Here is a 56111-nt window from a genome sequence, read left to right on the forward strand (position 1 = left end):
CCGGCCAGGGCCAGCGCTCCGGAGATGACTGCGAGGGTGACGATCCTGCGCAAAGTGCTCATTGGTTTTCCCTTCCCGACAAAGGGGGCACTGGTGTGCCGCTGTGATGTGAATCGCAGCTTGTGATGCACCTGTTACAGGCGTGTCGCTTGATCTTCCTGAGAATTTTGATAAGAGAGTTGCGCAAGAAATAAGGGTGGCGCCGGATCCGTAGATCCGGCGCCACCCTGAATAGAGCTGGCTCAGCCGCGACGGCCGCAGACCGGCCACGCGCCCCGGCCCTGGCTGCGCAGCACGTTCTCGGCCACGCGGATCTGCTCGTCGCGCGACGCGAGGTGCGGGGAGCCCGTGCCACCATTGGCACGCCAGGTGCCCATGGCGAACTGCAGGCCGCCGTAGTAGCCGTTGCCGGTGTTGATTGCCCAGTTGCCGCCGGACTCGCACGCCGCGACCGCGTCCCAGTTCATGCCATCAGCCGAGGCAGTACCGGTGCCGACGATCATCGGGGCCACCACGGTGGCGCCGCCGATCGCGGCGATCCCGAGGGAGCGTACGAGTGTGGTGCGGACGTTCTTCAAGAGTTTTCCTTTCGCCATGCACGCGCCGAGTGCCATCCCGTCGTCGTCGGACGGGGTTCAGCCCTTTGCCAGGGCTTCCGGACTACGGGTCGTGCCGTCTCGGTCGGGCACGACAGCGCGGCCGACGGGAATCACCTCGGGGCTTGTTCACCCGGCGATCCACAGAAGGCCGTTGCGGCCTCCCGGCCCCGCTCACACGCAGGGTTCAATTTCTGGAGTTATCGGTGGAGATGTTTGCTCCCATAGGGACCGGGTAGGACCGTACAAAGTGGATTAGAGGAAGTCACATCAACGACACGCTTATATCGGTTCGATAACAGGACGATCACGAGCCGAACCTATGCGTGGTCTGTGCAGGTCATCGCGGCGTTTCGCGACCAGGCATTACATTGACACGCCCGTCAATTTTGTGATTTAAATCACGCACTATTTGTGGCCCCGGCCACATGATTTGGGCGGCGCAGCGCGCCTCTGCGGGGAGTCCGCGCCGCCGACACAGGCGATTTCGGCATCGCGAGCGCCGATGTACCCAATTCGTTAGCTGCACGGCCCGCCGAACCGCGCCAAGGGTTGAGCCCAAAGCTCTTGTCGGCAAGGTGCTTTCACCAACGGAAGGCGAGCCGGCGAACTCGACACCCGTCGGCCGCGAGGACGCGGACCCTGCCGGATCACGCAGAATGACTTGCGCGCCAGGCGCGTTCGAGGCCTACCCAGACCTCGGGCCCGAGCCGGCGACCAAGGGTCCAGGCACGCCACGGGCATGATGGCCACAACAACCGCCTGCGCGCGAGGCGGAGGCGAAGTGGCCGGATATCGGGTCGTTTCTGAGAATGTCGCCGGCCGAGATGCGTTCCGGCCCAGCGGATCTAGCGTCTCAAAAACCGGCGATGAACGCACTATGTCGAATTGATAAATCGCAATTCGACATTGACGGCAAAATTGCGCGCAACTACCAATTTAATGGGCTATTTGCTGAAGGTCCGCCGGGGAATTGACGTTAGCCAGCGACGGGCCTGCCGGTAACACGACCCGCTGGGTGACGACGGTTTCGGCCAGCGCTCGCATGCTGCGCTCGCCGGCGGCAACCAGGGCCTCGATGTGGTCGGCGAGGTCGGTGCGGTAGATGCCGGCCAGGTAGTGATCCCGGCCGTCCCACGGCAGCACGATGTCGACGCCCCGATATTCGGTCAGTTCGTCGATGACATCGGCGGTCAGGAACGGCATGTCGACCGCACTGACGAACGCCCGCTCCAACCCTGCGGCCGCAGCGGCTCGCAGCCCGCGGCCGGTGGCCAGCAGCGGCCCCACTCCGCGGACCTCGTCGCGCAGGACCTCGGCCTGCAGTTCGGGAAGCGCCTGACCAGGGGCAGCGATCACGAACACCGGCGCGCAGCGCGATCCCAGGACGCCGACGGTGTATTCCACCATCGTGGTGCCCAGATCGGGATGCTTCAGCGTGGCCTTGTCCCGGCCCATCCGCCGCGACGCCCCACCAGCCAGTACCACAGCGGCCAGCGGGGCGGGCGTGCTCACGATTGCGTCTGGACTCGGCTAGTCAACGGTCCAGGTGTCGCGACCGCGCAGCAATGACTGCAACGCGTGCCGGTCATGCGGGGTGGCTTCCCGCGCCATCCGGACCTGGTCACGGGCGGCGTCGTCGTAGGTCGGCCGGCTGACCTGGCGGAAGACACCCATCACGGTGTGCTCGAGATTCTGCTCGCTCAACCGGGACAGCGCGAAGGCGTAGGCCGAGTCGTCGATCGTCGCGTCGTGCACGACGATGTCGCTGGCCGCGACGTCCGCAGTCTTGGCGATATCGAGCCCGAAGCCGGTCTTGACGACGCAGTACTCGCCGTTGGCGCCGAACGTCACCGGCTCACCCTGGCGGACGTTGATGATCCGCTCCTCGGCGCCTTCTTTGCGCAGCAGATCGAAGGAGCCGTCGTTGAAGATCGGGCAGTCCTGCATGATCTCGACCAGTGCAGCGCCGCGGTGCTCGGCGGCGGCCTTCAGCACCTCCGACAGACCCTTGCGGTCGGAGTCCAGCGCCCGGCCCACGAACGTCGCCTCGGCGCCCAGCGCCAGCGACACCGGGTTGAACGGATAGTCCAGCGAGCCCATCGGGGTGGACTTGGTGACCTTGCCGACCTCGGAGGTCGGCGAGTACTGCCCCTTGGTCAAACCGTAGATCCGGTTGTTGAACAGCAGGATCGTGATGTTGACGTTGCGGCGCAGCGCGTGGATCAGGTGGTTGCCACCGATCGACAGGGCATCGCCGTCGCCGGTGACCACCCAGACCGACAGATCCGGGCGGGCCACCGCCAGGCCGGTCGCGATGGTCGGAGCGCGACCATGGATCGAGTGGAAGCCGTAGGTCTCCAGGTAGTACGGGAAACGGCTGGAGCAGCCGATGCCGCTGACGAACGCGATGTTCTCGCGGCGCAGACCCAGATCCGGCAGGAAGTTGCGGATCGTGTTGAGGATGACGTAGTCACCGCAGCCCGGGCACCAGCGCACCTCCTGGTCGCTGGTGAAATCCTTGGCTTTCTGCGGCTCATCGGTGGTCGGCACCCATGCCGTCTTCGACACGCCGGGTGCCAGCAGATCCGAGCCGATCAGGTCAGTCATCCGTTCACTCCTGCGCCAACTGTGCCGGTACTCACGGTAGCTGCCGCAAGCCGGGCGAATTTCGCTTTGTCGCTTTCCTTTTCGGCCAGCGTCCCGTCGAGGGCGGCATCGATGATGCCCTCCAGCTCGTCGGCCAGGAACGCCATGCCCTCCACCTTGGTCACCGAATGGACGTCAGCCAGGTACCTACCGCGCAGCAGCAGCGCGAGCTGGCCGAGGTTCATTTCCGGGACCACCACATTCGAATACTTGCCCAGCACCTCGCCGAGGTTGGCCGGCATCGGGTTGAGGTGACGCAGGTGGGCCCGCGCGACCTTGATGCCGCGGCGGCGCGCACGGCGGCACGCTTCACCGATCGGTCCGAACGAACTTCCCCAGCCCAGGATCAGCAGCTCGGCGTCACCGGTCGGGTCGTCCACCTCGATATCGGGCACCTTGACCCCGGCGATCTTGGCTTGGCGCAACCGAACCATGAGGTCGTGGTTCGCCGGCTCGTAGGAGATGTTGCCGGATCCGTTGGCCGACTCCAGCCCGCCGATGCGGTGCTCGAGTCCCGGCGTACCCGGAATTGCGAACTGGCGGGCCAGCGTCTCGGGGTCACGAGCGTAGGGTGCGAAATCCTCGCCGGCCTTGGCGAAGTTGGGCTCGATCGCTTCGAAGTCATTGATGTCCGGGATCCGCCACGGCTCCGAGCCGTTGGCGATCGCGCCGTCGGACAGCAGGATGACCGGCGTCCGGTAGGTCAGCGCAATCCGCGCGGCCTCGATGGCCACCTCGAAGCAGTCCGAGGGCGTGCTGGCGGCCAGCACGACGACCGGCGACTCGCCGTTGCGGCCGAACATCACCTGCAACAGGTCGGACTGCTCGGTCTTGGTCGGCAGACCGGTGGACGGGCCACCGCGCTGCACGTCGATCACCAGCAGGGGCAGCTCGGCCATCATCGCCAGGCCGATGGCTTCGGACTTCAGCGAGATACCGGGGCCCGACGTGCTTGTCACGCCGAGCGCGCCGCCGTAGGACGCACCGATCGCCGCACCGACGCCGGCGATCTCGTCCTCGGCCTGGAAGGTCAGGATGTTGAAGTTCTTGTGCTTGGACAGCTCGTGCAGGATGTCCGACGCCGGGGTGATCGGATAGGTGCCGAGTACCACCTGGATGTCGGCGAGCTGACCGGCGGCGATCACGCCGTAGGCCAGGGCAGTGTTGCCCGAGATCTGCCGGTACTCACCGGGAGCGAGCTTGGCCGGGGAGATCTCGAAGGTGGTGCCGAACGCCTCGGTGGTTTCGCCGTAGTTCCAACCCGCCTTGAGCGCCAGGACGTTCGCCTCGGCGACATCGGGCTTGCGGGCGAACTTCTCGCGGATGAACGTCTCGCTGGTCTCGATGGGACGGCCGTACATCCACGACAGCAGCCCGAGCGCAAACATGTTCTTGGCGCGCTGGCCGTCCTTCTTGGTCGCACCGATTGCCTCGACGGCGCCCAGCGTCAGCGTGGTCATCGCGACGGGCTGCACGACGTAATCGGACAGCTCGCCGCTGTCCAGCGGGTTCGCCTCGTAGCCGACCTTCGCGAGATTGCGCTTGGTGAATTCGTCGGAGTTGGCGATCACCAGACCACCGCGCGGCAGGTCGCCGATGTTGGCCTTGAGCGCAGCGGGGTTCATCGCGACCAGCACGTCGGGACGGTCACCGGCGGTCAGGATGTCGTAGTCGGCGATCTGGATCTGGAACGACGAGACACCGGGCAGCGTGCCCTGTGGTGCGCGGATCTCGGCAGGGTAATTCGGTTGGGTCGCAAGGTCATTGCCGAAGAGCGCGGCCTCCGAGGTGAACCGGTCACCGGTCAGCTGCATACCATCGCCGGAGTCACCCGCGAACCGGATGACGACCTTTTCCAGCTTCTGCCGGTTGCCCGAAGCACCGTTGCCGTTGGGACCCACGTCCCCGCCTTTCGTCCTGTCCCGCCGGGTGTGGATCCCGCGTCGCTGTCAGGTTGGACGCGCCGACGGAATCGACAGCCCAGGAGTTGCTGTCACTCGCAGTACCGATTATTGCACTTTCTTAGGCAACCCAGACCACGCCTGGTCGTTGACACGCCGCGGCACCTGCGCAGAAGCCACAGCTCACAGACATGGTCGACGGTTAGATGAGACAAAAGTGTGTCGTTCGTCACTTTCCGAGAATGGCATTCTCTAAGAGAAAAGCTACTCGCGGGTAGCTCTCAGTTACCGGCGCGTCTCCAGGCGTTTCTCCAGTTCACCGGCGACGAGTTCACTGGCCTCTTTGGCCGCGGCCCGGGGATCTGCCCCTGCCGCGCGATTTGCCACATAACAAGTGGTGAACATGTCCCCGGCCCCCGTGGTCTGCACACCCTCGACCCGCCAGGCAGCCGGCACCCGCACGCAACTGTCACCGGTATAGATGTCACAGCCCTCGGACCCGTAGGTGACCAGGATCTCGGGCACCCCCAGCCGGGTCGCGGTCCTCTGGTCGAACGGCCCATCGGCGACGATGACGGCCTCGTCCTCGGCCAGCTTCAGGATGGACAGGTGCGCCAGCAGTTCCGGCGGGTAGTGCCGGTCCACGACCAGCGGTCCCAGCTGGTCGGCGCGCACCAGACCCTGACCGTCGTAGGCGAGGAGATGGCCGCGCCGCGCGAGGAGCGCCAGCGTCTGGGCGGGAAAGTCGGTGCGCAGCAGCGGCGCCAGATGCACCCACGTCGTCTCCGGGTCCGCGGCCTCCACTTCTGCGGCACCCCAGACCGGGCCGATCGCCTCCACCGACATCCGGCGGTGGTCGAGGTCCTCGTAGTCCAGGCGGAACGCGCTGGTGCGGTCCGCGGCCAGGATCCGGATCATCGACCCGAAGCGGTCCAGCAGCGGGTCGAACAGTGCGTGGTCGTCGTCGGCGGCCAGCGCGACGATGCCGCCCGGGACGCCGGTGGCCTCCAGGGCGACGCCGGAGAACGCCGCGCACCCGCCCGGGGTCTTCGGGCCGCCGTTGATCACGTCGATGGCCAGATCGCCCAGCACGGTCACGCCGGCAACGAGCTCGGCGCGCTGTTCTGGCACGGGTTGTCTCCTCTGGAATCTTGGGGCGTCGGGCGCCCGGGCGCATTCATCGTCGCCGTCGGCGCGAGATGCTAGTCGGGAATTCCACGAATCAACGACTCAGCGCGTCAGCCGGGGAGGTTGTACGGGGTGACCACCTGGATCGGGACGGGCCGGGCGGGCTCGCTGGGCAGCGCCCCGTGCTGTTGCAGGATCAGTCGCATAGCGAACCGGGCGTCGGCCCGAAGGTCGTTGTGCAAGACGGCAGAAATGCGGCCCTCCCGCAGTAGTCGCCGGTTGTCGGCGTCGAGGTCATGGGCGACAAAAACCCGGCAGACTCTTCCGATCTCGTCGAACGCCGCCACGGTCGCGGTGTTGCCGCCGCCGACCGAATACACGGCCTCCACCTCGGGGTGTCGTTCGAGGGCGTCGAGCACCAGACGTTCGTTGGTGGCGTCGATACCGTCGCTGTCGCTGACCTCGACGATCCTGCGCCCGGACTTGCGCAACGCAGTCCGGAATCCGACCTCGCGCTCGGCTTCCCCGCGAAATACTGTGCGGCTCAACGTGATCAGTACGCCGGCGGGCGCCTCGCCCAGCCATTGGTCCATCAGGTAAGCCGCGGTGACGCCGGCGCCGTGGTTGTCGATGCCGACATAGGCGCACCGTGAGCTGGCCGGGATATCGGTCGTGTAGGTCACCACCGGCACCCCGGACGTCACCAGCCGGTCGACGGCCTCGGCCACCTCGGGCTCGTCTTGCGCCTTGAGTACGACGCCGTGGCTGCCCTTGATCCGCGCGAGTGTTTCGACCATCTGGGCGGTCGACCCGGACTCCCAGAGGTGGAAACGCGCCCGCAGCATCGCGGGCGCGAACGCGGGCAGCTCCGCTTCGACGGCGGCGCGAAAGGCGTCGGAGAACCGCTGCGGCGTCTGCATCACCACGTCGAACAGATAGCGACGCCCGTTGAGCCGCAATTGAGCTCGCTGCTTTTCCAGATCCTCGATCGCCTGCGTCACCTCGGCCCTGGTGGCCTCCCGTACACCGGGACGGTGGTTGAGCACTCGATCGACGGTGGCCTCCGACAGCCCGGACTGCTGAGCGATCTCGCGGACCTTGAATCGGTGCGCCATGCCTTGCACCCTAATGCAGTGATGGGTTTTTGATGGTTTTCTGGTGTTGATTGCGGTTCGAGTCACAGCAAGACTTTCCCCATGGTCGACGTGAGCGCGCGAGTGCAGCCGTGGTTGGGCGAGTCGGCATTCGAGCTCGGCGAGCTGCGGACGCTGACCGAGCGGGACACCGACCTCAGCGCCTACCCGCACGCCGCCGACGTCCGTCGGAACGTCTTGATCTACTCGGCCGCCGAGATGGCGCGGGTCGACCGGCGGGCGTTGCAGGCCGAGCTGATCACCGCCCTGGCCGACGGCCCCGGCGTTGTGGTGTTCACCGGCGCGTTTCCTGCCGCGGTCGTCGACGCGGCCAACGCGGCGTTCGGTGACCTGATCTCCGCCCAGCGACAAGCCGGCGGCGCAGCGGGCGACCACTTCGGCGCGGCCGGCGTCAACGACCGCGTGTGGAACGCCGCCCAGAAGCTCGCGCTGCACTCCCCCGACGTCTATTCCGCCTACTACGCCAATGACCCACTCGCGCTCGTCTGCCAAGCCTGGCTCGGCCCGCGATATCAGGTCACCTCCCAGGTCAACGTCGTCAATCCCGGTGGCGCGGCCCAGGTTCCGCACCGCGACTACCACCTCGGGTTCGTCGCACCCGGCCAGCTCGCCGACTATCCAGCCCACGTGCACCGACTCTCGCCGGCGCTGACCCTGCAGGGCGCGGTCGCGCACACCGACATGTCGCTGGACAGCGGGCCGACGATGCTGCTGCCGTACTCGCAGCTGTTCGAGGGCGGGTATATGGCGTTCAACCGACCGGAGTTCATCGACTACTTCGCCGCACATCAGGTGCAGCTGCCGCTGTGCAAGGGCGATGCGGTGTTCTTCAATCCCGCGCTGTACCACGGCGCGGGCGCCAACACGTCCGCCGACGTGCGGCGGATGGCCAACCTGCTGCAAATCTCGTCACCATTCGGCCGTGCGATGGAGGCCCTCGACCGCACGGCGATGGTGCGCGCGGTGTACCCGGCGCTGCGGGCGATGAAGGCCGCGGGCCACCCTGCGGCGGAACTCCTCAACGCGGTGGTGGCCACCGCCGAGGGTTATCCGTTCCCCACCAACCTCGACCAGGATCAGCCGATCGGCAGCCTGGCCCCGCCCAGCCAGGTCGACGTGGTGCTCGCCGCACTGGCCGACGACCTGACCCCCGAAGCCCTCGACGTCGCGCTGTGCGACCAGAACGAACGGAGAATCCCATGACCACACTCGGTGTCATCGGCCTCGGCCGAATCGGTGCGTTCCACACCGACACGCTGAGCAACCTCGCCGGTGTCGACGGCCTCGTCGTCACCGACGAACGCCCCGATGTCGTCACTGCGGTCGCGGCGAAATTCGGCGTCACACCGGCGGATTCGGTTGAGCAGCTGCTGAATTCGGGCATCGATGGTGTGGTGGTCGCGGCCGCCACCCCGGCGCACGCCGAGCTCACCCTGGCCGCCGTCGCCAAGGGGCTGCCCACATTCTGCGAGAAGCCGATCGCGGCCACCGCTGCCGAGAGCGCGCGAGTGGCCGAGGCGATCACCCGATCAGGCGTGCCGGTGCAGGTGGGCTACCAGCGCCGCTTCGACGCCGCATTCGCCGCGGCCAAACACGCCGTCGACAGTGGCTCACTGGGTGCACTGCACACCATCCGCAGCACCACGATGGATCCCGCTCCCCCGCCGATGGATTACATCGCCGGGTCCGGCGGCATCTTCCGCGACTGCGCGGTACACGATTTCGACATCGTCCGCTGGATCACCGGGCAGGAGGCCGTCGAGGTGTACGCCACCGGCTCCGTGCAGGGCGACCCGTTGTTCACCGAATACGGTGACGTCGACACCGCCGCCGTGGTGGTCCGCTTCGACGGCGGCGCTCTCGGCGTCATCTCCAACGCCCGCTACAACGCCCGCGGCTACGACTGCCGGCTGGAGGTGCACGGCTTCGACGACTCCGTCGTCGCGGGCTGGGACCAGGGCGCACCGGTCCGAAACACCGATCCGCGCAACACTTTCCCCGAGGGTCCGGCACATCACTTCTTCATGGACCGGTTCACCGAGGCATTCCGTACCGAGCTCAGCGGTTTTCTCGACGTCGTCAAGGGCGCACCGGTGCGCGGAGCTACCGTTACCGACGCGGTCGAGGTGGCCTGGATTGCCGAGGCCGCAACCGAGTCACTGCGCCGGGGGGCGCCGGTTCGTGTCGAGGAGGTCAAGGCCCGATGAACCCGATTCGCATTGCCGCTGCGCCGATTTCGTGGGGGGTGTGCGAGGTGCCGGGTTGGGGTTACCAGCTCGATCCCGAACGCGTCCTGACGGAGATGGGCAGAGCCGGACTGACCGCGACCGAACTAGGACCCGAGGGCTTCCTGCCCAGCGAGCCCGCCGAGCTGAGCGCGCTGCTGGACCGGCACAACTTGAGTTGCGTCGGGAGCTTTGCGCCGGTGGTTTTGCACGACGCCGATTACGACCCGCTGCCCGAGGTCGCCGGCGTGGTGGAAGCCCTGGTGGCCACCGGCGCGTCAATGCTGGTGCTGGCCGCGGCCACCGGCACTGACGGGTACGACTCGCGTCCCGATCTGGACGACGAGCAGTGGTCGACGCTGCTGGCCAACCTGGACCGTCTTGCCGAAGCGGCCGCCGAACGCGGTATCACCGCGGTGCTACACCCGCACGTGGGCACGATGGTCGAGAAGGGTGACGAGGTGGCCCGGGTGCTGGGCGGGTCGTCGATCTCGCTGTGCCTGGACACCGGGCATCTGCTGATCGGCGGCACCGACCCGCTGAACCTGGCCCGCGCGGTGCCCGGCCGGATTGCGCACGCGCATCTCAAGGACGTCGACGCGGGACTGGCCGCCCGCGTGCAATCCGGCGAGCTGACCTACACCGAGGCGGTGGCCCAGGGTATGTACACCCCGCTGGGCACCGGCGACGTCGATATCGCAGGCATCGTTGCGGCGTTACGGGACAACGGCTTCGACGGCTGGTTCGTGCTCGAGCAGGACACCATCCTCGACGGCGAGCCGCAGGGCGATGGCCCACTGCGTGACGTCTTGGCCAGCGTCGCCTATCTGCAGAGCGTTACGGGCGGCGTGCCGGCATGAGCGACGCTTGCGGAGCGAATCAACAGCGGGCATGCAGGGCCCGAGCCTGCGAGGGGACTGCATGAGTCTGCGGATCGGCGTGCTCGGGGCGTCCCGAATCGCCGAGCACGCCATCGTCGGCCCAGCCCGCGAGCTGGGCCACCGGCTGGTCGTGGTGGCAGCCCGAGATCCCCAGCGGGCCAAGCAGTTCGCCGACAGCTACGGCGTCGAGCGGGTCGCCACCGGCTACGCCGACGTAATCGAGGACCCCGAGGTCGACGTCGTCTACAACCCACTGGCCAATGCGCTGCACGCGCCGTGGAATCTCGCGGCGATCAAGGCGGGCAAACCGGTGCTGACCGAGAAACCGTTCGCGCGCAACCACACCGAGGCCCAGGCCGTCGCCGATGCGGCGGCGGGCAGCGGGGTGAGCGTGCTGGAGGGCTTTCACTATCTGTTCCACCCGGTGACCCGGCGGATGTTCGAGCTGGCCGGCGACGGCACGCTCGGCGAGATCCGGCACGTCGAGGTGCGGATGGCGATGCCGGCGCCGTCGGCCGGCGACCCGCGCTGGTCGCTGGCGCTGGCCGGCGGGGCGTTGATGGACCTCGGCTGTTACGGCCTGCACATCATGCGGCAACTCGGCGCCCGCGGGCTGGGCCGGCCATCGATCACCGCCGCCCACGCCTCCCAGCGCGCCCCGGGCGTCGACGAGTGGTGCGATGTCGAGCTGAGCTTTCCCTCGGGGGCCACCGGGCTGTCCGCCAACACGATGATGGCAGAAGCCTTTTCGTTCACCATCACAATCGTCGGCAGCAAGGGCGATGCATTGGCCCACGACTTCATCAAGCCGCACGCCGACGACCGGATCACCATCCGCACACCGGGAGGGACACGGGTCGAGCACCTGGGCACGCGGCCGTCGTACACCTATCAACTCGAGGCGTTCGCCGCGCACGTGCTTGACGGTGCACCGCTGCCGATCGGCATCGATGACGCGGTGCAGAACATGCAGTTCGTGGACGCCGCCTACCTCACGGCGGGCATGTCGCCGCGCTGAACAGGGTTCTGCGGCCGGCCGTCATCGGGCACGATGACTCTCATGCCGCAATCCTTCCCCGACGGCCATTGGGGCAGAGAAGACATCTCGCCCCTGTTCAAGCCCGTCTATACCTTCGCCTCTACCGCACTGGGTTCACGCGTCATCAAGGCCCTCGTCCCGCTGGATCGCCGGGTGCTGCGCGCCACCAAAGGCAAATACACCTTGTTCGGTCCCACGTCGATGCCCGAGCTCCTGCTCACCACCACGGGACGGAAGTCGGGCCAGCAACGGGTGTCGGCGCTGAGCTATCTGCGCGACGGCGAGCGGCTGTTGGTCCTGGGCAGCAATTTCGGCGAGCAGCGGCACCCGGCTTGGAGCCTGAACCTGATCGCCGACCCGCACGCGGTCGTGTCGATCAACGGCATCGACATCCCCGTGACGGCCACGCTGCTGACCGGCCCCGAACGGGACCGCGGACTGCAGCGGTTCCTGGCCTACCCGATGTATCAGGCGTACCGCACCCGTACCGACCGGGAACTACGGCTGTTCGCGCTGACTGCCCGCTGACTCAGCGGCCGAGCTCGTGGCTCAGCGCCTCGAGCTCGTCGCCTCCGGCCATCTGCTGGGTCAGGTGCTCCAGGGTGATCTCGTCGTAGGTGCAGTCGAGTTTTTGGCGGCCACGGTTGAGCAGCACGAAGTGGTCGCCGACCATGTGCGCGTGGTGTGGGTTGTGGGTGATGAACACGACGCCGAAGCCGGCCTCCTTGGCGGCGGTGATGTATTTGAGCACCACACCGGACTGCTTGACGCCCAGCGCCGCAGTCGGCTCGTCGAGGATCAGCACGCGCGCACCGAAGAACACCGCTCGCGCGATCGCCACACACTGGCGCTGACCGCCCGACAGCGATCCGATCGGCACGTCGACGTCGGGCAGGTCGATCCCCATCTTCGACAACTCGGTAAGAGTGGTGGCGCGCATCGCGTTGGCGTCCAGCGACCAGGGGAAGCTGCTCTTGCGGATCTCCTGGCCCAGGAAGAAGTTTCGCCATACCGGCATCAGCGGAACGACGGCGAGGTTCTGGTACACCGTCGCGATGCCTTTGCCAAGGGCATGGGCAGGCGAGGTGAACTTGGTGGACTCACCGTCGACCAGCAAGTCGCCCTCGGTCTGCTGATGCAGCCCGGCGATGATCTTGATCAATGTCGACTTGCCCGCACCGTTGTCGCCGAGGATGCCGGTCACCTGACCGGCGTGTACCCGCAGCGAGATGTCTTTGAGCGCAGTGATGTTGCCGTAGCTCTTGCCGACGTTCTTCAGCTCGACGAGAGGCACCGGGCCACCCGACGGGGCTTCTTCAGTGGGACGATCCATGGTCGCGGTCACTTCTCTCTCACCTCTTGGCGGCGTAATTACGGAAGGCGTTGTTGGCGATCACCGCGAACAGCAGCATCGCGCCCAGGAAGAACTTGAACCAGTCGGGGTTCCAGCCCGCATACACGATGCCCTGGTTGGTCATACCGAAGATGAAGGCACCGATGGCGGCTCCGACGGCGGTGCCGTAACCACCGGTCAGCAGGCAGCCACCGATCACCGCGGCGATGATGTAGAAGAACTCGTTGCCGATGCCCTGGCCGGACTGAACTGTGTTGAACGCGAACAGCAGATGCATGCCCACGAACCAGGCGCAGAAGCCGACGAACATGAACAGCCCGATTTTGACCTTGGTCACCGGAACACCGACCGCGCGGGCGCTCTCCGCGTCACCGCCGACGGCGAAGATCCAGTTGCCGATCTTGGTCTTGAACAGCACCCAGGTGGCGACCGCGGTGAACACCAGCCACCACACGACCGTGATCCGGATGCTCACGCCGAACAGCGTGAACGACGAGGCGAAGACCTTCTGCGCGGAATCCCAGCCCTGCATGTCGTTGACGCTCTGCGTGGCAACCTGTCCCGCAAGAAGTTTGGTGACAGCCAGATTGATACCCGCGAGCATGAAGAAGGTGCTCAAGGTGATCAGGAACGACGGGATCTTGGTCTTCATCACCAGGAAACCATTGAGGAAGCCGACCCCCAGCGCCAGGATCAGTGCCAGGCCGGCACCCGCCCACAGATTGAGGTGCAGGTTGTAGGACAGCATCGAGGCCGCCAGCGAGCTGAACGTCACCGCGACGCCCGTCGACAAATCGAACTCGCCGCCGATCATCAACACCGCCACGCCGCAGGCCATGATCCCGATGGTGGAGCTGGCATACAGCACAGTGGCCAGTGACGAGGCCTGCCGGAACGGCTCGGCCACGACCAGGAAGAAGACGAAGATCCCGACGGCGCCGATTCCAGCGCCCATTTCGGGCCGGATCAGCAGGCGCTGCAGCCGGTTTCGTTCCTTGACGCGTTCGTCGCGAACGACTTTGTGGTCAGCGACCTCGAGATCTGCTTGCGTAGTCATGTCTGTTCCCGCCGATCGCTATCGGGTTCCGCCCTTGGCCAGTTCGGCCACGGCGTCGATATTGGACTTGTCGATGAAGGACGGCCCGGTCAGCGTCGGCTGATTGCCACCAATGATGTTCTTGTTGTTCAGGTAGAGCCACAGCGAGTCGACAGCCAGATATCCCTGCAGATACGGCTGCTGGTCGACGGCCCATTGGACGTCGCCCTTCTGGATCGCGTCGACCAACGCCGCGTTGGTGTCGAAGGTGGCCACCTTGGCATTGCTGGCCGCGTTCTTGACCGATTGGACGGCCGTCAGCGCGAACGGCGCACCGAGTGTCAGGATCGTGTCGATGGCCGGATCCTGTTGCAGCTTGGCGGTGATCGTCGACTCCACCGACGGCATGTCCTTGCCGTTGACGTTGAGCACCTCGGTAGCCGGGAAGGCGTTCTTCACCCCGGCGCAGCGCGCCTCGAGGTCCACGTGGCCCTGTTCTTGGATCACGCAAACGACCTTCTTGGCGCCGTCGGATTGCAGCCGTTTACCGGCCTCCTGTCCGGCGATGTAGCCGTCCTGCCCGAAATATTCCTTGACCCCCATTGCCTGCCAGGCGTCCAGCCCGGCGTTGAATGCGACGACGGGGATCCCCTTGGATTCGGCGGCTTCGACGGCAGCCTTCATCGCGTCCGGCTTGGCGAGCGTCACCGCGATGCCCTTCACACCGCTGTCGATGGCGCTCTGGACGAGGTTCGCTTGGTTGGGCGCCTCGGGATCGCTGGAGTAACGAAGCTCGATGTTGTCTTTCTTCGCAGCCGTCTCGGCACCCTTACGGACCAGGTCCCAGAACGAGTCGCCGGGTGCCTCATGAGTGATCATCGCGATGGTCATCCGGGGGGTGTCGACGGTGCCGCCGCCGGAACCTGCGCCGTTGTCCCGCGGCTTACCGCCGGTGGCCGAACAGGCAGCCAGCCCGATGACAAGCACTCCCGCGCTTGCCGTGGCCGCTAGCCGAGTGAACCTCATGACGACTCCTTGTCCATCGCGCACGACACGCTGATCCCTCGATGTAATACGGCTCACAGCCGAAAGTCAAGACTTTGTTCGGACATTAGGACCGCATGTCAAATGCTAGGGTGCTGCCATGAGCGGCTTTGAACTGGCAGTCTGTGCAGAGATGGTGTTTCGCGATCTGCCGATCCTCGAGCGCGTGCGGCGCATCGACGAGCTCGGTTTCGCGGTCGAGATCTGGAGCTGGCACGACAAAGACCTGGCGGCGCTGGCAGGCACCGGGGCGCGGTTCTCGTCGATGACGGGTTACCTGCACGGCGATCTGATCGATCCGGCGAGCGCGGACGAAGTGGTCCGGACCGCCGAATTGAGCATCAAAGCGGCTGAGACACTGGGTGTTCCGCGGTTGAATCTGCACACCGCCGAGCTCGTGGACGGCCAGGCTGCCCGCCCGCGACAGCGGGCCACCGGCCAGATGTGGCTGTCGGCGCACCGCGCGCTGGAGCAGATCGGCGAACTCGGCGCCGCCGCGGGCGTGACCTTCTGTGTGGAGAACCTCAACACGATCGTCGACCATCCCGGTGTCCCGCTCGCCCGTGCCAAGGACACCCTGGCGCTCGTCGAGGGAGTCGGCCATCCGAACGTCAAGATGATGCTCGACCTCTACCACGCCCAGATCGGCGAGGGGAATCTCGTGGAGCTGGTCCGCCGATGCGGTGAAGCGATCGGTGAGATCCAGGTGGCCGACGTCCCCGGCCGTTGCGAACCCGGCACCGGCGAGATCCACTACCCCGCTATCGCGAAGGCACTGCGCGAGATGGGCTACACCGGCCCGATCGGCATGGAGGCCTGGGCTTCGGGCGACAGTGAGAAGGCGCTGGCGGACTTCCGCGCAGCGTTTTCTGCGATTCAGTAGCGCGCCCAGCGGACGATCACGGTTCCGTCGGCACCGGCCAGGATCCCTCTGCGCTGCATGTTGATCTCGACGTGCTGGTCCGCTGCGGCAATGCGACGCGCGGGTCCGCACACCAGCTTGGGACTCGTGGTCAGACACAACTCGTCGATCTCGTTGTCCGACACGAATTGCGAGAACAGTGTGGGACCTCCCTCGACGAGCACCCGATGTAGGCCCAATTCCCCGAGCGCGCTTCGGATGGCCGCCGAACTGATCCGGTCCCCCGCGAGCTCGATCACTCTCGCGTCGGACTGATCGAGCGCACGCCGCAACACAGGATCGGCGTTCGCGGAGACGAAGACCACCGGCGGCACCGTCGCATTGCCCAGCACCGCGGGCGGCACAATCCCGCGGCTGGATACCACCGCCACCGGCAGCGTGGCGGCAAGACCCCTCGACAGCCGCCACGCTTGTGCCTCCGGGGACATCCCGATGTCGACATACGGCGCGGAGCACGCCGTCGTCGCACCGACAAGCACCACATCGGCGACCTCCCGCAACCGGCCGAACACCCGTCGGTCGGTCGGTGTACCCAGCTTGCGTCCTGACCCCTCGAGCGTCACCGCGCCGTCGATGCTCGCGATGAAGTTGGCTCGAAACAGCGGGCTGCCGAGGTCGGCCGGGTACGCGAACAGATCGCGCAAGGCGTCGTCGGTGAGCGTCTCGGCATCGTGCAGTGCCAGAGGTGATGCGCCGGCAAGGGTGGTCATCGGGACACGCTTACCTCTCTGCTCAGTGGACGGTCCGGGGCGCGGGCTACGGTCGGTGAACGTTCTCGACGCACCAGGAACAGTGCGGTGAGAAAGCCGACCGCGGCGGCGATCGCCGGAAGCAACATCGACTGCGACATCGCCTCGGCGAGCGCACCTCTCGACAGTTCGTCGCCCAGCAGGGCGGCCATCAGCGCCGCGGTGCCGGCGCTGGACAGCACAGCTCCCAAGTGCCGGGCCGTATTGCACAGTGCCGATCCCGCCCCCGCCAGGTCGGCGGGCAACGCACGCGACGCGATGACCGCCAGCGGCTCCCAGGTGAGCGCCCCCGCTGCGCCTACGACAACCAGCGGTAACATCAACCGCCACAACGGAGTTCCGGTCCTCATATCGCTCGCTAGCCAGAACAGCGCGACCGCGAGCAGTGCGAAGCCGACGATGACGATCGGACGCGGATGCACCCGATCGACGAGACGCCCGACCACCGGCGCCAGGACAACGGTGGCGATGGCGATGGGCGCGGTGAGCAGGGCGGCGCGGACGGGCGGCAGCCCCCGCACCTCTTCCAAATAGATCATCAGCGGGATGACGAAGGCGACGAACGTGAAACTGGCCAGTGCGATTCCGGCATTGGACAGAACGAAGTTCCGATGAGCGATCAGTGCCACCGGAACCAGTGGCTCATTCGGATGAACGGCCTGCCAGCCGAAAAATGCGGTGATCAACGCCAACCCGCAGATGATCACCACCCAGATCCACGCCGACCACTGGGCGTTCTCACCTTCTTGCAGGCCGTACACGATCAGGCAGATGCCCGTACCCGACAGCAGCACGCCGAGGAGGTCGAAGCGCAGATGCCGGCCCGCCAGTGCCGGGACGAGCCACACCGCCAGGGCGATGCCCACCACACCGATCGGAGCGTTGACGAGGAAGATCCACTGCCAGCCCAGCTCGTCAATCAACACCCCGCCGAGGATCGGGCCCACGAACAAGCCCACTCCCGTGGTCGCGCCCCAGACGGCCATCGCCATGCCACGCCGGTCGGAGGGAAAGGTGCGGGTGATCGTGGAAAAGATCTGCGGTGCCAACAGCGCAGCGCCGATACCTTGGACGACCCGTGCGGCGGTCAGCATCGTCAGCGACGTCGACAGGCCACACCAGACCGACGCTCCACTGAAGATCGCCAGCCCGAGCAGATAGATGTACTTCGTCCCGAATCGATCGCCCAACCGTCCACCGACCAACAGCAGTCCGGCAAATGCCAGCAGGTAGCCGCTTGTCGCCCACAGGACGGAGTCATAGTCGACGCCGAACTCGTTTTTGAGCACCGGGTTGGCGACCGCGACAATGGTCGAGTCGACCACGATCAGGAATAGGCCGATCATCATGACCCACAACGCGCGGAACAGGTGGCTCTCGGTCACTGTCCCCCCGCCGTTGTCGACGCAGCCGGAAAGTGAAATTGTCACACGCAATGCCAGCGTTGACTCTTCGAATTCACAATTCGTGAAAACCTAAGAAAGCGGCTGTTTTTCACATCCGAACGGGGCATGTTTGCCGCCAGCTCACCTCATGGGAAACCGGCTACGAATACGACCGGCACGGTGTGCATTTTCCCAGTCGTTGGCGCACTTGCGACCAAATGCGATCTGTTCGCCCAATTCGCGAATTCATGTGCGAGCAGACGCACAATCGCATGAAATTGGGGTCAGCGGTCGACGAGCGTGGTGTCGAAGTAGTACCGGGAGGCCCGATAGCAATGCGTACCGAACTCGACCGCACGTCCGGAGTCGTCGAACGCCGTGCGATCCATGGTCAGCAGCGGGGCGCCGGGCTTCTCGTCGAGCAGCCGGGCTTCGCTGCGGGTGGCAGCCTTGGCGCCGATGCGCTGGCTGGCCAGCCGGATGTGCACGCCGCGGGCACGCAGCGATTGATAAAGGCCGCTGCGCTCGAGTTCCTCGGCGTCCGGGGCGATCTCGACCGGGAGGTAGTTGATCATCAGGGCCAGCGGCTCACCGTTGGCGCACCGCAGCCGCTTGATGCAGGCGACCTCACGGTCTTCGGCGAGGCTGAGTTCGCGAGCGACGTCATCGCCGGGCGGGCCGACGTGATACTCCAGCAGCTGAGTGGTCGGCTCCTGGCCGGCCCGGGACAAGTCGTCGAACAAGCTGGTCAACTCGACGCGCCGGTGCACCGGATTCTGGACGACCTGGGTTCCGGCGCCGCGTTTGCGAACCAGCAAGCCCTTGTCGACGAGCTCTTGGATCGCACGCCGGGTGGTGGGCCGCGACAGGGTCAGCCGGCTGGCCAATGCCAGCTCATTCTCGAACCGGTCGCCGGGGGCGAGTTCGCCACTGCGGATGGCGGCCTCGATGGCCTGGGCAAGCTGATAGTAGAGGGGAACAGGGCTTGACCTGTCCAGTTCAACCGCCAACGGCACATCGACTCCGATCTCGAACTCGAAACCCCAACAGTAGCTGAAGTCTAACATCGATTGACCAAAAGATAGAATGTCAGGACAAAGTATTGACAACCCGCTGTGGCCCGGGGCACAGTCGTAACAAGTCCCCATCGAGCCCTGAAGAGAGCTGCCGTGACTGCTACCCCACCATTCGACGTACTCGCCATCGGGCGCAGTGGTGTCGACATCTATCCGCTCCAGGTCGGCGTCGGCCTCGAGCACGTGGAGTCGTTCGGCAAGTTCCTCGGCGGCAGCGCGGCCAACGTCGCCGTCGCCGTCGCCCGCCTCGGTGACCGGACCGCACTGATCTCCGGAGTCGGGGCAGACCCGTTCGGCCGCTATGTGCGCGCCGAACTGGACCGCCTGGGCGTGGACAACCGCTTCGTCAACATCCACCCGGAATACCCGACGCCGGTGACATTCTGCGAGATCTTCCCGCCCGACGATTTCCCGCTGTACTTCTACCGCAAGCCGTCAGCTCCGGACCTCCAGATCGCCGCTGATGAAATTGACCTCGATGCTGTGCGCGGCGCCCGGCTGTACTGGTCGACGGTCACCGGGCTGTCTGAAGAACCAAGCCGCGGTGCGCATTTCGCGGCGTGGGAGGCCAGGGGGCGCGCACCACTGACGGTGCTGGACCTCGACTACCGACCGATGTTCTGGGACTCCCCCGCGGCGGCGTCCGCGCAGGTTCAACGCGCGCTGGCCCATGTCACGGTTGCGGTCGGCAACCGGGAAGAGTGCGAGATCGCCGTCGGAGAGACCAACCCGCACAAGGCCGCTGACGCGCTACTGGATCTTGGCGTGCAGCTGGCGATCGTCAAGCAGGGCCCGCGCGGCGTGCTGGGCAAGACCAAGAGCGCATCGGTGACCGTGCCCCCAGTCGACGTCGACGTGATCAACGGCCTCGGCGCAGGCGACAGTTTCGGCGGCAGCCTGTGCCATGGGCTGCTGCACGACTGGCCGCTGGAGAAGACGCTGCGTTACGCCAACGCCGCGGGCGCGATCGTCGCATCGCGACTGGAGTGTTCGACGGCGATGCCGACGGCCGCCGAGGTGGCAGCACTGGCCGAGCAGACCGCAGTGGAGGCGGTCAATGTCTAGCCCCTGCAAGGATTACGCCGACATCACCGAGCTGCGTGCGGCCGATCCCGCCGCGATCGCACGGGCGTGGCAGAACCGGACCACCCGCCCGGCGGTGCGCGGCAACGGACGGCTGATGATCGTCGCGGCCGACCATCCGGCCCGCGGCGCGCTGGCCGTCGGCTCGCGTCCCACCGCGATGAACAGCCGCACCGATCTGCTCGACCGGCTGCGCACCGCGCTGGCCGACCCGGGCGTCGACGGGGTGCTGGCGACCTCCGACATCCTCGACGACCTGCTGCTGTTCGGCGCCCTCGAGGACAAGGTGGTGTTCTCGTCGATGAACCGGGGCGGGCTGGCCGGCGCGTGTTTCGAGCTCGACGACCGGATGACCGCCGCCACCGCCGAGTCCACCGCCGCAGCGAAGATGAACGGCGGAAAGATGTTGTGCCGCATCGACCTCAACGATCCAGGCACGGTTTCCACGCTGGCCGCGTGTGCGCAGGCCGTCGACGCGCTGGCCGCACACGGACTGATCGCGATGGTCGAGCCGTTCCTGTCCAGCCGGGTCGACGGCAGGGTCCGCAACGATCTGAGCCCGGACGCGGTGATCAAGTCCATTCACATCAGCCAGGGGCTCGGGTCCACTTCGGCCTACACCTGGATGAAGCTGCCCGTCGTCGCTGAAATGGACAGGGTGATGGACTCCACCACATTGCCAACCCTCCTGCTGGGTGGCGACCCCACCGATCCCGACGAAGCCTTCGCCAGCTGGGAGAAGGCGCTGTCATTGCCGTCGGTACGCGGCCTGATCGTCGGTCGGACCCTGCTCTACCCGGCCGATGACGATGTGAGTTCCGCGGTGGCGACCGCCGTCTCGATGGTGAGGTGAACCGGTGCACAGCAAGTACTACATTCCCGCACGCAGCGCGCAGCTCCCGTTGACCGTCGACGTGACACCGGAGTCGGCCGGCTGGGCTGAATCCTCGCTGCAGGTCCTCGAACTCGATGACAGCCAGCGTGCCGAGCTGCACACCCGTGACACCGAGGTGATGATCCTGCCGCTGGCCGGTGGGGGCACCGTCACGTGCGCCGGTGAGACGTTCGAACTGTCGCGGCGTGAATCGGTCTTCGACGGCCCCGCCGACATGGTGTACCTCGGTATCGGCCAGGAATACATCCTGGCCGGCGAGGGCCGGTTCGCGATCTGCGGCGCCCGCGCCACGACACTGTTCCCGAACCGCCGAGTGGCCGCCGCCGACGTGGCCGTCGAGCTGCGCGGGGCGGGCAACTGCAGCCGCCAGGTGCACAACTTCGGCACCGCAACGACATTCGAGGCTGACTCACTGATCGCGTGCGAGGTGATCACCCCCGGCGGCAACTGGTCGAGCTATCCCGCGCACAAGCACGAGGAGAACACCGACGTCGAAACCCAGCTGGAGGAGATCTACTACTTCGAGATCGCCGAGAGCCCGGCGGGCACACCTGGTTTCGGCTACCACCGGGTGTACGGCACCCCGCAGCGCCCGATCGAGGTGCTCGAAGAGGTCCGCTCCGGTGACGTGGTGCTGGTCCCGCACGGCTACCACGGCCCGTCCATCGCCGCGCCCGGCCACCACATGTACTACCTCAACGTGATGGCCGGCTCCGGGCCGAACCGGGCCTGGCTGATCTGTGACGACCCCAACCACACCTGGCTGCGCGGCAGCTGGGAGCACCAGGAGATCGATCCGCGGCTGCCCATGGGCGGCCCTTCCCAAGGAGCCTGAACGTGGTATCCACCGCGCCGAAGTCGACCGAGAAACTGGCCGACGCCGAAGCCACCGTACGACTCACCTTGGCGCAGGCCACGATTCGGTTTCTGGCCAACCAGTACGTCGAGCGTGACGGGCTGCGCACCAAGTTCTTCGCCGGGTGCCTCGGCATCTTCGGCCATGGCAACGTGGCCGGGCTCGGCCAGGCGCTGCTGCAGGACGAAATAGAAGCGGCCGAGTCGAATCCGCGCCGCGAGCCCGGCCTGAAATATGTGCTGGGCCGCAATGAGCAGGCCATGGTCCACACCGCCGTCGCCTACGCCCGTCAGACCGACCGGCTCGAGGCCTGGGCGGTCACCGCCAGCGTCGGCCCCGGATCCACGAACATGCTGACCGGCGCCGCCCTGGCCACGATCAACCGGCTGCCGGTGCTGCTGTTGCCCGCCGACACCTTCGCCACCCGCGTCAGCTCCCCCGTTCTGCAGGAACTCGAGCTGCCGTCATCGGGCGACGTGACGGTCAACGACGCGTTCAAACCGCTGTCCCGCTACTTCGACCGGGTGTGGCGGCCCGAGCAACTGCCCGCAGCCCTGCTGGGTGCGATGCGCGTTCTCACCGATCCCGTCGAGACCGGTGCCGCAACGGTGTCGATCCCCCAGGACGTACAGGCCGAGGCCCACGACTGGCCCGAATCGCTGTTCGCCGAACGCACCTGGCACATCGGCCGCCCGCTGCCCGAGCGGTCGGCGATCGCCCGCGCGGCGCAGATCATCGCCGCGGCGCAACAGCCGCTGATCGTGGCCGGCGGCGGGGTGCACTACTCGGAGGCCGAAGAGGCGTTGGCGGCGTTGTGCGAGCAGACCGGTATCCCGGTCGCCGAAAGCCAGGCCGGCAAGGGTTCACTGCGCTTCGACCACCCGCAATCGGTCGGGGCCGTGGGGTCCACCGGCACCACCGCCGCCAACGCCCTGGCCGCCGAAGCTGATGTCGTCATCGGGATCGGAACCCGCTACAGCGATTTCACCTCGGCGTCGCGCACCGCGTTCAACCACCCGCACGTGCGCTTCGTCAACATCAACGTCGCGTCGCTGGACTCCGTCAAGCAGGGTGGGGTCAGCGTCGTATCGGATGCCCGCGAAGCACTCCAGGCGCTGGCGGGTGCTCTGGACGGCTACACCGTCAGTGGCGAATACCGTTCCCGGATAACCGAACTGGCCCAGGAGTGGGACGACACCGTGTCCTCGGCCTACGCAACCGAAGACGGCGTGCAGCTCAACCAGAACCAGGTCATCGGTCTGGTCAACACGCTCTCGGACCCGCGCGACGTCGTCGTGTGCGCCGCCGGGTCCATGCCGGGGGATCTGCACAAGCTGTGGCGCACTCGCGATCGCAAGGGCTACCACGTCGAATACGGCTATTCCTGCATGGGCTACGAGATCGCCGGCGGTATCGGCGTACGGATGGCCGCACCCGACCGCGACGTGTTCATCATGGTCGGCGACGGCTCGTACCTGATGATGGCGACCGAGCTGGTCACCGCCGTCCAGGAGGGCGTCAAAGTCATCCCGATTCTGGTGCAGAACCACGGATTCGCCTCCATCGGCGGCCTGTCCGAGTCGCTCGGTTCGCAGCGGTTCGGCACCTCCTACCGGTACCGCAGCGGTGACGGCAGGCTCGACGGCGACAAACTGCCCGTCGATCTCGCCGCCAACGCCGCCAGCCTCGGCGCCGATGTCATCAAGGTGACCACGGCCGCGGAGTTCGCCGACGCGGTCAAGACGGCCAAGGCCGCCGACACCGTCACCGTGATTCATGTCGAGACCGACCCCTTGATCTATGCACCCGACAGCCAGTCCTGGTGGGACGTACCGGTCAGCGAGGTCTCCACTCTGGAATCCACCCAGACCGCCTACCGACGGTATGCGGACTGGAAGAAAGTCCAGCGCCCCCTCGTCAATCCGTCAGACCCCTAAGAGAGACGACCATCGTGAGCACCATTCTCGTCGGGTCCGCCCCCGACTCCTGGGGTGTGTGGTTCCCCGACGATCCGCAGCAGACTCCCTATACCCGGTTCCTCGACGAGGTCGCCGCCGCCGGCTACCAGTGGATCGAGCTGGGCCCGTTCGGCTACCTGCCGACCGACCCCAAGCGGCTCTCCGATGAGCTGGCCGCCCGCAATTTGAAGCTGTCGGCAGGCACGGTCTTCGAGCACCTGCACCAGGACGACTCATGGGATGCGGTGTGGAAGCAGATCGAAGATGTCGCGAAACTGACTGCCGCCGTGGGCGGTAAGCACGTCGTGGTCATCCCGGAGATGTGGCGCGATCCGTCCTCGGGTGCGGTACTGGAGGACCGCACGCTGACACCCGGGCAGTGGCGCAAAAAGACCCACGGCATGAACGAACTGGGTAAGGCGATGTTCGAGCAGTACGGCGTTCGCGCGCAGTACCACCCGCACGCCGACAGTCACGTCGACACCGAGGACAACGTGTACCGATTCCTCGACGGCACCGACGGCGAGTTCGTCAACCTGTGCCTGGACACCGGGCACATCTCCTATTGCGGCGGTGACAACATCGCGGTCATTCGCCGCGCCCCCGAGCGCATCGGCTATCTGCATCTCAAGCAGGTCGACCCCGACGTGCGCGCGAAGGTCGAGGCCGAGGATCTGCCGTTCGGTGAGGCCGTCAAACTCGGCGCGATGACCGAGCCCCCTCGCGGAATCCCGGATATGCCACCGCTTCTCGCCGAGATCGAGAAGCTCGGCATCGACGTGTTCGCGATCGTCGAGCAGGACATGTACCCCTGCGAGGTCGACGCCCCGCTGCCGATCGCCAAGCGCACCCAGAAATACCTGGGCTCCTGTGGCATCCCGTCCGTTCGTTTCAACTAGGAGACACGATGTCCGACCTTCGTATCGCGGTGCTCGGCGTCGGCGTGATGGGCGCCGACCACGTCGCGCGCATCGACAACAGGATCAAGGGCGCCCGGGTGGCCGTCGTCAACGACTACGTCACCGAGAAGGCTGAACAGATCGCGGCCGGCATCGACGGCTGCCATACCATCGCCGACCCGCTGGACGCCATCGCCGATCCGGACGTCGACGCCGTGGTGCTGGCAACCCCCGGCCCGACGCACGAGAAGCAGCTGCTGGCATGCTTGGAGCACGGAAAGCCGGTGATGTGCGAGAAGCCGCTGACCACCGATGTGGAGACGTCGCTCGAGGTCGTCAAGCGGGAGGCGGAGCTGGGCCGCAGGCTGATTCAGGTGGGCTTCATGCGCCGCTTCGACGACGAGTACGCTGCGCTCAAAGCGATGCTCATCGGCGGCGAGCTCGGCGCTCCGCTGGTGATGCACTGCGTGCACCGCAACCCCGCAGTGCCACCGAGCTTCGACAGCGCGATGGTGGTGCGCGACAGCCTGGTTCATGAGGTCGACGTCACCCGGTTCATGTTCGACGAGGAGATCGCCTCGATTCAGATCGTCAAGCCGTCGGCGAACCCGGCCGCACCGCAGGGCCTCGCCGACCCGCAGATCGCGATCCTGCGGACGGCATCCGGCAAGCATGTGGACGTCGAGCTGTTCGTCACGACCGGTGTCGCCTACGAGGTGCGCACCGAGGTAGTCGGCGAAAAGGGCAGCGCCATCATCGGTTTGGATGTCAACGTCGTCCGCAAGACGGCGCCGGGAACATGGGGCGGGCAGATCACGCCCGGCTTCCGCGAGCGTTTCGGCCGCGCGTACGACACCGAGATCCAGCGGTGGGTGGACGCGGTCCGTGCCGGTGTGAATGTCGACGGACCGTCGGCGTGGGACGGCTACGCCGCCGCCGCGGTGTGCGAGGCGGGCGTCGAGTCGCTGCAGAGCGGCCTGCCCGTCGAGGTCCAGATTGTGCCGCGCGATTCGATCAAGGGAGCATGACGTGAAGGTCGCCCTGGACCCCACACCGTTCCGGGAAACGGCCGCGAGCGTGCGTGTCGGTACACCGACACGCCGCAAGGGCGGGCACTTTGCGCACGCTGGCGGTCACACCACCTGTCTAACCTGACCCGCGGGTGCCAAGATGCCTGAATGGAGACCAGCTTCCCCGCCCCCGCAGGTCCGCTCCCCGCGTATCAGGTCCGGCCGACCGGTGATGGACCGTGGCCCGGCGTCGTCATCGTGCATGACGCGATGGGCATGACGCGCGACGCCAAACGCATCACCAGGCGATTCGCCGAGAACGGCTACCTCGCGATCACGCCGGCGCTCTACCACCGCGGCAACCGGCTGCTGTGTGTGGTGCGGACGCTGCAGGCGTTTCGCAACGGCCAAGGGACGGCCGTCGACGACCTGATCGCCGCCCGCGATCACCTGGCCGCAGACCCCCAGTGCACCGGCAAGATCGGCATCATCGGGTTCTGTATGGGCGGCGGATTCTGCCTGGTGCTCGGACCGAGCGGAGCGTTCGACGCCTCGGCGCCCAACTACGGCGAATGGCCGAAGGATATTTCCCGGATTGCGAACTCCTGCCCGACCGTGGCCAGCTACGGCGCCAAGGACCCGATGCTCAAGGGCGCGGCCGCCAAACTCGAAGACATCCTCGCCGCGGGCGGCGTCGTGCGCGACGTCAAGGAGTATCCAGGAGTGGGGCACTCGTTCATGAATCAATTCCCGACCCCGGGACCGTTGAAGGTCATCGAACGGGTCGCCGGGCTGGCCTACTCAGAGCCCGAGGCCGAAGACGCCTGGCAGCGCATCCTGGCGTTCTTCGGCGAGCACCTCAAGGGTGCAGCGTCGGCCGGTAGCTGAGCTCTTGGATGTTGCCGTCGAGCGTTCGGCTCTCGATCAGCTCGAGGTCGAAGTCGGCCGCACCCGCGAAAATCGGGTCATCCCCGGTCAGACCGGTGATGACGGGAAAGATCGTCACCTGGACGGAGTCCACCAGGCCGGCGGCCATCAACGCCCGGTTCATCGAGAGGCTGCCGTGCGAGCGAAGCGGCACGTCGGATTCCTTCTTGAGCTGGGCGACGACGTCGACGGCGTCGCCGCTCACGACGGTCGCGTCCGGCCAGTCCAACGGCGCGCGCAACGTCGTCGACACCACCGTCGCAGGCAGCTGCCGCATCCGGGTGACCCAGAGATCGTTCACCGATGCTTCTTCGCTTAGGTCCAGCAGCTGAGTGAAGGCTCGATATGTGTTGGCACCGAATACCATTCGCTGCTTCTCGTCGTACTGGGCAAGGCGATGCTCGAGCAGTTCGGGGCCTTGCTTGCCCCAGTAACCGCCCCAGTCACCGCCATTGACGCCGCCGAAGCCGTCGAGGCTGGAAAAGACGTCAAAGGTGTACGTAGTGGTCATGCAGATACAGACCGGGTGCCACGCCAAAACTCATCGCGATGTCTAGTGGATGAAGATCGTGTCGATGAGCACGTAGCCGGCCACGGCGAAGACCAGGTAGGCGAACCAGTGCTGAAGTCGTCGGGTGTCGAGTCGGATGCCGAGGTGCCCGGCGACCAACGAGCCGACGATGGCGGAGCCGACGAACGCGCCGGTGATCGCCCAGTCGATGCTGCCCACGCTGACATGTGAGGCAACCCCCGCTGCCGAGTTGACGACGATGATCAACAGCGAGGTTCCGATCGCGATCGGCATCTCCACCCCGAGCATCAGCACCAGGGCCGGAATGATCAAGAAGCCTCCGCCGACACCGAAGAGTCCGGTGAGCAGACCGACAAGGAACCCGGCGGGGATGGATCTGGGGGCGCACCGGCGCCAGTTGATGCCGGAATCGCCGACCTTACATGCAGTGCCGGTGTCGCCGTTGTCTTGCAACAGTCGGATCCCCGCGACCACCATGACCACGGCAAAGCCGATGAGCAGAGCAGATTGGGGTAGTTGTCGTCCGATGGCGGTGCCCAGGAAGGTGGCGGGGATGCCGGCTGCCGCGAAGATCGCGGCGAGCCGCCACTGCACCTGCCCGGCGCGAATCTTGGGCAATGCACCCACCGCCGACGCGGTACCGACCACGATCAGCGACATCGGGATCGCCTGCTCAATTCCGAGCCCGAGCACGTAGACCAGCGCGGGAACGGCGAGGATGGACCCACCACCGCCGAGCAGTCCCAACAGGACGCCGATGACAGCGCCAAGGGCGAGGGCGATTCCGATGGTCATGGACTTCCGCTCACCGGCGTGCTGCGAGTTCCGCCGTGGATTTCCGCTCGCAGGCACACCGCTGACTCACTGGCACCGAGCGCATCACATCATCGACGTGCCGTCCGCAGCCGGCCCAACCGGTCTTTCCGCACTTGTAACACTTCTCCGGGTAACACATGGATTCTCCTAGATTGGTTGTGATTTCGGTCAGGAGCTCGCAGCGATCTTGGCCCGCACCTCGGCCATGTCGAGAGCCTTGACCCTGGTGATGAGATCCTCCAGGCCGGCGGCGGGCAGCGCACCCGCCTGGCGGTAGACGAGAATGCCGTCGCGGAATGCCATGATCGTCGGGATTGCCCGTATCTCCAGTGCCGCAGCGAGTTCTTGCTCGGCTTCGGTGTCGACCTTGGCGTGCACCACGTCTGGGTGCGAGTCCGACGAGCGGTCGAAGACCGGGGCAAATGCGCGGCACGGGCCGCACCACGATGCCCAGAAGTCAACGAGCACAATAGGATTCTCGACGGTCGTCTCTTTGAAGTCGGCAGTGGTCAGATTTCTGATGGCCATTTGTGATGTCCTTTCGTTGTGTCGCAGTCGAATTACTAGGCCAGACCCTTGAGCATCAGATTCCAGTACATGAACGGGAGCCCGTACTTCTTCAGGTACCAATACGCCCGGTGCGGCGTCGTCGGATTCAGCAGGGGGAAGGTGGGTTCCAGCTGCAGGTCGTAGTCGAACTCGGCAAGCAGCATCGCGTGCGACGAGGTGATGATCGGGCACGACGAGTAACCGTCGTACGACGCGCGCAGTGGTTGCTTATTCAGGAACGCGTCGATGTTGTCGACGACGACGGGAGCCTGTTTGCGGATCGCGGCGCCGGTCTTCGAGTTTGGCGACGAACCGGCGTCACCCAGGCTGAACACGTTGGGGTACCGCACGTGCTGCATGGTGTGCTTGTCGATGTCGACGTAACCCATTGCGTCACCGGTCGACAGCGGGCTTGCCTTGATCCAGTCCGGCGCCGACTGCCGCGGCACGGCGTGCAACACATCGTAAGGCAGCATGGTGTCAGTGCCGCCCGGCGCGACACTGGTGACGCCAACCTTGTGCGATGCCGCGTCGACAGACGTCACCTCGGAATTGGTGTGCAAGGTGATGCCGTAGTCAGCGATGACTTTGTCGAGGCTGTCGGCGATCGCCGGAATCCCGAACGGCCGGGCCCCCGGCATCACCAGGTGAACGTCGATATCTTTGAGCACGCCCTGCTTGCGCCAGTAGTCGGACGCCAGGTAGGCGATCTTCTGCGGAGCGCCGGCACACTTGATCGCGCCGGAGGGAACTGTGAAAACCGCAGTGCCCGAACGCATGTTGCGAATGAAGTCCCAGGTCCGCGGCGCGAGGTCGAACCGGTAGTTCGACGACACGCCGTCGCGGCCCAGGGCATCCTCCAGGCCCTCGGTGCGGTTCCAGTCGAGCTGGATGCCCGGGCTCACGACGAGCACGTCGTACTCGTAGGTCGCCCCGTCGGCGCAGGTCACCGTGTTGGAGTCGGGATCAAAGGCGCTGGCGGCCTTCTTGATCCAGGTGGCACCCTTGGGCATGACCGAGGACTCGTCGCGCTCGGTGGTCGAGGCCTTCGCCTGTCCGCCGCCGACGAGTGTCCACAGCGGTTGGTAGTAGTGCTTGCTCGACGGCTCGATGACCGCGACGTCGGTGTAGCCCTTGCGGAGCATGCGCGCCGCGACGGTGATGCCGGCGGTTCCGCCGCCGACGATCAGGATCTGGTGTTTGGCCGTGATGGTCATGGTGGCAGTCCTCCTCGGAGAATCAGGCGTTCTGGTGGGCTTCGTCCCAGGCGCCGTAACCGCCCAGGATGTCGCTCACATCGGTGAAACCGTTCCGGCGCAACAGGCTTGCGGCGACCGAGGACCGGTAGCCGCCGGCGCAGTACACGACGGTCGGCTTGGCCGGATCCAGTTCACCCAGCCGAGCGGGCAACTGGCCGACCGGGATCGCGATGGCATTCGGGATGGTGCCGGCCGCGACCTCACCCGGGTTGCGCACGTCGACGATTTGCAGACCGGCCAGCTCGGACGCGCGCTGATCGAATGCCTGGGCGGTCAACCGGGAGGCAACAGCAACGTCGCCGCGGTTTTCGAACATCACCTCGAAAGGCTTGTCGAGATAGCCGATCACCCGGTCGAAACCGATGCGGGCGAGCCGGTTCTTGCCTTCCAATTCCTGACCGGGGTCGGTGAACAGCACGATGTCGACATCGGAGGGCAGCACGGAGCCCGCGAACTCAGCGTATCGGCCTTCCAGACCGATGTTGATCGCGCCGCGCAGATGGCCGAGCGCGAACTCCTCAGGAGTGCGTCCGTCGACCAGCACGGCGCCGCCGGACATCGCGGCGCGGACCTCGTCATAGGTCATCGCCGTCGGCATCTTGGTCTCGTCGAGCAGTTCACGGTCCTTACGGTTGAGGATCGCGTCGTAGACGAAGTAGCCGGGCGCCGGCGGCTGACCCTCGGTGACCAGATTCATGAAGGTCGCCTTGTCCGGGGCCCGCAGTGCGTAGTTGGTCGCCTTCTGATCACCCATGGTCGACCACAGGTCGGTCGACAGGTTCTTGCCGCATGCCGATCCGGCGCCGTGCGCAGGGTAAACCCGCGTTGCGTCGGGCAGGGTCATCAACTTGTCGTGCAACGAGTCGTAGAGCTTGTCGGCGAGTTCTTCGCGGGTGAAGCCGATCGAGGCAAGCAGGTCGGGTCGGCCCACGTCACCGATGAACAGCGTGTCGCCGGTCATCACGCCGTAAGGAACGCTGTCGTCGGCGTGCTCGTAGACCACGATGCTCAAAGACTCGGGCGTATGCCCGGGAGTGTGCCGGAACTCGAGCGTCACATCACCCAACGAGTAGCGCTCGCCGTCGGCGACGCCCATCGACTCGAACTCGGTCTGCGCGACTGAGGAGTAGACGATCTTCGCGCCGGTGGCCTTCGCCAGCTCCAGATGACCGGACAGGAAGTCGGCGTGGAAATGCGTCTCGATGACCAATTCGATGGTCAGACCCTGTTCCTTCGCATCGGCCACATACTCGGCCACGTCACGCTGCGGGTCGACAACAACTGCGCGACCGGTGGTTTCGTCGCCAATCAGGTACGAAGCGTGGGACAGGCAGTCCAGGTAGTACTGCTGCAGGATCATCGTCTTCTTCTTTCTGTTCGTAACGTGGTAGGGCCATCCTGGCACATACCCCTATGGGTATGTCAAGTACCCTAGGGGGTATCTTATTCCGTCCTTGACAATACCCCTGGAGGTATGTCTACGATGCCATCATTACATACCCCCTGTGGTATCTAAGCCTAGGGGCTTTCGTCACCACCGGCCTTCCGGAAGGACCCTTTCCCATGACCGCTCCCGCCACCATCGATTCGCAGGACCTGCGCGAACGCCTCAGCTCGGTTGAGCCACCGCGGGTCCTCGACGTCCGGACCCCGGGCGAGTTCCAGACCGCGCACATCGCCGGCGCCTACAACGTCCCGTTGGACCTGCTGCGCGAGCACCGCGACGAAATCGTGCGCCACCTCGACCAGGACGTCGTGTTGGTTTGCCGCTCCGGCCAGCGGGCCGCACAAGCCGAGGAGACTCTGCGCGCCACAGGTCTGGACAATGTGCACATCCTCGACGGCGGCATCACCGCCTGGCAGGCGAAAGGATTCGAAGTCAACCGCGGTACGCAGCGCTGGGACCTCGACCGCCAGGTGCGCCTGGTCGCCGGCTCGATCGTGTTGACGAGCATCCTGAGCAGCATCGCGGTCCCGAAACTGAAGTGGGTCGCCGCCGCCATCGGCGGCGGGTTGACCGCGACCGCTCTGACGAACACCTGCGCGATGGGCATGGCCTTGTCCAAGCTGCCCTACAACCGCGGCGCCGCCTGTGACGCCGAGACCGTGGTGGCTCAACTCGTCGGCAACCCCACCAACCAGAAAGCCGAGTAACCGACATGATCGCCTTGACCGTTGCCCTCGCCGTGTTCGTCGGCATCGCTTTGGGCCTGCTCGGCGGCGGCGGATCGATCCTGACCGTCCCACTGCTCGCCTACGTGGCGGGCATGGACGCCAAGCAGGCCATCGCGACATCGTTGCTCGTGGTGGGCGTCACCAGCGCGGTCGGCGCCGTCTCGCACGCGCGTGCCGGACGCGTGCAGTGGCGCACCGGACTGATCTTCGGCGGTGCCGGCATGGCCGGCGCTTATCTGGGCGGCGTACTCGCCCGGTTCATTCCCGGGACGGTCCTGCTCATCGGATTCGCGTTGATGATGATCGCCACTGCCATCGCGATGCTGCGGGGCCGCAAGAACGTCGTCTCATCCGACGTCGCACACCGCATGCCCGTGCCCAAGATCCTGGCCGAAGGACTCCTCGTGGGTCTGGTCACCGGGCTCGTCGGGGCCGGTGGCGGCTTCCTCGTGGTGCCCGCCCTTGCGCTGCTGGGCGGCTTGCCAATGCCTGTCGCCGTCGGCACCTCGTTGGTCGTGATCGCGATGAAGTCATTTGCCGGCCTGGGCGGATACCTCTCCAGCGTTCACATCGACTGGACTGTCGCGCTCGCGGTCACCGCTGCCGCCGTGGTGGGTGCCCTCATCGGCGCTCGCGTCACCGCCAAGGTCAACCCCGAGGCGCTCCGAAAGGCGTTCGGCTGGTTCGTATTAGCGATGTCCTCGGTCATCCTCGCGCAGGAGATCCACCTGGCCGTCGGCGTAGGTGCCGCGGTGTTGACCTTGATCGCGGGCGCGATGTACGTCGCCTGCAACCGAGATGGTTTCTGCCCGCTGCGCCGGCTCGTCCGCGAGCACCACGTCCCAGCGGCCGCGAAGTGACCCAAACGAACGAAGGACTTCGCATGAACGGTGACAACGAGGCGGCAACCGCGGTCTTGAACCGGTTGCGGCGCGCCCATGGACAACTGTCCGGGGTGATCGGGATGATCGAGCAGGGCCGCGACTGCAAAGACGTCGTCACGCAGCTCGCAGCGGTGTCGAAGGCGTTGAACCGCGCCGGATTCAAGATCGTGGCCACCGGGATGCGGGAGTGCGCCATCGGAGCAACCGATGACGGCGATCATCCGCCGATGACCGAGGCGGAATTGGAGCGCCTGTTCTTGGCCCTGGCCTGACAGGCTCGGATTCCCGCTCGCTCTGCGCACGATCGTGCGTACTTACGAGTTGCGCTGCGCGCCTTTGCCCCTGCGGAACCAACTCTTGCGCGCGGGTGGAGCAGCCTCGCCGCTCGAATGACCAGCGCACCACTGACCGGCAGGCACGGTACGCCGGACGGCGTCGACGTGCATCCCGCAGCCCGACCAGGTCGTCTTACCGCACACGCGGCATCGGACGGCACGACACATGGGAACTCCCTTCAATTCGGACCTGGGTCTAAGCCAGGCTCAAGAACAGCTTCTCCAGCTCTTCGATGGTTAGTGCCTGCGGGTTGGCGTCCCTGCCATCGGTCGCGTCCATACAGTCCCGCAGACCAGAGGCGATGATGCTAAACCCGGCACGGTCCAACGCTTTTGACACAGCCGCCAGTTGCGTGACGACGTCTTTGCAACCGCGCCCCTGCTCGATCATGGCGATCACTCCGCCGAGCTGGCCCTGCGCACGGCGCAGCCGGTTGAGGGTTGCGGTCAAGTCAGCCTCGCACCGCGATCGTTGTTCACTCATATCCGCCACATCTCCCTGCGCCAATAGGCTCATACCTCTGTGTATACCATACCCCCTATGGTATGTTCCCCAGTGCCGAGTTCTTTCGCGGGGCCGGTTGCATACCCCACCGGGTATGGTTTGGGACCTGAGGGCCGATCGATCGCATCGATCGGATCGGCCACCACATCTGAGATAGGGCACCAGTGATGAACATGCAGTCGGTATTCGACTGGTTGAAGCGGTTCTGGGTGGTCGTGGTCGTATTTGTTGCGCTGTTGGCGGCGGTGGCCGTCGTGGGCCGACTACGGACTTTCTTTGACACCGATCAGCCCCTCGCGCCCGGAGCCGGGCACGCGGATGCCATCGTCCCGTTCAATACCAAGAGGGTCACCTACGAGATCCTCGGACCGCAGACTGCGACCGGCCGGGTCAGTTATCTCGATGTCAACGGGAAAACCCTGGAGGCTGGCTTCACCAGCCTGCCGTGGTCAGCCACCGTCACCACCACGGACCCCGGGATGCTGGCCAATGTGGTCGCCCAGGGTGACACCGACGGACTCGGCTGCCGAATCCTGGTCAACGACAAGGTGGTTGACGAAAGCCACGCCACAGGCCGCGACGCCCAGGCCTTCTGTCTGGAGAAAGCCGCATGAGCGACCACGCCACGCGTCCGTTCATCCCCCGCACGATCCGGGTGGCCGCGGTACCGATCATCCTGATCTGGGTAGCAATCACCGCCGCGCTCAATCTCCTTCTGCCGCAGGTCGAAACGGTCGGCAAACACAACGCCGTATCGATGTCGCCCCAGGATGCGCCTTCGGTGATCGCTGCCAAGAAGATGGGCGCAAAGTTCGAAGAATTCACCTCGGACAGCATTGCAATGGTCGTGCTGGTGGGCAACGAGAAACTGGGCGAACCGGCACACCAGTACTACGACAACCTGATCGCAAAGTTCGAACGGGACACCAAACACGTCCAGCACGTCCACAATTTCTGGGGTGATCTGATCACGGCTGCCGGTGTCCAGAGCAGCGACGGCAAGGCCGCCTACGTCCAACTCAATCTCGCCGGCGATCAGGGCAGCACCGAGGGCAACGAATCGGTGGAGGCAGTTCGCGACATCGTCCATGACACGCCGCCACCGCCCGGCCTGCAGGTCTACGTCACCGGGCCGGCACCGTTGACGACGGACACCCTCGAAAGCGGCGACAAGAGCATGATCAAGATGACTGTGGTCACCATGATCGTCATCACGATCATGCTGCTGCTGGTCTACCGCTCGATCAGCACCGTGCTGCTGATCCTGGCCGTTGTCGGCATCGAGATGGGATCCGCGCGCGGCGCGGTGGCCCTACTCGGGCACTTCCGACTGATCGACTTCTCGACATTCTCCGTGCCGTTGCTGACGGCACTGGCGATCGCGGCAGGCACGGATTACGCGATCTTCCTCATCGGCCGCTACCAAGAGGCGCGCCAGAACGGCGAAGACCCGGAATCGGCGTACTACACCGCATTCCACGGCGTCGCTCACGTGATCCTCGGTTCGGGATTGACCATTGCCGGCGCCGTGCTGTGCCTGCGGTTGACGCGGTTGGCGTACTTCAAATCGTTGGCCTATCCGTCGGCGATCGGGTTGATCGTCGTCGTCGCCGCGGCGCTCACCGTGGTACCGGCGATCATGGTGGTGGCAACTCGATTCGGTCTGTGGGAGCCGAAACGAGCGATGAAGACCAAGGGCTGGCGGCGGATCGGCACCGCCGCGATCCGCTGGCCCAAGCCGATCCTGGCGGCTTCGACTGCGGTCATCCTGCTAGGCATCCTCGCGATGATCGGCTACAAGACGAGCTATAACGATCGCTTCTACGTGCCGGCCGACGTTCCGGCGAACGTCGGCTACACAGCAGCCGAAAAGCACTTCAGCCCGGCCCGATTGAACCCGGACATCATGATGATCGAATCCGATCACGACATGCGCAACCCCACCGACATGATCGTGCTCGACAGGATTGCCAAGGCGCTGTTCCGGATCCGGGGCCTTGCCATGGTGCAGAGCATCACCCGCCCCTTGGGTTCGCCGATCGCGCACAGTTCGATCCCCTATCAGGTCAGCATGCAGTCGGTACCGATCACCCAGAACCTGCAGTTCCTGAAAGAGCGGGTGGGCGACATCAGCACGATGTCGGACGATCTCGGCGCCATGATCGCGTCGATGACCGAGATGCAGAACCTGATGAGCAGGTTCTCCGATGCGATGCACCGCACGGTCGACGATGCTCATGGAACGGTCAACACCGCCCACCGTACGGTCGACGACCTCAATACCATGAAGGCCTCAGTCGACCAGATGCGCGATCACCTGGCCGATTTCGACGACGCGGTGCGGCCGTTCCGCAACTACTTCTACTGGGAACAGCACTGTTTCAACATCACGGCGTGCTGGGGGATCCGGTCGGCATTCGACGCCGTCGACGGTGTGGACGCCCTCAGCGGAAACATGGCCACGGTGGTCGGCGACATGGACGCGATGGTGCGGGGCATGGACGGTGTGGTCAACGGCATGGACGAGATGGATACGCTGGCCCCGCAGATGGTCGCTCAGTTCGGGCCCATCATCGCGACGGCCACCACGATGCAGCAGACGCTGCAGACCATCCACAGCAGTTTCGGTGGCCTCATCAACCAGATGCAGCAGATGACCGACACCGCGACCGCGATGGGCGAGGCCTTCGACGCTTCCAAGAGTGACGACTACTTCTACCTACCGCCGGAAGTCTTCAGCAATCCCGACTTCCAGAAAGGATTGCAGCTGTTCCTGTCACCCGACGGCAAGGCGGCGCGCCTCATCATCACCCACGACGTCGATCCAGCGACCGAGGAAGGCATTTCGACCGTCGACGAGGAGGTCATCGCCGCGCACGAGGCCGTGAAAGGCACTTCTCTGGCCACCGCGAAGGTGTACCTGACCGGCACTGCGGCGACGTACCGGGACATCCAGTCGGGCGCGAAATACGACACCATGATCGCGGCGTTCGCCGCCCTCACCCTGATCTTCCTGGTCATGCTCGTGATCACCCGGGCCTTCATTGCGTCCCTGGTGATCGTCGGCACGATCGTGTTGTCGCTGGGTGCCGCGTTCGGTATCTCGGTGCTCGTCTTCGAACGGATCGCAGGCATCGAACTCAACTGGATCGTGCTCGCCTTCGCGGTGATCATCCTGATGGCCGTCGGCAGCGACTACAACCTGCTCCTCGTCTCCCGCTTCAAGGAGGAGATCGGTGCCGGCATCAACACCGGGATCATCCGCTCGATGGGGAGCACCGGCAGCGTCGTGACCGCCGCCGGCCTCGTGTTCGCCTTCACCATGGGATCCATGATCTCCGGCGACCTGCTCAACGTCGGCCAGGGTGGCGCCACCATCGGTATCGGGTTGCTCGTCGACACTCTCATCGTGCGGTCGTTGATGACCCCCTCCATCGCAGCGCTTCTGGGTCCATGGTTCTGGTGGCCACTGAAGGTGCGCTCTCGCCCCGCATATCGGCCGCCGAGTGAATTCCTCCCGGAAGTTTCGTCCCCACTGGAGGGCGATGCAGTCTCACCCGGCACCAGCTGACATGGGCCAGCTTGGGCGCCTCGACGCCTGTGACGGACCAGACAGCTCGGGTACCTTCGATCGTCACCATTGATACCCCTAGGGGTATAGGCTGGTTACATCAAGTAACCAGGAGGGTTCAAAAATGACAACAGCAGAGACACCCGCACCAGCAACGGTCATGCCACGCATCGGCGAACCGGCACCCGCCTTCACCGCGGTGACCACTCAGGGCGAGATCGACTTTCCTGCCGACTACGCCGGCAGGTGGGTCATCTTCTTCTCCCACCCCGCCGACTTCACTCCGGTGTGCACCAGCGAATTCATGACCTTCGCCTCGATGCAGAAAGAGTTCGCGGCTTACAACACCGCACTTGTCGGTTTGTCGGTGGACGGGCTCTACAGCCACATCGCCTGGCTGCGCACAATCAAAGACAAGATCTCGTTCCGGGACATGAAGAACGTGGAAGTCACCTTCCCGCTCATCGAGGACGTATCGATGAGGATCGCCGAGATGTACGGAATGATCATGCCGGGCGAGGACTCGACCAAGGCCGTACGCGCGGTCTTCGTCATCGACCCCGAGGGCAAGATCCGGACCGTCATCTACTACCCGCTGAGCCTCGGCCGCAACTTTGACGAATTGTTGCGCGTCATCAAGGCCCTGCAGACGGCCGACCACTTCGCGGTCGCCACACCGGCGGACTGGCGCCCAGGCGAGCCGGTCATCGTGCCTCCCGCCGGCTCCTGCGGCACCGCCGCGCAACGCATGAGCGAACAAAACGATGGCCTGCACTGCGAAGACTGGTTCTTCTGCACCAAAGACATCCCGGCCGACCAGATCGAGTCGGCGATCCGAGTGAAAGGCGATGCGTGATGGAGATAGTGGAAGTCGACCCGATCGGCGCGATGGCGCTTGTCGACAAGTCCGGCGCCATCCTGCTCGATGTCCGCGAGGACGATGAGTGGACCGCCGGACATGCTCCCGGCGCCGTTCATGTACGACTCGGCGACCTGGACGCGCGCAGCTTCGAGGCCGCCGTGCCGATCGTGGCGGTGTGCCGCTCGGGAGGCCGATCCAGCTCGGCGGCAAGCAGACTCGCGGCAGCCGGGCTGACTGTCTACAACCTGACCGGCGGCATGGGAGCGTGGCAACGGAGCGGACAACCGGTGATTCGCGACGACGGCGCGGCCGGCGCCGTCATCTGATCGGATCAGCCGAAGACGCGTTCGACGAACGCATCCGCACCCTGTTTCCAGGCAACGATGAAGTTGCCGACGTCGTCGCGGCTGATGGCCAGACCGGGACAGAACCAGTCGCCGCCGTCCTCGGTGAAGAAATGCGGTGAGCCGACGACGCCGCGAGCGCGCCCCTCGTCCCAATCAGCCTGGACCGCAATAGCTGTGGCCTCCGCATCCAGGGGTGCGAGGCTAAAGCGAGCGGCTATTGAATCGATGATGTCGGGCCGCCCGATATCGAGCCCCTCTTCGAAAAGTGCAGTGCGTAGCGCCAAGCCGACCTCTTCGACCAGCACAGGATCGCCCGCGCGGTCCGCAGCAGCGGCCAGCGCATATGCGGTCATCGAGGTTTCCGGGAAAGCATCGACGGAGAACCCCCCGAACAGGTCGGGACGCACGGACGCGCGCAGCGCCGAAATCTCGGCGGCCACGTGGTGGCGGTCAAGCGGGCTGCCGTTGATCAGCTCGAGTGGCCAGGCCCGGATGCGCATGCGCGGTTCGGTGAGGCCGCGTTCGGTGCGCCGGTCGACGAGTGTCCGCAGCCCGACGTGGGTGAATGGACACAGGACATCGGCAAAGACCTCGACGGTGCGCATGGCCGTCACGACGACCGACTTTCAGCGGCATCAGCGAACTCGCAGAACGCCGTGTAGGCACGGGCACCGTAGATCGTCGCCGGGCCCCCGTGCATCATGATGCTGACCCCGATGACCTCGGCCGCCTCCTGCCTGGTGGCACCCGCGCGTACTGCGGCACGCGCATGCGAGGCGATGCATCCATCGCAACCCTGGACGACTCCGATCACCATCGCGATCAGTTCCTTGGTCTTCGCCGCGACCGCACCCTCGCCCATCGCCGCCCGACTCAGCGCGCCGAACCCCTCGTATACCTCGGGAATCATCTGCCGCAAGGCCCGATGCTGCGGGTTCAGCTCGGCGAGCACATCAGAATGGCGATCATGTTCAGTCATGGCCGAAACATATGCCACGGGAATGCCGTAGAGCAGAGACTTTCGGCCCCGGTGTGGTTTGAAATGGACGCCATTGTTCGGGGACCAAAGACGATGCCGGCGCCCCAGACATCTGAGGCGCCGGCACCGGCAATGCACAGCGAAATCTAGAGGATGTAGAGCATCTCCTGGTAGGTCGGCAGCGGCCAGAGGTCGTCGGCGACGACGTTCTCCAGGGTGTCGGCGGCAGCCCGCACCGCGTCCATCAAGGGCAGCAGGCTCGCCGCATGCTCGGCCTCCTCCTTGGCGGTATCGCCACCGTGGACGCCGAGCGCCGCCTTGAGCGCCGCCAGCGCCGCGGTCAGCTCCGCGATCGGCGTGGACACGGTCGCCAGCAGCGTCGTGTCCGCATCGACCCCGGCCGCCTTCAGCGCGGCGACGTTCTGGGCCAGCTCGGTCTGGTAGCGAACCGCCGCCGGCAGGATCACCGTCGACCCGATCTCCAGCGTCAGCTTCGCCTCGACGTTGACGGTCAGCGCGTACGTCTCGTAGCGGACCTCTTCGCGGCTGTGCAGCTCACGCGAGTTGAACACGCCGTACTTCTCGAAGACCTCGATCGCCTCCGGCGTCACCAGCTGCGGGATCGCGTCGAGGGTCGTCTTGAGGTTGGGCAGACCGCGCTCGGCCGCCTCGATCTGCCAGTTCTCCGAGTAGCCGTCACCGTTGAACACGACGGCGCCGTGCTCGGTGATGATCTCGGTGAGCAGCTTCTGGACGGCACCGTCGAAGTCCTCGCCGTCGCCGACCGCCTTCTCCAGCACGGTCGCCATGTAGTCCAGCGAGTCGGCCATGATCGTGTTGAGGATGATCATCGGCACGTTGATGGTCTGGCCCGAACCCGGCGCACGGAACTCAAACCGGTTGCCGGTGAACGCGAATGGGCTGGTGCGGTTGCGGTCGCCAGGATCGGTCGGCAGCTCGGGCAGCGTGTCGACACCGATGATCATGGTGCCCTTGCCCTTTGACGACGTGGCCGCACCCTTCGCGATCTGGTCGAACACGTCCGCGAGCTGATCGCCGAGGAAGATCGAGATGATCGCCGGGGGTGCCTCATTGGCACCGAGCCGGTGGTCGTTGGTGGCCGATGCCACCGAAACGCGCAGCAGCCCACCGTATTTGTGCACAGCACGGATCACTGCAGCGCAGAACACCAGGAATTGGGCGTTCTCGTGCGGGGTGTCACCGGGCACCAGCAGGCTGCCGAACTGCGCGTTGCCCATCGAGAAGTTCACGTGCTTGCCGGAGCCATTGACGCCGGCGAACGGCTTCTCATGGAACAAGCACTCCATCCCGTGCTTCTTGGCGATGTTGCGGAACGTCGTCATCAACAGCTGCTGATGGTCGGCGGCGATGTTGGCCCGCTCGAACATCGGCGCAATCTCGAATTGGCCTGGCGCGACCTCGTTGTGGCGGGTCTTGGCCGGGATGCCGAGCTTGAACAGCTCGCGCTCGGTGTCCATCATGAAGGCCAGCACCCGATCGGGGATGGCACCGAAGTAGTGGTCGTCGAATTCCTGACCTTTGGGCGGCTTCGCACCGAACAGCGTCCGGCCCGCGTTGATCAGGTCGGGGCGCGCCAGGAAGAAGTGCCGGTCGACCAGGAAATACTCCTGCTCCGGCCCGCAGAACGACACGATGTGGTCGAAATCCTTGTGGCCGAACAGCTTCAGGATGCGCTCGGCCTGGGCACCCATGGCCTGCTGGCTGCGCAGCAACGGGGTCTTGTAGTCCAGTGCCTCACCGGTCATCGAGACGAACACCGTCGGGATGCACAGCGTGTTGCCGTTCGGGTTCTCCAGGATGTAGGCCGGGCTCGTGACGTCCCAGCCGGTGTACCCGCGTGCCTCGAAGGTGCTGCGCAGGCCGCCCGACGGGAAGCTGGACGCGTCGGGCTCGCCCTGGATCAGGGTCTTACCCGCGAATTCGGCGAGCGTTGCGCCGTCGCCCACGGGCTCGAGGAAGCTGTCGTGCTTCTCGGCGGTCAACCCGGTCATGGGGTAGAAGACGTGCGCGTAGTGCGTCGCGCCCTTCGACAACGCCCAGTCCTTCATCACCGAGGCGACGGCGTCGGCGACTGCCGGGTCGAGCTTGGCGCCCTTCTCGATCGTCGCGACCACCGACTTGTAGACCGACTTGGGCAACCGCAACCGCATCTCCGCCAACGTGAAGACGTTCGATCCGAAGATCTCGCCCGGTGCCTCGCCCGGATCGAAGCTGATAGGAGGAGGCTCGTAGGCCTCGACATTGATGATCGCCTGGAGACGGGCCGCGTTTCCGCTCAACTGACTTTCCTCTTCCACCCAAGATGCCCACGTCTGAGGTGCGGGCATGTGACCGGCCCACGCTAGGTCGCGTTTATGCCAAACTCGTTACGCCCGCGTCAACGCCAGAATGCGGGGCTAGCCGGGAAGAAGTTCCCGCAAACTCAAATTTGGCAAACAATTGCGAATTTCTAAGCGCGTCTCTGCATGTAAATACATGAAAATGCATCAAAAATTTAATGTGTCATTTCTAGCCAGCAAGGATCTATGAGTCGTATAACCATGGTTACGGAGGTCTTGGATTCAACTTTTTGGGGGCACTATGTTCGGTTCATCTGTTGTCGCACCCGTTGCGGTATGCACCGTCATCGCGGCGAGCGCACCGACACTCAATCCCGTTGATTCGCCGATGTTCTCGCCGGCCGCCACACGAACGAGCACGGTCCAGCTCACGAGTGTGGCCGGTGCCGACTGGAGTAAATCCTCACTGGCCTCGGCAGCTGCCGTCTCCAGCGGAGAGGTACCCTTCGGCCTGCCCCAGATCCTGGCGATCATGACCGCGCTGGCCGCGTTCAATCCAGACTCTGCGGCAACGATGCAGTTCATCAACACGGCATTGCTCGACCAACTGTCACAAGGCGTCCCGCTGGGCGAGGCAATGGTCAACGTCAGCCTGCTGCTGTCCCCACCGGTCGGCGACGGTTCCGGCTCGCCGGTCGCGCCGATTCTGGACCAGATCGGCCCGATGATCGCGTTGGCGCCCACCGTGATCGGCGGCGCGATGACCGTTCTCGCAGCCATTCCCGAGGCCGTGATACCGGTGGTGGGGGCGGTGGTGGTAGCCGTCTTCAACGCCGCAGCCGCAGCGGGTTCGGAGCGATTCGGTGCCGTCGTCGAGGCCGGCCTCTACGACGTGATGGCTGCCGCAGGCAAGGGAATAGCCACGATGGTCAACGTGGTCCAATCGGTGCTGCAGTACATCGCTTCCGTGGCGACCGGCGGATCTGCCTCGAGTATCGCGGCCCCAGTCGCGGCCGAGCGCGTCCGCGCCCTGGGCGGTGCCCAGGCATCCGACAAGGCGGTCAAGAAGGATGCGAGCACGACGCGCGTAACCGCCTCCGCCACACGGGCGTCCGGCGTCGCAGGCCCTCGTCCGAGGCACCCGGCTTCTCACCGGGCCACGGTCGGCAGCAGTCGATCCACCAGTTCGGCTCAGGCGGCCGCCACGCGCGCCGCCCACCCGGCCGGCACCAAAGGCATTGCCAAGTCGGCCCGGTGAATTCGCGTCAAGGACACCATCAGGTGTAAGCAGACTCATTCCAGAAGCGGTCGACCCGGGCAGCGATATCGATGTCGGTGGCCACCGCGACCAGCGCTGCCGCGACGATGGAGGCCGGGGCGCGATCGAGCACGACCAGTCCGATCGCCGGACTAGGTCCGTGCTTGACCATCGGCCGGGCGGTAAACCCCTGCGGCACACCGAGTTGCGGCAGCCACGCGGTGGAAGCGATGGTAGCCCGTCGCGAATGCGTCAGGTGCGCGTACAGCGCGTCCACCGAATCCGCCTCCACCGCAGAGCGGTAATTGATGCCCTCGGCCGCCATGTTGGCATCCAGAATGCGGCGATTGCGCATCGTGGTCGTCAGCACGCACAGCTCCAACTCGGCGGCATCGGCCCAAGCCACCTCCGGCCGGTCCATCGCCGGAGCATCGGCGGCCGCCACCAGAACGTAGCGCTCCCGGTACAACTCGACCGACCGCGTGCCGGGCAGCGCTTCGTCATCCAGATAGGTCAGCCCCGCGTCGATCTCGAAATCAGCCAGTCGCCTGGCGATCTCCCGCGACGACAACGCCTCGATGCGCACCGACGCCGCGGGGTTGCGAGACAGGAACTCCGCGGTGATGAACGGGCTCGCGGGCACCGCCGTCGGAATCGCACCCAGCCTTGCGGTGACCGTCAGTCGCCCCTGCATCCGCTCGAGGTCGGCGAACATCTCGTCACGTTCGGCGATGATGCGCTGCGCCCATGCCACGACCCGCTGGCCCTCTTCGGTGAACCCCTCGAAACGACGGCCGCGTTGCACGATCACGATGCCCAGGTCGCGTTCCAGTCTGCGGATCGCGACCGAGAGCGTCGGCTGGCTGATGTGGCAGCGCGCGGCCGCGCGGCCGAAGTGGCGCTCAGCGGCGAGCGCCAACAGGTAGTCCAGATGCTGCAGCAGCACGTCGTTCGCCATCGACCGACGATAGCCGTGGGCTATCACCGCATGTCAAATACCGATTACCAACCCCTGGTATCTGGTGTGGGCGGCCGATTCCGAGGTTTAGATTGGAGACATGGCGAGTGCCAAAGACGTCCCGGCCGACTACGACGAGCACGCGGTCCACGTCGGCGTGCCCAAGCATGAGGCCGCCGGGGTGAAGGCCGTGATGGTCAGCATGCAGCGTGGTCTGGCCGAAATGGGCCCCGTCCGCACGCTGGCGACACTGTCGCGGCTCAATCAACGCCACGGATTCGACTGCCCGGGCTGTGCCTGGCCTGAGGAACACGGCGGCCGCAAGCTGGCGGAGTTCTGCGAGAACGGCGCCAAGGCGGTGGCCGAGGAGGCCACCAAGCGGCGTGTCACCGCAGACTTCTTCGCCCGCCACACGGTGGCCGAGCTGGCCGCCAAGCCCGAGTACTGGCTATCCCAGCAGGGCCGACTCACCCACCCGATGGTCTTGCGGCCCGGCGAGCAACACTACGAGCCGATCGGCTGGGACGCCGCCTATCGATTGATCGCCGAGCATCTCCGCGGACTCGGCTCCCCGCACGAGGCGGTGTTCTACACCTCGGGACGCACCAGCAACGAGGCGGCGTTCCTCTACCAGTTGCTGGTCCGCAGCTTCGGCACCAACAACCTGCCGGACTGCTCCAACATGTGTCACGAATCGTCGGGCACCGCGCTGATCGATTCCATCGGCATCGGCAAGGGCTCGGTGACCGTGGCGGACATCGAGTACGCCGACGTCATCGTCATCGCCGGTCAGAACCCGGGTACCAACCATCCGCGGATGCTGTCGGTGCTGGAGAAGGCGAAGGCCAACGGGGCCAAGATCATTGCGGTCAACCCGCTGCCCGAGGCCGGACTGATCCGGTTCAAGGATCCGCAGAAGGTGAATGGCGTTGTCGGCCATGGGGTACCGATCGCTGACGAGTTCGTGCAGATCCGCGTCGGCGGGGACCTGGCATTGTTCAAAGGGCTGGGCCGCCTGCTGGTGGAGGCCGAGGACCGCGCCCCCGGCAGCGTGATCGACCGCGAGTTCATCGCCGCGCACTGCCACGGATTCGACGAATACCTCGCCGATGCCCGCGCCGTCGACCTGGACACCGTCACCGAAGCCACCGGCATCGCGCGCGAGCAGTTGGACCGGGTCGCGGGCATGCTGGCAGGCTCACAGCGCACCATCGTCTGCTGGGCGATGGGCATCACCCAGCACACCCATGCGGTGGCCACGATCGCCGAGATGACCAACCTGCTGCTGCTGCGCGGGATGATCGGAAAGCCCGGCGCCGGAGTGTGTCCGGTGCGCGGGCATTCCAATGTGCAGGGCGACCGCACGATGGGGATCTGGGAGAAGGTGCCCGAGACGTTCTTGACCGCGCTGGACAATCGGTTCGGGATCATCAGTCCCCGCAAGCACGGCTATGACACGGTCGACGCGATCCGGGCGATGCGCGACGGGCGGGCGTCGGTGTTCTTCGCCATGGGCGGCAACTTCGCCTCGGCCACCCCCGACACCGCGGTGACGGAGGCCGCACTGAGCAATTGCGCGCTGACTGTGCAGGTCTCCACCAAACTCAACCGCAGCCACCTGGTGCACGGCCGCACCGCATTGATCCTGCCCACCCTGGGCCGCACCGACCGCGACCTGGCGAATGGCCGCAAACAGGTTGTGTCCGTCGAGGATTCGATGTCGATGGTGCACCTGTCGCGGGGCAGCCTGACCCCGCCGAGCGACGAAGTCCGCAGCGAGGTCGCCATCGTCTGCCAGCTGGCCCGCACCGTGCTCGGAGCCGACCATCCCGTTCCGTGGGAAACCTTCGCCGGCGACTACGACACCATCCGTGACGCGATCGCCGCAGTCGTGCCGGGCTGCGCCGACTACAACACCCGCGTGCGTCAGCCCGACGGATTCCAATTGCCGCACCCGCCAAGGGATTCCCGCGAGTTCCCCACCATCACCGGCAAGGCGAACTTCGCGGTCAACGAGCTGAACTGGGTACCCGTGCCGCCGGGACGGCTGGTACTGCAGACATTGCGAAGTCACGACCAGTACAACACCACCATCTACGGGCTCGACGACCGCTATCGCGGGGTGAAGGGCGGCCGCCGGGTCATCTTCGTCAACCCCGCCGATATCGAGTCTCTCGGGCTCACCGAGGGTGACCGCGTCGACTTGATCTCAGAGTTCACCGACGGCCACGGTCGGCTGCAGGAGCGCCGCGCTAAAGACTTCCTGGTGGTGCCCTACTCCACCCCGGTCGGCAACGCCGCCGCCTATTACCCCGAGACCAATCCCCTGGTTCCGCTGGATCACGTTGCAGCCAAGTCGAATACCCCGGTTTCGAAGGCGGTCGTGATCAGGCTCGAACGCGGCGGACAGGAAAGCGGCACAGCATGGGACGGGTGACCTCGCGACGGCGGGCCAGCCACGTCAACGACGGCGCCGCTACCGAACGCGCCGAGACCCTGGTCGTCGAGGAGCCGCTGGAAATCCGGGTCAACGGGACGCCGCTGAGTGTCACGATGCGCACGCCCGGATCCGATGTCGAACTGGCACAGGGATTTCTGCTCACCGAAGGCGTCATCGCCCGCCGCGACGATGTGCTCACCGTCCGTTACTGCCGCGGCGCCGATGACAACGGCACCAACACCTACAACGTGCTCGACGTGACACTGCGCCCCGGCGTCCCGATGCCCGAGGTGGACGTCACCCGCAACTTCTACACCACCTCGTCATGCGGGGTGTGCGGTAAGGCCTCGATCGACGCGGTCCGGTTGACCAGCCGCCACTCCCCCGGCGATGACCCGTCGACCGTCACGTCCTCGGTGCTGACCGCGATGCCCGAGCAACTGCGGTCGGCGCAAAAGGTTTTCGCCAGCACCGGCGGACTGCACGGAGCAGCCTTGTTCGGCGTCGACGGCACGATGCTGGCCGTTCGCGAGGACGTCGGCCGGCACAATGCCGTCGACAAGGTGATCGGCTGGGCGCTGGAAGCCAACCGCGTCCCACTCGGCGGTACCGTCCTGCTGGTCAGTGGCCGGGCGTCCTTCGAGCTGACTCAGAAGGCGGTCATGGCCGGTATTCCGGTCCTCGCCGCAGTGTCCGCGCCCTCCTCGCTGGCCGTCGACCTGGCCACACAGTCAGGCCTGACGCTGGTGGCCTTCCTGCGCGGCGAGTCGATGAACGTCTACAGCAGGGCGGACCGCATCCAGCACTAGCGGCTGATCGTCAGTTGTCGCCCGGAATCGCGGTCGGCGCCGGCGGCGCCTTCACCGTCGGCGAGAAGCTGTTGGGCCCGCCGCCGTCCGAGCCCTTCTCAGTCGGGGCCGGCGGCGGTGCCACACTGCTGCTGGCCGGCGTCGTAGAGGTGGTCGTGGTCGTGGTCGACGACGGCGCTTCTTTTTCTTTGTTGCCGCACGCCGTCGTCATGCCGAACACGCCGACGGTCAAAACCAGGGCAGCCACAGCGGACCGATTGCGAAGTCTCTCCATGCTGCGATCGTACTGCCACCAATCTCCACGCAATCTCCATGAAACCTCCAAGCCGGGCGAGCCCGCCGCGGCGAGCATCAATCTCGATCATTCACCGGACGATTGGGAGCACGATGGCGGAAATTCTGATTGCGGGACTGTCTGCGGCCGGACACATCACACCGCTGCTGGCCATAGCCGGTGGGCTCGCTCATCGCGGTGACAAGGTCACCGTGCTGACCTCGACGCGACACGCGGCGAAGGTCAATGCGTGCGGCGCCCGGTTTCACCCGCTGCCGCCCGAGGCCGACCTCGCCGACGGCCAGGTCGATGAGTGCCCGGACCGCGCCGGATTGAGTGGCTTGAAGAAACTCAACTTCGACATCACCGAATTCTTCGTCGGCCCCATGCCCCGCCAGGCGGAGATCCTCACCGAGCTGTTCGCCCACAACCACTTCGACGCCGTGATCGTCGACTCGGTCTTCCTCGGCATCGTGCCGTTCCTGGTGGGTTCTCGGGCCGGGTTGCCGCCGGTGTTGGCATTCACCCCGATGCCGCTGATGATCGCCAGCCGCGACACCGGACCCGCCGGACTGGGTATGCTGCCCGCCGCCGGACCACTTGGCCGGGTGCGCAATCGGACGCTCACCGGGTTGTCCCACAAGGTGTTGCTGGGCCCGTCGCACCGAGCGGCCAACCGCATGCTGGATGCGATGAACGCACCACGGCTGCCGGTGTTCATTCTGGACGCCGGCCTGCTGGCCGATCGCTATATCGTGCCTACCGTGCCGGCGTTCGACTATCCGCGCAGCGACCTGCCGGCGCAGGTGCGCTATGTCGGTGCGGTGCATCCGCTTCCGTCGCGGCGCTTCCGGCGGCCGTCGTGGTGGCATGAGCTCAACGGCGATCGGCCGGTCGTTCACGTCACGCAGGGCACCGTCGACAATGCCGACCTGGGCCGGCTCCTGGAGCCGACCATCGAAGCGCTACGCGGTGAGGACGTCGTTGTCGTCGCGACCACCGGGGGCCGCGACGTCTCCGACATCAAGATCCCGTTGCCGTCGAATACCTATGTCGCCGAATTCATTCCGCATGATGTTCTGCTGCCGAAGGTGGACGTCATGGTGAGCAACGCCGGATACGGGGCCGTTCAGCGGGCCTTGTGCGCCGGCGTGCCGCTGGTGGTGGCCGGTGACACCGAGGACAAGCCGGAAGTGGCTGCGCGGGTGGGCTGGTCGGGCGCGGGCATCAACCTGCGGACTGGTACGCCGACACCCCGGGCGCTGCGCAACGCGATCGGTGCGGTGCTACACAGCCCGCATTACCGCAGCTGCGCGCGCAATCTTCAGACGGCATTCGCCCAACGGGACGGCGTCGCCGAAATTGCCCTGCTGGTCGACGAGGTGATCGCCGAACGCGCGATGCGGGTGACGCGCCAACAAACAGATCGGCGTATCAACAGCCGCGCGGACACCATCCAGCGCTGAACCCCTGGCCCTATGATCGAGCGAGATCATAGGACGATGCCCGGAGGTTGGCGCGATGAAGATCTTCATCAGCTACTCCAGCCGTGACACCGTCGCGGTCCAAGGTCTGGCCGACGACCTCGAAAAGGCTCGCCAGCAGGTGTGGCTGGATCAGGACCTGGGTGGCGGTGAAGCCTGGTGGGCCGCGATCCTGTCGGAGATCCAGAACTGCACCGTCTTTGTGCTCGCCCTGTCCGACCATGCGTTGACCTCGAAGCCGTGCCGGGCGGAGATCGAGTATGCGAAGAGCCTCGGCATCCCGATCCTGCCCGTCCAGATCGGGGAGGTCGCCAGCTACCGGACGGATCCGATTTTCGCGATGCAGTTCATCGACTATCGGGATTCAACGAAAAATTCTGGAATCGAGTTGATCTCGGCTCTACACGAACGGGCTGCGCACCGCGGCCCGTTGCCAGACCCGTTACCCGAACCGCCGCCCATCCCCTTCGAGTACCTCCAGCGATTGGGTGCCGCGATTCGCAGCAGCGCCGAACTTGCTCCGTCGGCGCAGGCGGCCATGGTGTTTGAGCTGAGGACGGCACTCGACGACGAGAACGATGACACAGTTCGCAGTGATATTCGAAATCTCCTGCGCGAGTTGGGAAACCGGCGAGACGTGACCCGTGCGATCGCCAGGGACATCGACGGAGCCATTGGCGAACAGCCGGCGACTTCAGCGCCCCCGGCGAGCGTGATCCCAGAAGTACCGGCGGTCGTCGCGGCCGAGCCACCACCGATTGCCGCCCCGGCACCTGGCCGGCAGGCAAGATCACGTCGCACGCCGATGTTCATCGCCGCCACAGTGCTGCTGGTGGTCGCGGTCGCTGTCGTCAGCATCGTGTTGACCCGACACCCCACGACTGAGCAAGCCGCGGGCGCGCAACAGGCGACGGCGCAATCGCCACGCCGACAGACTGTGGTGAAGGTGCCCCCGCCGGCCGGACACGTGCTGTCCCAGGCTTCGCTGGCCACCGACTCCGTCGGCACTATCTACATCGTCGAGTTCGGAGGCAAGAACCTGTGGAAACTGCCGCCAGGGGCCGGCACCCCGGTGGCGCTGCCGTTCACCGGATCGGCGCACCTCATGGGCGTGGCCGTGGATCCGCAGGGCACGGTGTACGCCACCGACAACGTGTTGAACAAGGTGTTTGCACTCGCTCCTGGCGCTTCCGGCCCCGTCGAGTTGCCGTTTGACGGCTCCCGCGTCGGCTACATAGCCGCCGATACCGAAGGAAACGTCTACGTCACCGACCTCGGCACTCGGGTACTCAAATTGGCCAAAGGTGCTTCTGCACCCGTCGAACTTCCGGTGCGCGGCCTGCAGCGGGCGCTCGGAATCGCCGTCGGCGGGGACGGCAGCGTCTACATCACCGATCCGGGCAGCCACACGGTGGTGAAGCTGTCGGGCAACCCACCGACCCAGACCGAACTCCCCTTCTCCGGACTCGTGTCCCCGTTCGGCGTGGCCGTGGACAAAGACTCCAACGTCTATGTCTCCGACAACGGATTCGATGGCGGGTCCGCCGCCGCACTCGAACTCCAGGCGGGCAACCAGACCGCAGTGGAGTTACCGTTCGACGACAATGCCACCCGGATGGACGGGATCGCCGTCGACGGCGCGGGAAACGTCTACGTTGCCGGGAAGAACGAGGGCGAGCTATTGAAGCTGGCGCCCGAATCGACGAACTAAGCGGACTTGTCGCGACGCTCGGGGCGAGCCGGCTTGCGCGGCACGATCGTCGGCAGGACGTTGTCCTGGACGGTCTCCTTGGTCACCACGACCTTGGCGACATCGTCACGGCTGGGGATGTCGTACATCACCGGCAGCAGAACTTCTTCCATGATCGCGCGCAGGCCACGGGCACCGGTGCCGCGGTGGATGGCCTGATCGGCGATGGCATCCAGTGCGTCGTCGGCGAACTCCAGCTCGACGCCGTCCATCTCGAACAGCCGGGTGTACTGCTTGACCAGAGCGTTCTTCGGCTTGGACAGGATCTGCACCAGAGATTCCTTGTCCAGGTTGGTCACCGAGGCCACCACCGGCAGACGGCCGATGAACTCCGGGATCAGACCGAACTTGATGAGATCCTCGGGCATCACCTCGGCGAAGTGGTCCTGGGTGTCGATCTCGGCCTTGGACTTCACCTCGGCACCGAAACCCAGGCCACGCTTGCCGACGCGGTCGGAGACGATCTTCTCCAGTCCGGCGAACGCACCGGCAACGATGAACAGCACGTTGGTGGTGTCGATCTGGATGAATTCCTGATGAGGATGCTTGCGGCCGCCCTGCGGCGGGACCGACGCCTGCGTGCCCTCGAGGATCTTCAGCAGCGCCTGCTGCACACCCTCACCGGACACGTCGCGGGTGATCGACGGGTTCTCGCTCTTGCGGGCGATCTTGTCGACCTCGTCGATGTAGATGATGCCGGTCTCGGCCCGCTTCACGTCGTAGTCGGCGGCCTGGATCAGCTTGAGGAGAATGTTCTCGACATCTTCGCCGACGTAGCCGGCCTCGGTCAGGGCGGTGGCATCGGCGATGGCGAACGGCACATTGAGCATCTTGGCCAGCGTCTGCGCCAGGTAGGTCTTGCCGCAGCCGGTCGGGCCGAGCATCAAGATGTTGGACTTGGCGAGCTCCACCGGCTCAGAGCGGGAATCCCGGTGCTTTTCCTGCGCCTGGATTCGCTTGTAGTGGTTGTAGACCGCAACGGCCAGCGTGCGCTTGGCGGTGTCCTGGCCGATGACGTAGCTCTCCAGGAACTCCCGGATCTCGGCAGGCTTGGGCAACTCATCGAGTTTGACGTCGTCGGCGTCGGCCAACTCCTCTTCGATGATCTCGTTGCACAGATCGATGCACTCGTCGCAGATGTAGACGCCGGGGCCGGCGATGAGCTTCTTCACCTGCTTCTGACTCTTACCGCAGAACGAGCACTTCAGCAGGTCACCGCCGTCTCCGATACGCGCCATGGTGGTGGGGTCCTACTTTCCTTCGCCGGGTCTTCGATGTTGCCAGTCAGTCAGTGTCGGTGTCTGTCCCGACGCTACCCGCTTGCTCTGCCACGGTGCGACAGATAAAGCCGAATCGCGTCAGTGGTATTCGTGCGTGATGGTGAACATATCCCCTGACGCGGCTCACGTCGCCTCGGAACGCTTAGCTGTGTTTTTGGCGTGTCGCCGCCGTGACCATATCGAGCCGTTGAGCTGGGCCGAACGTAGAGTTGCGTCGTGGTGTTCGCCGTTACCCACAATACCGTCCTGATTTCTGATGGCGGGCTGGCCACTGAGCTGGAAGCCCGTGGACACGACCTGTCCGACGACCTGTGGTCGGCCCGGTTGCTGGTCGACTCCCCGGACGAGATCGTGGCCGTTCACGAGGCGTTTTATCGGGCCGGGGCCGATATCGCGACGACCGCTAGCTACCAGGCGTCGTTCGACGGTTTCGCCGAGCGCGGATTCGCCCGGCGCGAAGCCGAGCGGCTCCTGGTCCGCAGCGTCGAATTGGCCAGGACGGCGCGGGACAACGTCGACGCCGGCGGGTGGGTCGCGGCGTCCGTCGGGCCCTATGGCGCGGCCCTGGCCAACGGCGAGGAATACCAGGGCCGCTACGGCCTGAGCGTCGCCCAACTGGCCGACTGGCACCGCCCCCGGCTGGAGGTCCTGGTGTCCGCGCAGCCCGACGTCCTGGCCCTGGAAACGGTGCCCGACGTCGACGAGGCAGAAGCGCTGGCCGGCCTGGTGGGTGAGTTCGGTACCCCGGCGTGGCTCAGCTACACGATCGCCGGCGGGCACACCCGGGCCGGCCAACCGCTCGAGCAGGCGTTCGCGGTGGCCGCCGACGTCCCCGAGATCGTCGCCGTCGGGGTCAACTGCAGCGCACCGGCCGACGTGCTCGGCGCCATCGAGGTGGCCCGCCGCGTCAGCGGCAAACCGGTGATCGTCTACCCGAACAGCGGTGAAGAGTGGGAACCCTCACGCCGCACCTGGATAGGTACGAGTGGCTTCGACGCGAACGCCGCGACCCAGTGGGCCGCGGCGGGCGCGAACATCATCGGCGGATGCTGCCGGGTGAGCCCGGCAGACATCGCCGCGATCAGGCGTTCTGGGCCGACAGTTTCCGGTACTCCAGAACCGTGTCGATGATCCCGTACTCTTTGGCGTCCGCCGCGGTGAGGATCTTGTCTCGGTCGGTGTCCTTGCGGATGACGGCCGCATCCTTGCCCGTGTGCCGGGCCAACGTCTCCTCCATCAGGGTCCGCATCCGTTCGATCTCGGCGGCCTGGATCTCCAGATCGGAGAACTGACCCTGGATGACGCCACCCAGCGACGGCTGATGAATGAGGATGCGTGCGTTCGGCAGGGCCAGGCGCTTGCCCGGCGTACCGGCGGCCAGCAGCACCGCGGCGGCTGAGGCGGCCTGACCGAGGCACACCGTCTGGATGTCGGCGCGCACGTACTGCATGGTGTCGTAGATCGCCATCAGCGAGGTGAACGAGCCACCCGGCGAGTTGATGTACATGGTGATGTCGCGGTCGGGATCCAGCGATTCCAGCACCAGCAACTGGGCCATGATGTCGTTGGCCGACGCGTCGTCCACCTGCACGCCGAGGAAGATGATGCGTTCCTCGAACAGCTTGTTGTACGGGTTGGATTCCTTCACACCCCAGCTGGAGTGCTCGACGAACGAGGGAAGGATGTAACGCCCCTGCGGTGCGAGCCGCGAATCTGTGTAATCAGGCATTGGACCCTCCGTTGAAGTGGGCGCGGGTGATGATGTGGTCGACGAAGCCGTATTCCAGGGCTTCCTGGGCGGTGAACCAGCGGTCGCGGTCGGAGTCGGCTTCGATGCGCTCGATCGTCTGGCCGGTGAACTCGGCGTTGAGCCGGAACATTTCCTTCTTGATGAGCGCGAACTGCTCGGCCTGGATCGCGATGTCGGCCGCACCACCGGTGATGCCACCCAGCGGCTGGTGCATCAGGATGCGGGCGTGCGGCAGCGCGTAGCGCTTACCTTTGGCGCCGGCGGCGAGCAGGAACTCGCCCATCGAGGCCGCCATGCCCATGGCGTAGGTGGCGACGTCGCACGGCACGAGCACCATGGTGTCGAAGATCGCCATACCGGCGCTGATCGAGCCGCCGGGCGAGTTGATGTACAGCGAGATGTCTTTGGTCGGGTCCTCGGCCGCGAGCAGGAGGATCTGCGCGCACAGCCGATTGGCGATGTCGTCATCGACCTGGGAACCCAGGAAGATGATGCGCTCGGCGAGCAACCGCTCATACACCGAGTCGGAAAGGTTCAGCCCTGGCATGCCCGAACGCATTTCAGTCACGACTTGATACCTGCTTTCTACGGACTTCGTTCTACCCGACCCTAACCAACGCAGCGCGCAGCGCACTCCCTGGCGAGTGCGCTTTCGCTGTCGGCGTTACTCAGCCTTGTCGGCCTGCTGCTCAGCGGCCTCTTCGGCCTCATCGGCCGTGTCCTCCGTGTCGCCATCGATGGCCTCATCGTCCTCGGCGTCCTCGGCCGGCGGGCCGAAGAACTCGGCGGTGTCGACGACGTTGCCGTCGGTGTCGGTGACGGTGGCGGCCTCGACCACCGCGGCCACGGTCAGGCCGCGGCGCACGTCGGCGAACATGGCCGGCAGCTGATTGTTCTGCTGCAGGATCTGCAGCAACTGAGCCGGCTCGATGCCGTACTGCCGCGACATCAGGACCAGCCGCTCGGTCAGGTCGTTCTGACCGACCTGGATGTCGAGGTCGTCGGCGATGGCGTCCATCAACAGCTGGGTCTTGACGGCCTTCTCGGCGGCCTCACGGGTCTCGGTGTCGAACTTCTCGCGTGAGCTGCCCTCGGCTTCGAGCTGCTCGGCGAACTTGTCCTCGTCGTGGTCGAGGCCGTGGATCGCGTTGTGCACGGTCTGGTCGACCTGGGCCTGCACGATCGCCTCGGGCAGCGGCACCTCGGTGGTCTCCAGCAGCAGCTCGAGGGCGTTGTCGCGGATCTTCTCGGCCTGGTGGATGCGCTTGACCCGCTTCACCTGTTCGACGAGGTTCTCGCGCAGTTCGGAGATGGTGTCGAATTCGCTTGCCAATTGCGCGAATTCGTCGTCGGCCTCGGGAAGCTCGCGCTCCTTGATGGACTTGACGGTGACGGTGACTTCGGCTTCCTCACCGGCGTGCTCGCCGGCGGCCAGCTTGGTGGTGAAGACCTTCGACTCGCCCTCGGCCAAGCCGACGATCGCGTCGTCGAGACCGTCGATGAGCTGACCGGAGCCGACCTCGTGGGACAGGCCCTCGGTCGCGGCGTCGGGCAGCTCTTCGCCGCCGACGGTGGCCGACAGGTCGATCGAGACGAAGTCACCGGTCTGGGCGGGACGCTCGACGCCCTTGAGGGTGCCGAAGCGGGCACGCAGCGACTCGAGCTCGGCCTCGACCTCGTCGTCGTTGATCTCGATGGGCTCCACCGAGATCTTCAGGGCGCTCAGGTCGGGTAGCTCAATTTCGGGGCGGACGTCGACCTCGGCGGTGAAGACGAGCTCCTCGCCGTCCTCGATCTTGGTGACCTCGATCTCGGGCTGGCCCAGCGGGCTCAGCTCGGTGGCGACGAGGGCCTCGCTGTAGCGGCCCGGCAGCGCGTCGTTGACGACCTGCTCCAGCACGGCGCCGCGACCGATGCGGGCTTCGAGCAGCTTGGCCGGGGCCTTGCCGGGGCGGAAGCCGGGCAGCCGGACCTGCTTGGCGAGCTCCTTATAGGCGCGGTCGAAGTCGGGCTGCAATTCCGTGAAGGGCACCTCCACGTTGATGCGAACCCGGGTCGGGCTCAACTTCTCGACGGTGCTCTTCACTGCGGTACTCCTCGGGTCGATCGTCTTCTCGTCTGGGACGTTATTGGGCGTGTCGGGGTGACAGGATTTGAACCTGCGGCCTTCCGCTCCCAAAGCGGATGCGCTACCAAGCTGCGCTAC

Annotated in this window: 54 protein-coding genes and 1 tRNA gene (2 of these 55 running past the window's edge); 26 read left to right on the top strand and 29 right to left on the bottom strand. The window is 65.6% G+C overall.

What is annotated here, in order from left to right; genetic code table 11:
- From HPC46_RS07370 to HPC46_RS07400, 7 genes are all read right to left on the bottom strand, one after another.
- Nucleotides 1–62 carry the 5' end (the start) of a transglycosylase family protein gene (locus HPC46_RS07370; protein ID WP_179468342.1) on the bottom strand. Its footprint begins 430 nt before the window's first position, so 62 of the gene's 492 nt are visible here — the first part of the coding sequence; the start codon lies at nucleotides 60–62; the stop codon falls past the left edge of the window.
- A 180-nt stretch (nucleotides 63–242) separates the two neighbouring features.
- Entirely contained in the window at nucleotides 243–578 is a 336-nt protein-coding gene (locus HPC46_RS07375; RefSeq protein WP_036423442.1) for a transglycosylase family protein, read from the bottom strand.
- Nucleotides 579–1535: 957 nt separating this feature from the next.
- Entirely contained in the window at nucleotides 1536–2111 is a 576-nt protein-coding gene (gene mobA, locus HPC46_RS07380) for a molybdenum cofactor guanylyltransferase (RefSeq protein ID WP_179468344.1), read from the bottom strand.
- An 18-nt stretch (nucleotides 2112–2129) separates the two neighbouring features.
- The gene (locus tag HPC46_RS07385; RefSeq protein WP_005145053.1) at nucleotides 2130–3206 is read right to left on the bottom strand and encodes a 2-oxoacid:ferredoxin oxidoreductase subunit beta; all 1077 of its coding nucleotides are present in this window, start codon (nucleotides 3204–3206) and stop codon (nucleotides 2130–2132) included.
- Nucleotides 3203–5146, bottom strand: coding sequence for a 2-oxoacid:acceptor oxidoreductase subunit alpha (locus tag HPC46_RS07390; protein ID WP_179468346.1), 1944 nt, complete (start codon nucleotides 5144–5146; stop codon nucleotides 3203–3205). Before HPC46_RS07390 ends, HPC46_RS07385 begins: the two co-directional genes overlap by 4 nt.
- 285 nt (nucleotides 5147–5431) lie before the next feature.
- Complete coding sequence (locus HPC46_RS07395) at nucleotides 5432–6277, bottom strand: PfkB family carbohydrate kinase (protein WP_325096591.1); 846 nt, start codon at nucleotides 6275–6277, stop codon at nucleotides 5432–5434.
- Between the two features lie 107 nt (nucleotides 6278–6384).
- The gene (locus tag HPC46_RS07400; RefSeq protein ID WP_179468348.1) at nucleotides 6385–7389 is read right to left on the bottom strand and encodes a LacI family DNA-binding transcriptional regulator; all 1005 of its coding nucleotides are present in this window, start codon (nucleotides 7387–7389) and stop codon (nucleotides 6385–6387) included.
- Between the two features lie 81 nt (nucleotides 7390–7470).
- On the opposite strand from HPC46_RS07400, the gene HPC46_RS07405 reads away from it, so the two are divergent.
- From HPC46_RS07405 to HPC46_RS07425, 5 genes are all read left to right on the top strand, one after another.
- Nucleotides 7471–8631, top strand: coding sequence for a phytanoyl-CoA dioxygenase family protein (locus HPC46_RS07405; protein ID WP_179468350.1), 1161 nt, complete (start codon nucleotides 7471–7473; stop codon nucleotides 8629–8631).
- Nucleotides 8628–9635, top strand: a complete 1008-nt coding sequence (locus HPC46_RS07410) for a Gfo/Idh/MocA family protein (RefSeq protein WP_179468352.1) — start codon at nucleotides 8628–8630, stop codon at nucleotides 9633–9635. The genes HPC46_RS07405 and HPC46_RS07410 overlap by 4 nt, the downstream gene beginning before the upstream one ends.
- On the top strand, nucleotides 9632–10513 hold the full coding sequence (locus HPC46_RS07415) for a sugar phosphate isomerase/epimerase family protein (protein ID WP_179468354.1): 882 nt from the start codon (nucleotides 9632–9634) through the stop codon (nucleotides 10511–10513). The genes HPC46_RS07410 and HPC46_RS07415 overlap by 4 nt, the downstream gene beginning before the upstream one ends.
- Before the next feature lie 61 nt (nucleotides 10514–10574).
- Complete coding sequence (locus HPC46_RS07420; RefSeq protein ID WP_179468356.1) at nucleotides 10575–11552, top strand: Gfo/Idh/MocA family protein; 978 nt, start codon at nucleotides 10575–10577, stop codon at nucleotides 11550–11552.
- Between the two features lie 42 nt (nucleotides 11553–11594).
- Nucleotides 11595–12101: a nitroreductase/quinone reductase family protein gene (locus HPC46_RS07425; protein WP_179468358.1), complete on the top strand. Its 507-nt coding sequence runs from the start codon at nucleotides 11595–11597 to the stop codon at nucleotides 12099–12101.
- 1 nt (nucleotide 12102) lies between these two features.
- Here HPC46_RS07425 and HPC46_RS07430 read toward each other — a convergent pair whose 3' ends face one another.
- From HPC46_RS07430 to HPC46_RS07440, 3 genes are read right to left on the bottom strand one after another with little or no spacing between them, the layout of a single operon-like run.
- Nucleotides 12103–12906, bottom strand: coding sequence for an ATP-binding cassette domain-containing protein (locus HPC46_RS07430; RefSeq protein ID WP_218893852.1), 804 nt, complete (start codon nucleotides 12904–12906; stop codon nucleotides 12103–12105).
- Nucleotides 12907–12925: 19 nt separating this feature from the next.
- On the bottom strand, nucleotides 12926–13984 hold the full coding sequence (locus HPC46_RS07435; protein WP_179468362.1) for an ABC transporter permease: 1059 nt from the start codon (nucleotides 13982–13984) through the stop codon (nucleotides 12926–12928).
- A gap of 18 nt (nucleotides 13985–14002) precedes the next feature.
- On the bottom strand, nucleotides 14003–14989 hold the full coding sequence (locus HPC46_RS07440; protein WP_179468364.1) for a substrate-binding domain-containing protein: 987 nt from the start codon (nucleotides 14987–14989) through the stop codon (nucleotides 14003–14005).
- 118 nt (nucleotides 14990–15107) lie between these two features.
- On the opposite strand from HPC46_RS07440, the gene HPC46_RS07445 reads away from it, so the two are divergent.
- Nucleotides 15108–15890 (top strand): TIM barrel protein, encoded by a 783-nt coding sequence (locus tag HPC46_RS07445; protein ID WP_179468366.1) that lies wholly within the window; start codon nucleotides 15108–15110, stop codon nucleotides 15888–15890.
- On the opposite strand, the gene HPC46_RS07450 is transcribed toward HPC46_RS07445, so the two are convergent.
- The 3 genes from HPC46_RS07450 to HPC46_RS07460 all read right to left on the bottom strand — a co-directional run bounded on the left by HPC46_RS07450 (nucleotide 15884) and on the right by HPC46_RS07460 (nucleotide 19130).
- The gene (locus HPC46_RS07450; protein WP_179468368.1) at nucleotides 15884–16639 is read right to left on the bottom strand and encodes a dihydrofolate reductase family protein; all 756 of its coding nucleotides are present in this window, start codon (nucleotides 16637–16639) and stop codon (nucleotides 15884–15886) included. The genes HPC46_RS07445 and HPC46_RS07450 overlap by 7 nt on opposite strands.
- Complete coding sequence (locus HPC46_RS07455) at nucleotides 16636–18108, bottom strand: DHA2 family efflux MFS transporter permease subunit (RefSeq protein WP_325096592.1); 1473 nt, start codon at nucleotides 18106–18108, stop codon at nucleotides 16636–16638. The genes HPC46_RS07450 and HPC46_RS07455 overlap by 4 nt, the downstream gene beginning before the upstream one ends.
- 239 nt (nucleotides 18109–18347) lie before the next feature.
- Nucleotides 18348–19130, bottom strand: a complete 783-nt coding sequence (locus HPC46_RS07460; protein WP_218893834.1) for a GntR family transcriptional regulator — start codon at nucleotides 19128–19130, stop codon at nucleotides 18348–18350.
- Nucleotides 19131–19232: 102 nt separating this feature from the next.
- Here HPC46_RS07460 and iolC point away from each other — a divergent pair, with 102 nt between their 5' ends.
- From iolC to HPC46_RS07495, 7 genes are all read left to right on the top strand, one after another.
- The gene (iolC, locus tag HPC46_RS07465; RefSeq protein WP_179468370.1) at nucleotides 19233–20204 is read left to right on the top strand and encodes a 5-dehydro-2-deoxygluconokinase; all 972 of its coding nucleotides are present in this window, start codon (nucleotides 19233–19235) and stop codon (nucleotides 20202–20204) included.
- Nucleotides 20197–21075, top strand: a complete 879-nt coding sequence (locus HPC46_RS07470) for a Cgl0159 family (beta/alpha)8-fold protein (protein WP_179468372.1) — start codon at nucleotides 20197–20199, stop codon at nucleotides 21073–21075. Before iolC ends, HPC46_RS07470 begins: the two co-directional genes overlap by 8 nt.
- A gap of 4 nt (nucleotides 21076–21079) precedes the next feature.
- A complete protein-coding gene (gene iolB / locus HPC46_RS07475) occupies nucleotides 21080–21952 on the top strand; it encodes a 5-deoxy-glucuronate isomerase (RefSeq protein ID WP_179468374.1) in 873 nt (290 codons plus the stop codon).
- 2 nt (nucleotides 21953–21954) lie between these two features.
- Nucleotides 21955–23910, top strand: coding sequence for a 3D-(3,5/4)-trihydroxycyclohexane-1,2-dione acylhydrolase (decyclizing) (gene iolD, locus HPC46_RS07480; RefSeq protein ID WP_179468376.1), 1956 nt, complete (start codon nucleotides 21955–21957; stop codon nucleotides 23908–23910).
- Nucleotides 23911–23924: 14 nt separating this feature from the next.
- Nucleotides 23925–24830, top strand: a complete 906-nt coding sequence (locus HPC46_RS07485; protein WP_179468378.1) for a sugar phosphate isomerase/epimerase family protein — start codon at nucleotides 23925–23927, stop codon at nucleotides 24828–24830.
- An 8-nt stretch (nucleotides 24831–24838) separates the two neighbouring features.
- Nucleotides 24839–25858, top strand: coding sequence for a Gfo/Idh/MocA family protein (locus HPC46_RS07490; RefSeq protein WP_179468380.1), 1020 nt, complete (start codon nucleotides 24839–24841; stop codon nucleotides 25856–25858).
- Nucleotides 25859–26008: 150 nt separating this feature from the next.
- Nucleotides 26009–26728 carry a dienelactone hydrolase family protein gene (locus HPC46_RS07495; RefSeq protein ID WP_179468382.1) on the top strand — a complete coding sequence of 240 codons (720 nt, stop codon included), beginning with the start codon at nucleotides 26009–26011 and terminating at the stop codon, nucleotides 26726–26728.
- Here HPC46_RS07495 and HPC46_RS07500 read toward each other — a convergent pair.
- The 5 genes from HPC46_RS07500 to HPC46_RS07520 all read right to left on the bottom strand — a co-directional run bounded on the left by HPC46_RS07500 (nucleotide 26700) and on the right by HPC46_RS07520 (nucleotide 31283).
- Nucleotides 26700–27278 carry a dihydrofolate reductase family protein gene (locus HPC46_RS07500; protein ID WP_179468384.1) on the bottom strand — a complete coding sequence of 193 codons (579 nt, stop codon included), beginning with the start codon at nucleotides 27276–27278 and terminating at the stop codon, nucleotides 26700–26702. The two genes, HPC46_RS07495 and HPC46_RS07500, sit on opposite strands and share 29 nt — an antisense overlap.
- Before the next feature lie 42 nt (nucleotides 27279–27320).
- Complete coding sequence (locus HPC46_RS07505) at nucleotides 27321–28094, bottom strand: sulfite exporter TauE/SafE family protein (protein ID WP_179468386.1); 774 nt, start codon at nucleotides 28092–28094, stop codon at nucleotides 27321–27323.
- Between the two features lie 189 nt (nucleotides 28095–28283).
- Nucleotides 28284–28643, bottom strand: coding sequence for a thioredoxin (trxA, locus tag HPC46_RS07510; RefSeq protein WP_179468388.1), 360 nt, complete (start codon nucleotides 28641–28643; stop codon nucleotides 28284–28286).
- Between the two features lie 35 nt (nucleotides 28644–28678).
- Nucleotides 28679–29881, bottom strand: coding sequence for an NAD(P)/FAD-dependent oxidoreductase (locus tag HPC46_RS07515; protein WP_179468390.1), 1203 nt, complete (start codon nucleotides 29879–29881; stop codon nucleotides 28679–28681).
- Nucleotides 29882–29903: 22 nt separating this feature from the next.
- Nucleotides 29904–31283: an MBL fold metallo-hydrolase gene (locus HPC46_RS07520; RefSeq protein WP_179468392.1), complete on the bottom strand. Its 1380-nt coding sequence runs from the start codon at nucleotides 31281–31283 to the stop codon at nucleotides 29904–29906.
- 203 nt (nucleotides 31284–31486) lie between these two features.
- On the opposite strand from HPC46_RS07520, the gene HPC46_RS07525 reads away from it, so the two are divergent.
- The 3 genes from HPC46_RS07525 to HPC46_RS07535 are packed head-to-tail and all read left to right on the top strand — an operon-like array spanning nucleotide 31487 to nucleotide 33254.
- A complete protein-coding gene (locus HPC46_RS07525; protein WP_179468394.1) occupies nucleotides 31487–32077 on the top strand; it encodes a rhodanese-like domain-containing protein in 591 nt (196 codons plus the stop codon).
- 5 nt (nucleotides 32078–32082) lie between these two features.
- The gene (locus HPC46_RS07530; RefSeq protein WP_179468396.1) at nucleotides 32083–32958 is read left to right on the top strand and encodes a sulfite exporter TauE/SafE family protein; all 876 of its coding nucleotides are present in this window, start codon (nucleotides 32083–32085) and stop codon (nucleotides 32956–32958) included.
- A gap of 23 nt (nucleotides 32959–32981) precedes the next feature.
- Nucleotides 32982–33254 (top strand): metal-sensitive transcriptional regulator, encoded by a 273-nt coding sequence (locus HPC46_RS07535; RefSeq protein WP_005145128.1) that lies wholly within the window; start codon nucleotides 32982–32984, stop codon nucleotides 33252–33254.
- 259 nt (nucleotides 33255–33513) lie between these two features.
- Here the strand turns inward: HPC46_RS07535 and HPC46_RS07540 are convergent, their stop codons facing one another.
- Nucleotides 33514–33801 carry a metal-sensitive transcriptional regulator gene (locus HPC46_RS07540; RefSeq protein ID WP_179468564.1) on the bottom strand — a complete coding sequence of 96 codons (288 nt, stop codon included), beginning with the start codon at nucleotides 33799–33801 and terminating at the stop codon, nucleotides 33514–33516.
- A 188-nt stretch (nucleotides 33802–33989) separates the two neighbouring features.
- Between HPC46_RS07540 and HPC46_RS07545 the strand changes: the two genes are divergently transcribed.
- The 4 genes from HPC46_RS07545 (at nucleotide 33990) to HPC46_RS07560 (ending at nucleotide 38581) form a co-directional block, all read left to right on the top strand.
- On the top strand, nucleotides 33990–34436 hold the full coding sequence (locus tag HPC46_RS07545) for an MmpS family transport accessory protein (protein WP_179468398.1): 447 nt from the start codon (nucleotides 33990–33992) through the stop codon (nucleotides 34434–34436).
- Nucleotides 34433–37393 carry an MMPL/RND family transporter gene (locus HPC46_RS07550; RefSeq protein ID WP_179468400.1) on the top strand — a complete coding sequence of 987 codons (2961 nt, stop codon included), beginning with the start codon at nucleotides 34433–34435 and terminating at the stop codon, nucleotides 37391–37393. The genes HPC46_RS07545 and HPC46_RS07550 overlap by 4 nt, the downstream gene beginning before the upstream one ends.
- A gap of 124 nt (nucleotides 37394–37517) precedes the next feature.
- Nucleotides 37518–38249 carry a peroxiredoxin gene (locus HPC46_RS07555; protein WP_179468402.1) on the top strand — a complete coding sequence of 244 codons (732 nt, stop codon included), beginning with the start codon at nucleotides 37518–37520 and terminating at the stop codon, nucleotides 38247–38249.
- Nucleotides 38249–38581, top strand: a complete 333-nt coding sequence (locus tag HPC46_RS07560) for a rhodanese-like domain-containing protein (RefSeq protein ID WP_179468404.1) — start codon at nucleotides 38249–38251, stop codon at nucleotides 38579–38581. Before HPC46_RS07555 ends, HPC46_RS07560 begins: the two co-directional genes overlap by 1 nt.
- 5 nt (nucleotides 38582–38586) lie before the next feature.
- On the opposite strand, the gene HPC46_RS07565 is transcribed toward HPC46_RS07560, so the two are convergent.
- From HPC46_RS07565 to HPC46_RS07575, 3 genes are all read right to left on the bottom strand, one after another.
- On the bottom strand, nucleotides 38587–39207 hold the full coding sequence (locus HPC46_RS07565) for a DsbA family oxidoreductase (RefSeq protein ID WP_179468566.1): 621 nt from the start codon (nucleotides 39205–39207) through the stop codon (nucleotides 38587–38589).
- 5 nt (nucleotides 39208–39212) lie between these two features.
- A complete protein-coding gene (locus HPC46_RS07570) occupies nucleotides 39213–39581 on the bottom strand; it encodes a carboxymuconolactone decarboxylase family protein (protein ID WP_179468406.1) in 369 nt (122 codons plus the stop codon).
- Between the two features lie 146 nt (nucleotides 39582–39727).
- On the bottom strand, nucleotides 39728–41902 hold the full coding sequence (locus tag HPC46_RS07575; RefSeq protein WP_179468408.1) for a glutamine synthetase III family protein: 2175 nt from the start codon (nucleotides 41900–41902) through the stop codon (nucleotides 39728–39730).
- 301 nt (nucleotides 41903–42203) lie between these two features.
- Between HPC46_RS07575 and HPC46_RS07580 the strand changes: the two genes are divergently transcribed.
- On the top strand, nucleotides 42204–43160 hold the full coding sequence (locus tag HPC46_RS07580; RefSeq protein ID WP_179468410.1) for a hypothetical protein: 957 nt from the start codon (nucleotides 42204–42206) through the stop codon (nucleotides 43158–43160).
- Between the two features lie 19 nt (nucleotides 43161–43179).
- Here HPC46_RS07580 and HPC46_RS07585 read toward each other — a convergent pair whose 3' ends face one another.
- Nucleotides 43180–44118 carry a LysR family transcriptional regulator gene (locus HPC46_RS07585; protein WP_179468412.1) on the bottom strand — a complete coding sequence of 313 codons (939 nt, stop codon included), beginning with the start codon at nucleotides 44116–44118 and terminating at the stop codon, nucleotides 43180–43182.
- 100 nt (nucleotides 44119–44218) lie between these two features.
- On the opposite strand from HPC46_RS07585, the gene HPC46_RS07590 reads away from it, so the two are divergent.
- Entirely contained in the window at nucleotides 44219–46555 is a 2337-nt protein-coding gene (locus HPC46_RS07590; RefSeq protein ID WP_179468414.1) for an FdhF/YdeP family oxidoreductase, read from the top strand.
- Entirely contained in the window at nucleotides 46543–47367 is an 825-nt protein-coding gene (fdhD, locus tag HPC46_RS07595; RefSeq protein ID WP_179468416.1) for a formate dehydrogenase accessory sulfurtransferase FdhD, read from the top strand. The genes HPC46_RS07590 and fdhD overlap by 13 nt, the downstream gene beginning before the upstream one ends.
- A 10-nt stretch (nucleotides 47368–47377) precedes the next feature.
- Here fdhD and HPC46_RS07600 read toward each other — a convergent pair whose 3' ends face one another.
- Nucleotides 47378–47641, bottom strand: a complete 264-nt coding sequence (locus HPC46_RS07600; RefSeq protein WP_179468418.1) for a hypothetical protein — start codon at nucleotides 47639–47641, stop codon at nucleotides 47378–47380.
- A 113-nt stretch (nucleotides 47642–47754) separates the two neighbouring features.
- On the opposite strand from HPC46_RS07600, the gene HPC46_RS07605 reads away from it, so the two are divergent.
- Both HPC46_RS07605 and HPC46_RS07610 read left to right on the top strand, forming a co-directional pair.
- A complete protein-coding gene (locus HPC46_RS07605) occupies nucleotides 47755–49107 on the top strand; it encodes a nucleotide disphospho-sugar-binding domain-containing protein (protein ID WP_233716290.1) in 1353 nt (450 codons plus the stop codon).
- A 55-nt stretch (nucleotides 49108–49162) separates the two neighbouring features.
- Entirely contained in the window at nucleotides 49163–50836 is a 1674-nt protein-coding gene (locus tag HPC46_RS07610; protein ID WP_179468419.1) for a TIR domain-containing protein, read from the top strand.
- Here HPC46_RS07610 and clpX read toward each other — a convergent pair.
- Entirely contained in the window at nucleotides 50833–52113 is a 1281-nt protein-coding gene (gene clpX, locus HPC46_RS07615; RefSeq protein ID WP_005145173.1) for an ATP-dependent Clp protease ATP-binding subunit ClpX, read from the bottom strand. The two genes, HPC46_RS07610 and clpX, sit on opposite strands and share 4 nt — an antisense overlap.
- A gap of 288 nt (nucleotides 52114–52401) precedes the next feature.
- Between clpX and mmuM the strand changes: the two genes are divergently transcribed.
- Nucleotides 52402–53286, top strand: coding sequence for a homocysteine S-methyltransferase (gene mmuM / locus HPC46_RS07620; protein ID WP_218893857.1), 885 nt, complete (start codon nucleotides 52402–52404; stop codon nucleotides 53284–53286).
- Here the strand turns inward: mmuM and HPC46_RS07625 are convergent.
- The 4 genes from HPC46_RS07625 to HPC46_RS07640 all read right to left on the bottom strand — a co-directional run.
- Complete coding sequence (locus tag HPC46_RS07625; RefSeq protein ID WP_005145178.1) at nucleotides 53237–53884, bottom strand: ATP-dependent Clp protease proteolytic subunit; 648 nt, start codon at nucleotides 53882–53884, stop codon at nucleotides 53237–53239. The genes mmuM and HPC46_RS07625 overlap by 50 nt on opposite strands.
- Nucleotides 53877–54464 carry an ATP-dependent Clp protease proteolytic subunit gene (locus HPC46_RS07630; protein ID WP_171819943.1) on the bottom strand — a complete coding sequence of 196 codons (588 nt, stop codon included), beginning with the start codon at nucleotides 54462–54464 and terminating at the stop codon, nucleotides 53877–53879. The genes HPC46_RS07625 and HPC46_RS07630 overlap by 8 nt, the downstream gene beginning before the upstream one ends.
- Nucleotides 54465–54569: 105 nt before the next feature.
- A complete protein-coding gene (tig, locus tag HPC46_RS07635; RefSeq protein ID WP_179468423.1) occupies nucleotides 54570–55991 on the bottom strand; it encodes a trigger factor in 1422 nt (473 codons plus the stop codon).
- 52 nt (nucleotides 55992–56043) lie between these two features.
- A tRNA-Pro gene (locus HPC46_RS07640) sits at nucleotides 56044–56111 on the bottom strand (it continues 6 nt past the right edge of the window).

Origin of the sequence: Mycolicibacterium vinylchloridicum, from assembly GCF_013404075.1 — a bacterium.
GTDB classification, from domain to species: Bacteria; Actinomycetota; Actinomycetes; order Mycobacteriales; family Mycobacteriaceae; genus Mycobacterium; species Mycobacterium vinylchloridicum.

Excerpts from the sequence above, each read along its gene's own strand:
- HPC46_RS07385 (WP_005145053.1), bottom strand. The coding sequence starts at position 3,206 with ATGACTGACCTGATCGGCTCGGATCTGCTGGCACCCGGCGTGTCGAAG.
- HPC46_RS07400 (WP_179468348.1), bottom strand. The coding sequence starts at position 7,389 with ATGGCGCACCGATTCAAGGTCCGCGAGATCGCTCAGCAGTCCGGGCTG.
- HPC46_RS07405 (WP_179468350.1), top strand. The coding sequence starts at position 7,471 with ATGGTCGACGTGAGCGCGCGAGTGCAGCCGTGGTTGGGCGAGTCGGCA.
- HPC46_RS07410 (WP_179468352.1), top strand. The coding sequence starts at position 8,628 with ATGACCACACTCGGTGTCATCGGCCTCGGCCGAATCGGTGCGTTCCAC.
- HPC46_RS07415 (WP_179468354.1), top strand. The coding sequence starts at position 9,632 with ATGAACCCGATTCGCATTGCCGCTGCGCCGATTTCGTGGGGGGTGTGC.
- HPC46_RS07420 (WP_179468356.1), top strand. The coding sequence starts at position 10,575 with ATGAGTCTGCGGATCGGCGTGCTCGGGGCGTCCCGAATCGCCGAGCAC.
- HPC46_RS07425 (WP_179468358.1), top strand. The coding sequence starts at position 11,595 with ATGCCGCAATCCTTCCCCGACGGCCATTGGGGCAGAGAAGACATCTCG.
- HPC46_RS07430 (WP_218893852.1), bottom strand. The coding sequence starts at position 12,906 with ATGGATCGTCCCACTGAAGAAGCCCCGTCGGGTGGCCCGGTGCCTCTC.
- HPC46_RS07435 (WP_179468362.1), bottom strand. The coding sequence starts at position 13,984 with ATGACTACGCAAGCAGATCTCGAGGTCGCTGACCACAAAGTCGTTCGC.
- HPC46_RS07440 (WP_179468364.1), bottom strand. The coding sequence starts at position 14,989 with ATGAGGTTCACTCGGCTAGCGGCCACGGCAAGCGCGGGAGTGCTTGTC.
- HPC46_RS07445 (WP_179468366.1), top strand. The coding sequence starts at position 15,108 with ATGAGCGGCTTTGAACTGGCAGTCTGTGCAGAGATGGTGTTTCGCGAT.
- HPC46_RS07450 (WP_179468368.1), bottom strand. The coding sequence starts at position 16,639 with ATGACCACCCTTGCCGGCGCATCACCTCTGGCACTGCACGATGCCGAG.
- HPC46_RS07460 (WP_218893834.1), bottom strand. The coding sequence starts at position 19,130 with ATGTTAGACTTCAGCTACTGTTGGGGTTTCGAGTTCGAGATCGGAGTC.
- HPC46_RS07470 (WP_179468372.1), top strand. The coding sequence starts at position 20,197 with ATGTCTAGCCCCTGCAAGGATTACGCCGACATCACCGAGCTGCGTGCG.
- HPC46_RS07490 (WP_179468380.1), top strand. The coding sequence starts at position 24,839 with ATGTCCGACCTTCGTATCGCGGTGCTCGGCGTCGGCGTGATGGGCGCC.
- HPC46_RS07495 (WP_179468382.1), top strand. The coding sequence starts at position 26,009 with ATGGAGACCAGCTTCCCCGCCCCCGCAGGTCCGCTCCCCGCGTATCAG.
- HPC46_RS07500 (WP_179468384.1), bottom strand. The coding sequence starts at position 27,278 with ATGACCACTACGTACACCTTTGACGTCTTTTCCAGCCTCGACGGCTTC.
- HPC46_RS07505 (WP_179468386.1), bottom strand. The coding sequence starts at position 28,094 with ATGACCATCGGAATCGCCCTCGCCCTTGGCGCTGTCATCGGCGTCCTG.
- trxA (WP_179468388.1), bottom strand. The coding sequence starts at position 28,643 with ATGGCCATCAGAAATCTGACCACTGCCGACTTCAAAGAGACGACCGTC.
- HPC46_RS07515 (WP_179468390.1), bottom strand. The coding sequence starts at position 29,881 with ATGACCATCACGGCCAAACACCAGATCCTGATCGTCGGCGGCGGAACC.
- HPC46_RS07520 (WP_179468392.1), bottom strand. The coding sequence starts at position 31,283 with ATGATCCTGCAGCAGTACTACCTGGACTGCCTGTCCCACGCTTCGTAC.
- HPC46_RS07525 (WP_179468394.1), top strand. The coding sequence starts at position 31,487 with ATGACCGCTCCCGCCACCATCGATTCGCAGGACCTGCGCGAACGCCTC.
- HPC46_RS07530 (WP_179468396.1), top strand. The coding sequence starts at position 32,083 with ATGATCGCCTTGACCGTTGCCCTCGCCGTGTTCGTCGGCATCGCTTTG.
- HPC46_RS07535 (WP_005145128.1), top strand. The coding sequence starts at position 32,982 with ATGAACGGTGACAACGAGGCGGCAACCGCGGTCTTGAACCGGTTGCGG.
- HPC46_RS07540 (WP_179468564.1), bottom strand. The coding sequence starts at position 33,801 with ATGAGTGAACAACGATCGCGGTGCGAGGCTGACTTGACCGCAACCCTC.
- HPC46_RS07545 (WP_179468398.1), top strand. The coding sequence starts at position 33,990 with ATGAACATGCAGTCGGTATTCGACTGGTTGAAGCGGTTCTGGGTGGTC.
- HPC46_RS07550 (WP_179468400.1), top strand. The coding sequence starts at position 34,433 with ATGAGCGACCACGCCACGCGTCCGTTCATCCCCCGCACGATCCGGGTG.
- HPC46_RS07555 (WP_179468402.1), top strand. The coding sequence starts at position 37,518 with ATGACAACAGCAGAGACACCCGCACCAGCAACGGTCATGCCACGCATC.
- HPC46_RS07560 (WP_179468404.1), top strand. The coding sequence starts at position 38,249 with ATGGAGATAGTGGAAGTCGACCCGATCGGCGCGATGGCGCTTGTCGAC.
- HPC46_RS07565 (WP_179468566.1), bottom strand. The coding sequence starts at position 39,207 with ATGCGCACCGTCGAGGTCTTTGCCGATGTCCTGTGTCCATTCACCCAC.
- HPC46_RS07570 (WP_179468406.1), bottom strand. The coding sequence starts at position 39,581 with ATGACTGAACATGATCGCCATTCTGATGTGCTCGCCGAGCTGAACCCG.
- HPC46_RS07580 (WP_179468410.1), top strand. The coding sequence starts at position 42,204 with ATGTTCGGTTCATCTGTTGTCGCACCCGTTGCGGTATGCACCGTCATC.
- HPC46_RS07585 (WP_179468412.1), bottom strand. The coding sequence starts at position 44,118 with ATGGCGAACGACGTGCTGCTGCAGCATCTGGACTACCTGTTGGCGCTC.
- HPC46_RS07590 (WP_179468414.1), top strand. The coding sequence starts at position 44,219 with ATGGCGAGTGCCAAAGACGTCCCGGCCGACTACGACGAGCACGCGGTC.
- fdhD (WP_179468416.1), top strand. The coding sequence starts at position 46,543 with ATGGGACGGGTGACCTCGCGACGGCGGGCCAGCCACGTCAACGACGGC.
- HPC46_RS07600 (WP_179468418.1), bottom strand. The coding sequence starts at position 47,641 with ATGGAGAGACTTCGCAATCGGTCCGCTGTGGCTGCCCTGGTTTTGACC.
- HPC46_RS07605 (WP_233716290.1), top strand. The coding sequence starts at position 47,755 with ATGGCGGAAATTCTGATTGCGGGACTGTCTGCGGCCGGACACATCACA.
- HPC46_RS07610 (WP_179468419.1), top strand. The coding sequence starts at position 49,163 with ATGAAGATCTTCATCAGCTACTCCAGCCGTGACACCGTCGCGGTCCAA.
- clpX (WP_005145173.1), bottom strand. The coding sequence starts at position 52,113 with ATGGCGCGTATCGGAGACGGCGGTGACCTGCTGAAGTGCTCGTTCTGC.
- HPC46_RS07625 (WP_005145178.1), bottom strand. The coding sequence starts at position 53,884 with ATGCCTGATTACACAGATTCGCGGCTCGCACCGCAGGGGCGTTACATC.
- HPC46_RS07630 (WP_171819943.1), bottom strand. The coding sequence starts at position 54,464 with ATGCGTTCGGGCATGCCAGGGCTGAACCTTTCCGACTCGGTGTATGAG.